This is a genomic window from Pseudoalteromonas sp. OFAV1, from assembly GCF_021532595.1.
Lineage (GTDB): Bacteria > Pseudomonadota > Gammaproteobacteria > Enterobacterales > Alteromonadaceae > Pseudoalteromonas > Pseudoalteromonas lipolytica_C.
In genome coordinates, this window is sequence record NZ_JAKGBG010000005.1 from 57,672 (window position 1) to 115,342 (window position 57,671).

The 57,671-nt window shown below is 42.0% G+C and carries 56 protein-coding genes and 1 tRNA gene (2 of these 57 cut by a window edge); 40 read left to right on the forward strand and 17 right to left on the reverse strand.

What is annotated here, in order from left to right:
• The 9 genes from L1267_RS04425 to L1267_RS04465 all read left to right on the forward strand — a co-directional run.
• Positions 1-810: the 3' portion of a rod shape-determining protein gene (locus L1267_RS04425; RefSeq protein WP_054552787.1), read on the forward strand. It extends 234 nt beyond the left edge of the window; the window shows 810 of its 1,044 coding nt (coding positions 235-1,044); the start codon falls outside the window, past its left edge; it ends in the stop codon at positions 808-810.
• Entirely contained in the window at positions 810-1,652 is an 843-nt protein-coding gene (gene mreC, locus L1267_RS04430) for a rod shape-determining protein MreC (RefSeq protein ID WP_054552786.1), read from the forward strand. Before L1267_RS04425 ends, mreC begins: the two co-directional genes overlap by 1 nt.
• Positions 1,645-2,124 (forward strand): rod shape-determining protein MreD, encoded by a 480-nt coding sequence (gene mreD, locus L1267_RS04435; protein WP_135922714.1) that lies wholly within the window; start codon positions 1,645-1,647, stop codon positions 2,122-2,124. The genes mreC and mreD overlap by 8 nt, the downstream gene beginning before the upstream one ends.
• On the forward strand, positions 2,124-2,693 hold the full coding sequence (locus tag L1267_RS04440) for a Maf family protein (RefSeq protein ID WP_135922713.1): 570 nt from the start codon (positions 2,124-2,126) through the stop codon (positions 2,691-2,693). The genes mreD and L1267_RS04440 overlap by 1 nt, the downstream gene beginning before the upstream one ends.
• A 1-nt stretch (position 2,694) precedes the next feature.
• Positions 2,695-4,167 carry a ribonuclease G gene (gene rng, locus L1267_RS04445; protein WP_135922712.1) on the forward strand — a complete coding sequence of 491 codons (1,473 nt, stop codon included), beginning with the start codon at positions 2,695-2,697 and terminating at the stop codon, positions 4,165-4,167.
• Entirely contained in the window at positions 4,167-8,027 is a 3,861-nt protein-coding gene (locus L1267_RS04450) for a YhdP family protein (protein ID WP_235382204.1), read from the forward strand. Before rng ends, L1267_RS04450 begins: the two co-directional genes overlap by 1 nt.
• Positions 8,017-8,847, forward strand: coding sequence for a carbon-nitrogen hydrolase family protein (locus L1267_RS04455; RefSeq protein ID WP_235382205.1), 831 nt, complete (start codon positions 8,017-8,019; stop codon positions 8,845-8,847). Before L1267_RS04450 ends, L1267_RS04455 begins: the two co-directional genes overlap by 11 nt.
• On the forward strand, positions 8,844-10,283 hold the full coding sequence (tldD, locus tag L1267_RS04460; RefSeq protein ID WP_135922709.1) for a metalloprotease TldD: 1,440 nt from the start codon (positions 8,844-8,846) through the stop codon (positions 10,281-10,283). The genes L1267_RS04455 and tldD overlap by 4 nt, the downstream gene beginning before the upstream one ends.
• 177 nt (positions 10,284-10,460) lie before the next feature.
• Positions 10,461-10,709: a hypothetical protein gene (locus L1267_RS04465; protein WP_171040391.1), complete on the forward strand. Its 249-nt coding sequence runs from the start codon at positions 10,461-10,463 to the stop codon at positions 10,707-10,709.
• A 58-nt stretch (positions 10,710-10,767) separates the two neighbouring features.
• Here L1267_RS04465 and L1267_RS04470 read toward each other — a convergent pair whose 3' ends face one another.
• Positions 10,768-11,502: a MauE/DoxX family redox-associated membrane protein gene (locus L1267_RS04470; RefSeq protein WP_235382206.1), complete on the reverse strand. Its 735-nt coding sequence runs from the start codon at positions 11,500-11,502 to the stop codon at positions 10,768-10,770.
• Between the two features lie 183 nt (positions 11,503-11,685).
• Entirely contained in the window at positions 11,686-13,047 is a 1,362-nt protein-coding gene (gene gorA / locus L1267_RS04475; RefSeq protein WP_235382207.1) for a glutathione-disulfide reductase, read from the reverse strand.
• 151 nt (positions 13,048-13,198) lie between these two features.
• On the opposite strand from gorA, the gene prlC reads away from it, so the two are divergent.
• The 5 genes from prlC to L1267_RS04500 all read left to right on the forward strand — a co-directional run bounded on the left by prlC (position 13,199) and on the right by L1267_RS04500 (position 19,959).
• On the forward strand, positions 13,199-15,250 hold the full coding sequence (prlC, locus tag L1267_RS04480) for an oligopeptidase A (protein ID WP_235382208.1): 2,052 nt from the start codon (positions 13,199-13,201) through the stop codon (positions 15,248-15,250).
• Positions 15,251-15,358: 108 nt separating this feature from the next.
• On the forward strand, positions 15,359-16,537 hold the full coding sequence (locus L1267_RS04485) for a response regulator (protein WP_235382209.1): 1,179 nt from the start codon (positions 15,359-15,361) through the stop codon (positions 16,535-16,537).
• A gap of 43 nt (positions 16,538-16,580) precedes the next feature.
• Positions 16,581-17,336 carry a class I SAM-dependent methyltransferase gene (locus L1267_RS04490; protein WP_138557059.1) on the forward strand — a complete coding sequence of 252 codons (756 nt, stop codon included), beginning with the start codon at positions 16,581-16,583 and terminating at the stop codon, positions 17,334-17,336.
• Between the two features lie 117 nt (positions 17,337-17,453).
• Entirely contained in the window at positions 17,454-19,379 is a 1,926-nt protein-coding gene (locus L1267_RS04495) for a methyl-accepting chemotaxis protein (RefSeq protein WP_235382210.1), read from the forward strand.
• 106 nt (positions 19,380-19,485) lie between these two features.
• Entirely contained in the window at positions 19,486-19,959 is a 474-nt protein-coding gene (locus tag L1267_RS04500) for a peroxiredoxin (protein ID WP_063529354.1), read from the forward strand.
• Between the two features lie 66 nt (positions 19,960-20,025).
• Here the strand turns inward: L1267_RS04500 and L1267_RS04505 are convergent, their stop codons facing one another.
• The gene (locus L1267_RS04505; RefSeq protein ID WP_135922699.1) at positions 20,026-22,155 is read right to left on the reverse strand and encodes a S8 family peptidase; all 2,130 of its coding nucleotides are present in this window, start codon (positions 22,153-22,155) and stop codon (positions 20,026-20,028) included.
• Positions 22,156-22,478: 323 nt separating this feature from the next.
• Here L1267_RS04505 and L1267_RS04510 point away from each other — a divergent pair, with 323 nt between their 5' ends.
• Complete coding sequence (locus L1267_RS04510; protein WP_235382211.1) at positions 22,479-23,663, forward strand: NAD(P)/FAD-dependent oxidoreductase; 1,185 nt, start codon at positions 22,479-22,481, stop codon at positions 23,661-23,663.
• A 161-nt stretch (positions 23,664-23,824) separates the two neighbouring features.
• On the opposite strand, the gene L1267_RS04515 is transcribed toward L1267_RS04510, so the two are convergent.
• The 7 genes from L1267_RS04515 to coaBC all read right to left on the reverse strand — a co-directional run bounded on the left by L1267_RS04515 (position 23,825) and on the right by coaBC (position 34,607).
• Positions 23,825-24,874 carry a PD-(D/E)XK nuclease family protein gene (locus L1267_RS04515; protein WP_235382212.1) on the reverse strand — a complete coding sequence of 350 codons (1,050 nt, stop codon included), beginning with the start codon at positions 24,872-24,874 and terminating at the stop codon, positions 23,825-23,827.
• 14 nt (positions 24,875-24,888) lie between these two features.
• The gene (locus L1267_RS04520) at positions 24,889-25,254 is read right to left on the reverse strand and encodes a hypothetical protein (protein ID WP_235382213.1); all 366 of its coding nucleotides are present in this window, start codon (positions 25,252-25,254) and stop codon (positions 24,889-24,891) included.
• Positions 25,255-25,479: 225 nt separating this feature from the next.
• Complete coding sequence (locus tag L1267_RS04525) at positions 25,480-27,180, reverse strand: sensor domain-containing diguanylate cyclase (protein ID WP_235382214.1); 1,701 nt, start codon at positions 27,178-27,180, stop codon at positions 25,480-25,482.
• A gap of 128 nt (positions 27,181-27,308) precedes the next feature.
• On the reverse strand, positions 27,309-29,522 hold the full coding sequence (katG, locus tag L1267_RS04530) for a catalase/peroxidase HPI (RefSeq protein WP_235382215.1): 2,214 nt from the start codon (positions 29,520-29,522) through the stop codon (positions 27,309-27,311).
• Positions 29,523-29,711: 189 nt separating this feature from the next.
• Positions 29,712-32,474 (reverse strand): S9 family peptidase, encoded by a 2,763-nt coding sequence (locus L1267_RS04535; RefSeq protein ID WP_235382216.1) that lies wholly within the window; start codon positions 32,472-32,474, stop codon positions 29,712-29,714.
• Between the two features lie 239 nt (positions 32,475-32,713).
• The gene (gene slmA, locus L1267_RS04540; RefSeq protein WP_063699831.1) at positions 32,714-33,301 is read right to left on the reverse strand and encodes a nucleoid occlusion factor SlmA; all 588 of its coding nucleotides are present in this window, start codon (positions 33,299-33,301) and stop codon (positions 32,714-32,716) included.
• 112 nt (positions 33,302-33,413) lie between these two features.
• Positions 33,414-34,607: a bifunctional phosphopantothenoylcysteine decarboxylase/phosphopantothenate--cysteine ligase CoaBC gene (gene coaBC, locus L1267_RS04545; protein WP_135926191.1), complete on the reverse strand. Its 1,194-nt coding sequence runs from the start codon at positions 34,605-34,607 to the stop codon at positions 33,414-33,416.
• Positions 34,608-34,759: 152 nt separating this feature from the next.
• Here coaBC and radC point away from each other — a divergent pair, with 152 nt between their 5' ends.
• The 17 genes from radC (at position 34,760) to alr (ending at position 46,539) form a co-directional block, all read left to right on the forward strand.
• Positions 34,760-35,434 carry a RadC family protein gene (radC, locus tag L1267_RS04550; RefSeq protein ID WP_138557049.1) on the forward strand — a complete coding sequence of 225 codons (675 nt, stop codon included), beginning with the start codon at positions 34,760-34,762 and terminating at the stop codon, positions 35,432-35,434.
• Positions 35,435-35,707: 273 nt separating this feature from the next.
• Positions 35,708-35,944, forward strand: a complete 237-nt coding sequence (gene rpmB, locus L1267_RS04555; RefSeq protein WP_036973115.1) for a 50S ribosomal protein L28 — start codon at positions 35,708-35,710, stop codon at positions 35,942-35,944.
• Positions 35,945-35,955: 11 nt separating this feature from the next.
• Positions 35,956-36,111, forward strand: coding sequence for a 50S ribosomal protein L33 (rpmG, locus tag L1267_RS04560; RefSeq protein ID WP_022946036.1), 156 nt, complete (start codon positions 35,956-35,958; stop codon positions 36,109-36,111).
• 228 nt (positions 36,112-36,339) lie between these two features.
• The gene (rpsF, locus tag L1267_RS04565; RefSeq protein WP_135926189.1) at positions 36,340-36,681 is read left to right on the forward strand and encodes a 30S ribosomal protein S6; all 342 of its coding nucleotides are present in this window, start codon (positions 36,340-36,342) and stop codon (positions 36,679-36,681) included.
• Positions 36,682-36,748: 67 nt separating this feature from the next.
• The gene (gene priB, locus L1267_RS04570; protein WP_235382256.1) at positions 36,749-37,051 is read left to right on the forward strand and encodes a primosomal replication protein N; all 303 of its coding nucleotides are present in this window, start codon (positions 36,749-36,751) and stop codon (positions 37,049-37,051) included.
• A 12-nt stretch (positions 37,052-37,063) separates the two neighbouring features.
• Positions 37,064-37,291, forward strand: coding sequence for a 30S ribosomal protein S18 (gene rpsR, locus L1267_RS04575; RefSeq protein WP_002962753.1), 228 nt, complete (start codon positions 37,064-37,066; stop codon positions 37,289-37,291).
• Between the two features lie 35 nt (positions 37,292-37,326).
• Positions 37,327-37,779: a 50S ribosomal protein L9 gene (gene rplI, locus L1267_RS04580; protein WP_135926188.1), complete on the forward strand. Its 453-nt coding sequence runs from the start codon at positions 37,327-37,329 to the stop codon at positions 37,777-37,779.
• A gap of 340 nt (positions 37,780-38,119) precedes the next feature.
• Complete coding sequence (locus L1267_RS04585) at positions 38,120-38,551, forward strand: type IV pilin protein (RefSeq protein ID WP_206769175.1); 432 nt, start codon at positions 38,120-38,122, stop codon at positions 38,549-38,551.
• Between the two features lie 5 nt (positions 38,552-38,556).
• Positions 38,557-39,009, forward strand: coding sequence for a GspH/FimT family pseudopilin (locus L1267_RS04590; RefSeq protein WP_135926187.1), 453 nt, complete (start codon positions 38,557-38,559; stop codon positions 39,007-39,009).
• The gene (locus L1267_RS04595; RefSeq protein WP_235382217.1) at positions 39,006-39,404 is read left to right on the forward strand and encodes a type IV pilus modification PilV family protein; all 399 of its coding nucleotides are present in this window, start codon (positions 39,006-39,008) and stop codon (positions 39,402-39,404) included. The genes L1267_RS04590 and L1267_RS04595 overlap by 4 nt, the downstream gene beginning before the upstream one ends.
• Complete coding sequence (locus tag L1267_RS04600) at positions 39,404-39,928, forward strand: prepilin-type N-terminal cleavage/methylation domain-containing protein (RefSeq protein WP_135926185.1); 525 nt, start codon at positions 39,404-39,406, stop codon at positions 39,926-39,928. The genes L1267_RS04595 and L1267_RS04600 overlap by 1 nt, the downstream gene beginning before the upstream one ends.
• Positions 39,921-41,669, forward strand: coding sequence for a DUF7305 domain-containing protein (locus L1267_RS04605; RefSeq protein ID WP_235382218.1), 1,749 nt, complete (start codon positions 39,921-39,923; stop codon positions 41,667-41,669). Before L1267_RS04600 ends, L1267_RS04605 begins: the two co-directional genes overlap by 8 nt.
• Before the next feature lie 142 nt (positions 41,670-41,811).
• Positions 41,812-42,363, forward strand: coding sequence for an RNA polymerase sigma factor (locus L1267_RS04610; protein ID WP_235382219.1), 552 nt, complete (start codon positions 41,812-41,814; stop codon positions 42,361-42,363).
• On the forward strand, positions 42,350-42,835 hold the full coding sequence (locus L1267_RS04615; protein ID WP_235382220.1) for a hypothetical protein: 486 nt from the start codon (positions 42,350-42,352) through the stop codon (positions 42,833-42,835). Before L1267_RS04610 ends, L1267_RS04615 begins: the two co-directional genes overlap by 14 nt.
• Before the next feature lie 11 nt (positions 42,836-42,846).
• On the forward strand, positions 42,847-43,788 hold the full coding sequence (locus L1267_RS04620) for a DUF4097 family beta strand repeat-containing protein (RefSeq protein ID WP_138557044.1): 942 nt from the start codon (positions 42,847-42,849) through the stop codon (positions 43,786-43,788).
• A gap of 292 nt (positions 43,789-44,080) precedes the next feature.
• Complete coding sequence (gene dnaB / locus L1267_RS04625; RefSeq protein ID WP_135926180.1) at positions 44,081-45,460, forward strand: replicative DNA helicase; 1,380 nt, start codon at positions 44,081-44,083, stop codon at positions 45,458-45,460.
• Entirely contained in the window at positions 45,460-46,539 is a 1,080-nt protein-coding gene (gene alr, locus L1267_RS04630) for an alanine racemase (protein ID WP_235382221.1), read from the forward strand. The genes dnaB and alr overlap by 1 nt, the downstream gene beginning before the upstream one ends.
• On the opposite strand, the gene L1267_RS04635 is transcribed toward alr, so the two are convergent.
• A complete protein-coding gene (locus L1267_RS04635; RefSeq protein ID WP_054554201.1) occupies positions 46,540-46,779 on the reverse strand; it encodes a DUF2960 domain-containing protein in 240 nt (79 codons plus the stop codon).
• Between the two features lie 114 nt (positions 46,780-46,893).
• Here L1267_RS04635 and L1267_RS04640 point away from each other — a divergent pair, with 114 nt between their 5' ends.
• The 3 genes from L1267_RS04640 to L1267_RS04650 are packed head-to-tail and all read left to right on the forward strand — an operon-like array spanning position 46,894 to position 48,602.
• A complete protein-coding gene (locus L1267_RS04640) occupies positions 46,894-47,151 on the forward strand; it encodes a YkoF family thiamine/hydroxymethylpyrimidine-binding protein (RefSeq protein WP_054563401.1) in 258 nt (85 codons plus the stop codon).
• A 20-nt stretch (positions 47,152-47,171) separates the two neighbouring features.
• Complete coding sequence (gene pnuC, locus L1267_RS04645; protein WP_135926178.1) at positions 47,172-47,795, forward strand: nicotinamide riboside transporter PnuC; 624 nt, start codon at positions 47,172-47,174, stop codon at positions 47,793-47,795.
• The gene (locus L1267_RS04650; protein ID WP_235382222.1) at positions 47,796-48,602 is read left to right on the forward strand and encodes a phosphotransferase family protein; all 807 of its coding nucleotides are present in this window, start codon (positions 47,796-47,798) and stop codon (positions 48,600-48,602) included.
• On the opposite strand, the gene L1267_RS04655 is transcribed toward L1267_RS04650, so the two are convergent.
• Positions 48,599-48,781 (reverse strand): helix-turn-helix domain-containing protein, encoded by a 183-nt coding sequence (locus tag L1267_RS04655; protein WP_054563404.1) that lies wholly within the window; start codon positions 48,779-48,781, stop codon positions 48,599-48,601. The two genes, L1267_RS04650 and L1267_RS04655, sit on opposite strands and share 4 nt — an antisense overlap.
• A 220-nt stretch (positions 48,782-49,001) precedes the next feature.
• Between L1267_RS04655 and L1267_RS04660 the strand changes: the two genes are divergently transcribed.
• Together L1267_RS04660 and L1267_RS04665 are read left to right on the forward strand one after the other, a co-directional pair.
• Positions 49,002-49,076: transfer RNA gene (locus L1267_RS04660), tRNA-Arg, on the forward strand.
• Between the two features lie 62 nt (positions 49,077-49,138).
• Entirely contained in the window at positions 49,139-49,360 is a 222-nt protein-coding gene (locus L1267_RS04665; protein WP_138557041.1) for a Rho-binding antiterminator, read from the forward strand.
• Here the strand turns inward: L1267_RS04665 and zntB are convergent.
• Positions 49,355-50,326, reverse strand: coding sequence for a zinc transporter ZntB (gene zntB, locus L1267_RS04670; protein WP_135926175.1), 972 nt, complete (start codon positions 50,324-50,326; stop codon positions 49,355-49,357). The two genes, L1267_RS04665 and zntB, sit on opposite strands and share 6 nt — an antisense overlap.
• Positions 50,327-50,486: 160 nt before the next feature.
• Here zntB and L1267_RS04675 point away from each other — a divergent pair, with 160 nt between their 5' ends.
• The 3 genes from L1267_RS04675 (at position 50,487) to L1267_RS04685 (ending at position 53,239) form a co-directional block, all read left to right on the forward strand.
• Positions 50,487-50,909 (forward strand): ATP-dependent zinc protease family protein, encoded by a 423-nt coding sequence (locus L1267_RS04675; protein ID WP_135926174.1) that lies wholly within the window; start codon positions 50,487-50,489, stop codon positions 50,907-50,909.
• 56 nt (positions 50,910-50,965) lie between these two features.
• A complete protein-coding gene (gene rimK, locus L1267_RS04680; protein WP_135926173.1) occupies positions 50,966-51,871 on the forward strand; it encodes a 30S ribosomal protein S6--L-glutamate ligase in 906 nt (301 codons plus the stop codon).
• Positions 51,872-52,180: 309 nt separating this feature from the next.
• Positions 52,181-53,239 (forward strand): succinylglutamate desuccinylase/aspartoacylase family protein, encoded by a 1,059-nt coding sequence (locus L1267_RS04685; RefSeq protein WP_135926172.1) that lies wholly within the window; start codon positions 52,181-52,183, stop codon positions 53,237-53,239.
• 40 nt (positions 53,240-53,279) lie between these two features.
• On the opposite strand, the gene L1267_RS04690 is transcribed toward L1267_RS04685, so the two are convergent.
• The 4 genes from L1267_RS04690 to recQ form a co-directional block, all read right to left on the reverse strand.
• A complete protein-coding gene (locus L1267_RS04690) occupies positions 53,280-53,840 on the reverse strand; it encodes a mechanosensitive ion channel domain-containing protein (RefSeq protein ID WP_135926168.1) in 561 nt (186 codons plus the stop codon).
• A 63-nt stretch (positions 53,841-53,903) separates the two neighbouring features.
• Positions 53,904-55,616, reverse strand: coding sequence for a POTRA domain-containing protein (locus tag L1267_RS04695; protein WP_235382223.1), 1,713 nt, complete (start codon positions 55,614-55,616; stop codon positions 53,904-53,906).
• A gap of 67 nt (positions 55,617-55,683) precedes the next feature.
• Positions 55,684-55,980, reverse strand: coding sequence for a DUF3630 family protein (locus L1267_RS04700; protein WP_135926166.1), 297 nt, complete (start codon positions 55,978-55,980; stop codon positions 55,684-55,686).
• Between the two features lie 7 nt (positions 55,981-55,987).
• Positions 55,988-57,671 carry the 3' portion of a DNA helicase RecQ gene (gene recQ / locus L1267_RS04705; RefSeq protein WP_138557039.1) on the reverse strand. It continues 140 nt past the right edge of the window, so 1,684 of the gene's 1,824 nt are visible here — the last part of the coding sequence; its start codon lies beyond the right edge, outside the window — the gene reads right to left on this strand; the stop codon is at positions 55,988-55,990.

Genomic DNA, 57,671 nt, shown 5'->3' on the forward strand with positions numbered 1-57,671 from the left:
GGCGTTATTGCTGATTTCTATGTGACCGAAAAAATGCTGCAACACTTTATCAAGCAAGTACATAACAACAACTTTATGCGTCCAAGCCCGCGTGTTCTTATTTGTGTGCCTTGTGGTGCTACACAAGTAGAAAAACGTGCTATTCGTGAATCAGCGATGGGTGCTGGTGCACGTGAAGTGTACCTAATCGAAGAGCCAATGGCGGCTGCAATCGGTGCAGGTTTACCTGTATCAGAAGCAACGGGTTCTATGGTTGTTGATATCGGTGGTGGTACAACTGAAGTTGCTATTATTTCGTTAAATGGCGTGGTTTACTCTTCATCTGTACGCATCGGTGGTGACAAATTTGATGAAGCTATCATCAACTATGTACGCCGTAACTTTGGTAGCTTAATTGGTGAAGCAACGGCTGAAAACATCAAGCATCAAATTGGTTCGGCGTTTAAAACAGATGAGCCTATTGAAATTGAAGTACGTGGTCGTAACCTTGCTGAAGGTGTTCCGCGTTCATTCACACTGAACTCACACGAAATTCTTGAAGCGTTGCAAGAGCCATTAATGGGTATTGTGAGCGCGGTTATGGTTGCGCTTGAACAGTCTCCACCAGAGCTTGCTTCGGATATTTCTGCACACGGTATGGTATTAACCGGTGGTGGTGCATTATTAAAAGACCTAGACCGTTTATTAATGGAAGAAACAGGTATTCCGGTCGTGGTTGCTGACGATCCATTAACTTGTGTTGCTCGTGGCGGCGGTAAGGCGCTAGAAATGATTGATATGCACGGTGGTGACGTATTTAGCTACGACTAATGAAGTTACTTTTTGGTCGTACCATCTCTTTGCAACTGCGACTTTTTGTCGCAGTGCTTTTGAGTGTCGTGCTGATCGTGGGCGATCGCTACACACAAGGTGGTACAACAATTCGCACCAGTTTAAATACCCTAGTTAGCCCACTTATTTATCTCGCCAATTTGCCGTATGAGCTATTTAGTATTGGCGCGAAGAATCTGCACACCCGCGAACAGCTTTTAACTGAAAACGAAGCACTTAAGAAGAAGCAGTTATTGCAAAGCGAGCAACTCCAACAACTGCAATTTTTATCTCGTGAAAACGATAAATTACGTGCTTTGTTAGGTTCATCTGCTAAACAATCAAATCGTAAAATTATTGCCCAGGTATTGTCTGTTCACTCAAACCCATATAGTCATCAAGTGGTTATTAACCGCGGTACTACCGATGGCCTAAGTGAAGGCCAAGCAGTTATTGACGAAATGGGTGTGGTAGGGCAAATCACCCAAGTTGGTTCGACTACTTCGCGCGTGTTGTTAATGACCGACACTACCCATGCCACACCTGTGCGTATTTTACGTAACGATGTACGTACCGTGGTTGAAGGCATAGGTAAAATTAATGTAGTTAAGCTTTCGCACGTTCCGCACAGCCTTGACGTACGTATTGGTGATATTTTGGTTACCTCTGGCCTAGGTGGCACTTTCCCTGAAGGTTATCCGGTTGCTGTAGTAACTGAAATTAACCGTGACGAAGGGCGTCCTTTTGCGCAGGTATATGCTGAGCCAATTGCACAACTTGACCGGATTCGCTTGTTGGTTGTGCTGTGGCGTAATCAGCAGGAGAGCATAAGCAATGAATAGTCGTCACTCTTTGCTGATTGCTATCAGTATTTTCTTTGCATTGGTTATGGCGTTAATGCCGTTACCGATTTCGTTTGAGCCTTATCGCCCAGATTGGGTGTTAATGGTATTAATGTATTGGTCGTTAGCGGTACCACACCGTTTGAACATTGGTACAGCTTGGGTGGTCGGTTTATTAATGGACTTAGCTTCAGGCTCACCACTGGGTGTAAACTCACTGACTTACTCAGTGTGTATATTTATCACTGCTAGTAACTTCCAAAAGATTAGAAACTTTTCTTTATGGCAGCAAAGCATTTTAGTTGCTTTGTTTTTAACGCTTTACCACCTTATGCAGTTTTGGCTAAATCACTTTTTAATGGGCATTTATTTTAGTCCGCATTATTTGTGGCCTGTGCTAACAGGTATGCTTTGCTGGTGGTGGATTTTCTTAATTTTGCGTAAATATCGCCGTCATTTCAGGATTAGATAATGCAGACCGCAATTTATTTGGCGTCTGCATCACCGCGCCGAAAAGAGTTGCTCAGCCAGCTTGGCGTTGAGTTTTCTCAATTTAGCGTTGATGCAGATGAAAGCCAATTTCCGAATGAATCTCCTCGTGATTATGTTGAACGCTTAGCTAGACTCAAAGCACAATCAGGTGTAGCTATGGGCTACACTGATCGCCCTGTGTTAGGAAGTGATACTGTAGTCGTCATTGATGATACAGCCCTAGTTAAACCTGTTGACCAAGCAGACTTTACAGCCACTATGCAGCGCTTATCTGGGCGCACCCATCAAGTGATGACAGCCGTTGCAATTGCAAATAGTGAGCAAGTAAAAAGTTGTGTTGTTGTCACTGATGTGACATTTAAAAAGTTAAGTGATGAAGAAATTGATGCTTACTGGCATTCGGGTGAGCCCCAAGATAAAGCTGGCGGTTATGGCATACAAGGCTTAGGCGGACGCTTTGTTAGCCATATTTCGGGTAGCTATTTTGCGGTGGTCGGCTTACCTTTATATGAGACTGAACAGTTATTAAATGAATTTTTAAGAGGGTAACATGAGCACTGAATTACTGATCAACGTTACACCGAGCGAAAGTCGCGTTGCGCTAATTGAAAACGGCGTACTGCAAGAGATCCAGCTAGAGCGTATTGGCAACCTTGGCATCGTCGGCAATATTTACCTAGGTAAAATTAGTCGCGTACTTCCGGGCATGCAAGCTGCATTTGTCGATATCGGCTTAGATAAGGCGGCTTTTTTACACGCATCAGACATCGTTAATAGTGCCTCAATTGTTGAAGGTGTTGACGAGCAACCAATTAAAAAAGTGCAAGATATTCGTGAACTAGTGCGCCAAGGTCAATACATCATGGTGCAGGTTGTTAAAGATCCCCTTGGCACTAAAGGCGCGCGTTTAACCACCGACATCACTATCCCTTCTCGTTATTTAGTTTTTATGCCAGATGCGACGCATGTTGGTGTGAGTCAGCGTATTGAATCAGAAGATGAGCGTTTACGTCTGAAAAAAATTGTCGCTGAATACGGCGACGAAGACGGCAGCTTTATAGTGCGAACTGCAGCAGAGGGGGCCTCAGAAGCAGAACTGCGTCACGATGCTGAATTCTTAAAAAAATTGTGGCAAAAAATCGTCAACAAACGAAAAAAAATCAGTAAAGAAAGCATCTTGCACGAAGACTTAACACTGGCATTTCGTACCTTGCGTGATTACGTTGGTGAAGACATGGAGCGTATTCGTGTTGACTCTAAACTGACCTATCAAGAGCTTAAAGAGTTTACTGAAGAGTTTGTGCCTATTCTGTCTGAAGCACTTGAGTATTATCCCGGTGAACGCCCGATCTTTGATTTATTTGATGTTGAAACAGAAATTCAAAAAGCGTTGCACCGTAAGGTTGAGTTAAAGTCAGGTGGTTATTTAATTATTGATCAAACTGAAGCGATGACCACGGTTGATGTAAATACCGGTGCGTTTGTAGGGCATCGTAATTTAGAAGAAACCATTTTTAATACTAATATCGAAGCAACCTCTGCGATTGCTCGTCAGCTACGTTTACGTAACCTAGGCGGTATTATTATTATCGATTTTATTGATATGGTCAGTGATGAGCATAAGCGTCGTGTCTTGCATTCGCTTGAATCAGCGCTGGCAAAAGATCGTGCTAAAGCCAACATAAATGGTCTATCTGCACTAGGCTTAGTAGAGATGACCCGCAAACGTACCCGCGAAAGCTTAGAGCATATTCTTTGTGATGTGTGTCCCGCTTGTTCAGGGCGAGGGTCGCAAAAAACGGTTGAAACTGTCTGCTATGAGATTTTACGAGAAATCGTCAGAGTAAATCGCGCTTATGCTGCCGATAAATTTATGGTTTATGCCTCACCATCAGTGAGCGAGGCGTTGCTAAATGATGAATATCATAATTTAGCTGAACTGGAACTATTTATCGGTAAGCAAGTCAGTATTCAAACAGAGAGTTTATATAATCAAGAACAATTTGATGTGGTAATGATGTAATGAAGGCAAAAACGGTCTGCTTTTATTGTTTACGTAAGTTATGGCAAGTATTTGCTATCACTCTCGTACTGCTGGCCGTTATTGTCTCAGTCGTTAAGTATTCATTACCCTATGCTAATGATTATAAAGATGACATTGAAGTGTTCTTGTATGAGCGCTTTGATGTCAATTTATCAATTGGGTCTATCTCGGCCAGTTGGCAGGGGAAAGGACCTGCTTTAGTTATCGAAGACATTTCGTTTGAAGATAACCAAACTTCACCTATTGCACTAACTATTGATAAAGCCAGTCTTGAAGTAAACTTATGGGAATCACTAAAAACCCGTCAGCTTAAATCGAGCTACTTTGTGATCAATGGTTTTCATGCTGATGTTGATTTACCTACCATGCTTGATTTGGGGAACACTCAACAAGCAGGCAGCTTTGAGCAAAAAGAGCTGATCGAAGGCTTGTTCCTTGGTGAAACAGGCCACTTTGCGGTGCAAGACAGTAGTTTAAACTTTACCTTGAGTGATGGTAAAAAACGTAAACTCATACTTGAAAACATTGTTTGGCAAAATACCCCAGAACAACATCAGGGATCAGGTAGCTTGGCCTTACCGGGGATCTCGGTGGGTAGTTTTGATGCTCGCATGGCCCTTAATGGCTCAACTCTTGAGACTATGGCCGGTGATATATATGTACAAGCTGCCAATGTCGATGTTTCTAAATGGCTTGCTCAATTTATTAATACCGATAAACAGCAGCTCAGCTCCGATATTAATTTACAAACTTGGTTTAGCCTAGAAAAAGGCTTGATCAGCGATGTAAAAGTGCAATGGCTACCGAGCTTTATTAATTGGCAACAAAACCAAGAAGCACATCAAATAAGTTTAAATGAAGGGGGCTTTCATTTATTTCCTTGGCAAGATAATTGGCGTTTAAAAAGCACGGGCCTTACGTTTGAGCGAGACTTAAAACAGTGGCCAACTCTTCAGTTTGAAGCACAGTTAGGTGATAAAAATCAAATATGGCTTAAGCAGTTTGATTTTGGGCTGTTGGCTAAATTAGCCCAGCTTAGTAACTTTGAAGTACTGGCACCTTTTTTAGCGCGCCAACCCAAAGGCCAACTCAGCGACGCATATGTTGAATTTGATAACCAAGATCATTGGCAATTGTGGTTTCAAGGTGAGCAAATCAATTGGTTATCATTACAGGGGATTCCCGGTGGCCAAGCAATTCGCGTTGAAGGGTTACTCAACCAATCAGCAGGGCGCATTCAATTATACGGTGAAAACAATCAGTTGTTGACCAATGGCAGTTTCAGCCAAGATATTCCCTATAACCAGTTAAATGTAGAGCTTGATTTACATCACTTTGATGATGGCTGGCGCATTAGCAGCGATAATATTTGGCTTGATAACGATGAAGTCACGCTTGCTGCAGAGATGAAACTAAGCCTGACTGACGAACCGCGTCTTGACTTATATGCCGAAGCCTATGCAGCTGATGCTAAGGTCGCAGGGCACTACTTTCCGCTACCTGTAATGAGTGAAAAGCTCGTTAATTATTTGAATGGAGCGATTAAGGGCGGCGAAGTAAATAAAGCGCAGGTATTGTTTTCTGGGCCATTTAAAGGGTTTCCATTTAAAGAGCAACAAGGTCAATTTGAAGTCTTAGCAAATGTCGAGAATGCCAAGTACAAGTTTTCACCAAGCTGGCCTGAGGTTGAAGAAGCCAACGTTATTTTGCACTTTGAAAATGAACGCATGGATATTTATAGTAAATCCGGCAAATTAGTTAACTTAGCGCTTGATGATAGTGTTCATGTGAGCATTGCTGATCTGATGCATGCTGATATGTTAAAAGTTGCTATAAATAAGCGTGCTCACGGTAGTAAGCTTAAGCCTTTCTTTGCTGCTACACCGCTGGCAAAGCCGCTTGCAAATGTATTTGATGTTGTACAAGCGCAGGGAGAAGCAACAGCAGCTATCGATTTATTGGTTAACTTACGTTCAGGCCATGTTGATGCTGTAGGCGAGGTTGAATTAGCTAACTTACCCGTTTACCTAGCCCAGCCGGGAATAACGCTGAGCCATATGACAGGCATAGTTAAATTTAATAACGACAAAATTGTGCTAAACAATGCCCAGGCAAACTGGTTAGGAATGCCACTTACCGCAAGCTTTAATAGTGAAAATGTTGGTGATAACTACCGAGCTGAAATTGCCATAGAGCTTGCCCTTGAGGCAGACCCATTGATTGAGCAAGCACATGGCTTATTGTCTGGCTATTTAGCAGGGCAAAGCAACGTTGATGTTGGTATATCGCTTAACTTTTTACCTAATGACTTTAATTATCGTGCAGACATAACGGGTAATTTAGTGGGGGTTGCTAGCCAACTACCTGCACCTTATAACAAAAATGCAGAACAAACTTGGCCACTAAATGCGGTTGTGCAAGGTGATCATATTTCTAATTTAATCACAGCTAATATCGATAATAAGCTGTTTTTTAATGCGATTTTAGATAATGGCAAAAAGAAGTTTAATAATGCTCACCTTATTTTAGGGTCACAAGATTTAGGGTTAAATCGTGAAGGTTTTGCGGTATCAATCGATTTACCAGAAACCGAAATAGTGCCTTGGTTTGGCTTAATTGATCAAATTATTGCGCTTACCAAAGTTAAGTCTGATGCGCCTAGTGTGATGCCAGCTTTTAACAATGTAACTGGCAAATTTAACAAACTTGCACTGAATAATATTGATTTTAATGACTTTGAATTTAGATTAGCGCCAAAACAATCAGACTTAGAGTTAAAGTTAAATGCCAAAGAATTACGTGCTGACGCACTTATTCCAACCGGTGAAACGCGCAGGCCGATTCAAATTTTTACCGACTACTTACGGATGAATTTTTCGCCAAATGAAAGCGAGCCTCCATCTGATAAGAATGAGCCAGAGGATTTAAGTTGGCTTATGAATATACCTGCAATCGAGTTTTATTGTGAAGACTGTAAAGTAGGCCAATATCAATTAGACAAAGTAAAAAGCAGTTTAGTCGGTGAGCAAAATAAGTTGATATTCTCTGAGCTTGTAATTGATAAAGGTGATCATGTATTACGCGCAAAAGGGCAATTTGCCGATGGCTTAACTCAGTTTAGTGGTAATTTAGAAAGTGATGATATTGGTGAATTATTTGATGAGTTTGAATTAACCACCACAGTAAAAGATTCAGACGCCAATATTAAGTTTGATTTAGCATGGCAAGGCGCACCCTATAGCTTTGATGTACCAAGTTTAGCGGGAGAGCTAGATTGGCGTTTAGGAGAGGGTCACCTTGCAGAAATAAGTGATGGTGGCGCGCGAGTATTTTCATTACTGAGTTTAGATTCGTTAGTGCGTAAGCTGAAACTCGACTTTAGAGATGTATTCTCTAAAGGTTTTTTCTATAACAGTATGCAAGGCACCATGCAGCTAGAAAAGGGCATTGCTTATACTCAAGATACCAAGCTTGATGGTGTACCTGCCGATTTAACGATTAAAGGGCATACAGACCTAAATACCTTTGAAATTGATTACGACCTTGCAGTTGCCCCGCAGGTGACATCGAGTATTCCCGTTATTGTGGCATGGATGGTCAACCCGGTAAGTGGGCTTGCAGCGCTTGCCATCGATAAAGTGATTCATTCAGCGCGAGTGATCTCAGAGATCAATTTTAAAGTAACAGGAAGTATGAACGACCCTGTAGTGAAAGAAATAGATCGTAAGAGCCGTGAAGTGACATTACCGCAAGCAGCGCAAAGCCAACCGCAGTCGTCTAGCCAATTAAAGTTAAAAGATGCCGCATCTTCAGCGAGTTTAGATACCAATGAAGGCTAATAATCAGCCACAGGTTGTGGCAGTACAAATGTGCTCAAGCATGAATGCTGAGCAAAACCTCGCTTTTCTGGCGGATACATTATTAAAGCTACCTGCAACTCGCCCATTGCTTGTGTGTTTACCTGAGAGCTTTTTGATCTTTAGTAAGCAAAGCCAAGCAAGCTATCAATTAGGTCACCAAAGCGAGACTTATAAAGCGAAACTTGCCGATTTATGTAAGCAGCATGATATTTGGCTAGCGGCTGGCACGCTGCCTGTGTCGCAGCAAAATGGTAAGTATCTAGCAGCCTCGTTTTTATTTAACAACCAAGGTGATGTGGTTGCGCAATACAACAAAATTCACTTATTTGATGTGGATGTTGCCGATACTACGCGCAGTTACCGAGAGTCTGATGCGACCGAAGCCGGCAAGGATATTGTGGTGGTTGATTCGCCATTTGGTAAAATTGGCTTAGCAGTATGTTATGATCTACGTTTTAGTGGCTTATTCACTGCCATGCAGCGCCAAGGAGCTGAGCTTATTTTAGTGCCTAGTGCCTTTACCACAGTCACCGGTGCTGCTCATTGGCATATTTTATTAGCTGCGCGCGCAATCGAAACACAATGCTATGTGGTTGCTGCAGCGCAGTGGGGCGAGCACGAAAATGGCCGCCACACTTATGGCCACAGCATAATTATTTCACCATGGGGAGAAACGCTCAGTGAGCTTGCCTCTGGTACCGGGTTTATCAGCCATGGGCTTGATTTAAACCGCTTGAATACAATTCGCCAAGACATGCCTGTGCAGTCTCAGCAACGATTTAGAGAGCATTTATTATGAACACGGTTGAACAGCATTTATTACATGACAGCCAACTAACGAGAGAAGAATTAGAAAAAACGCTCGCTTTTATTCATCAACATCAAGTTGATTATGCCGACCTGTATTTTCAATCGAGTCACCACGAATCTTGGGTACTTGAAGATGGCTTAGTGAAAGAAGGCTCATACAACGTTGAGCGTGGTGTGGGTGTGCGTGCTGTTAGTGGTGAAAAAACTGGTTTTTCATACTCAGATGCGATTAACCTTGAAGCGCTAAATAAAGCCGCAACTGCAGCACGCAGCATTGCCAATGCTGGCGAAAACAAAACGATTCAGGTGTTCAGTGATGTAGCTGCTAAACAGCAGTATGCGCCGCATCAACCAATTCAAAGCATGAGCAACGATGACAAAGTAAGCCTGCTTCGTGAACTAGAAAACTATATTCGTGAATTAGCGCCGGATGCTGAGCAAGTGATCAGCTCAATGTCGGCGGTTTATGAAGAAGTGTTAATTGCTGCAAGTGATGGCACCTTTGCAACCGACATTCGCCCGCTTATTCGCTTAAACTGTTCAGTGTTACTTGAAAAGAACGGTCGCCGTGAGCGCGGTGGTGCAGGGGGCGGTGCGCGTTTAGATTATGGCTATTTTAAAGAATTAGTCGATGGCAAACCGCGTTGGATGGAATACGCCGAAGAAGCTGTTCGCCAAGCAAAAGTAAACCTTGAAGCAATTGATGCACCTGCTGGCAGCATGGAAGTTGTGCTAGGCGCAGGTTGGCCGGGTGTGTTACTACATGAAGCAGTAGGCCATGGCCTAGAAGGTGACTTTAACCGTAAAGGCGCATCGGCGTTTAGCGGTAAAGTAGGTCAAAAGGTGGCATCTGAGCTATGTACAGTCGTGGATGATGGCACTATTGCTGATCGCCGTGGTTCATTAAACGTAGATGATGAAGGGACACCAGCTGCGTATAACGTGCTTATTGAAAACGGTATTCTAAAAGGATACATGCAAGATAAGCTAAATGCCCGTTTGATGGGTGTTAACCCTACTGGTAATGCACGCCGCGAATCGTATGCTCACTTACCTATGCCGCGTATGACCAATACGTATATGTTAGGTGGCGAGCACAGCCAAGCCGATATCATCAGCTCGGTGAAAAAAGGTATCTTCGCGCCTAACTTCGGTGGTGGCCAAGTGGATATCACGTCAGGTAAGTTTGTATTTAGCGCCTCTGAAGCTTACTTAATTGAAAACGGTAAAATCACCCAACCTATTAAAGGCGCTACACTGATTGGCAATGGCCCAGAAGTGATGCAGCAAATTTCGATGGTAGGTAACGACTTAGCCCTTGATAAAGGCGTTGGCGTATGTGGTAAAGATGGCCAAAGCGTACCTGTTGGTGTGGGTCAGCCAAGCCTTAAAATTGATAACCTTACTGTGGGTGGTACGGCTTAAAAGACTCCATCACATGGCAGGTTAAACTCTTAACCTGCCTCATTTATCTTCGCTTTCTGTTTACACAAAAACTTACACAAATTTTGTATCAATAAAGGTACTTTTGTCGTTAACTTAATTGTGTGAGCTAACCTATTGCTTACAGCAAAAATAAAAATAGCATTATAGGATCAAGATATGAAAGCAATTCCAATTGTACTTGCACTTGCTATGCTGGCAGGCTGTGCATCACAGGCCGTAGTTGATGGGGCTGAAAATGAAATCTACGCTGAGCATGAGTGTCTAGGTGGTGAACTCGAAACCGATTACAGCTATACGATTTTTAGCACCGATGACGACGACAGTAAAAAGGCTGAGGTTAAATCGACCTGTCATCCAGTAAAAACCGAAAGTGAATTCGAGCGCGATTTACGTAATGGTGGTTAACCATTCGTTTAAAGTGGCTTAATTACTTAATTAAGCCACTTTAAATACTAATAAAACGCTAAAAAGTAATAAGCATCCATATACCTGCGGCTATCATAAATAAGTTCTCACTCAGTGAGATAAAGCCGAGCGGCACATTACTGTCGCCACCAACACAGGCGCATTTCAGCTCTCGTTTATCGATATACACAGCTTTAATAACCGATACCGCACCTATGCCACCAATAAATAGTGAAAAGGGTGCTACAGCTAAGGCGGGTAATTCAGCCACCATACCAATCGCTACATACGCCTCGATAAAGGGGTAGACATAGGCATAGGGCACAATGCGCATCGCCAATAAGTCATAGGTAATAAATGAGTTAGAAAAGCTGAATAAATCTTGCAACTTTTGTATCGCTAGTACCGCCATTGATAATGCAACGAACAGCATCAGGTTCTGCACAGAGAATAAAGCCTCACCGCTGGCATAAGTAAAACCGCAGCTCAGTAGCATAGCCACAGCGAAAATGGCTAAAACTGGGGTATAACTGGTACCTTGTTGGCCAGCCTCGGGCAGATTAAAAAAGTCGCGCAACTCATCGTAACCACCAATGCGTTTATCATTGATAAAGGTTTGTGGTGTGGTTTTTACATCATGCTGCTGTTTGAATTCGTCAGTTTGCTCACGGCTGGTTAAATGACGATCATCAACATCGTAACCATTACGCTCTAATAAATCTTTTGATTTTAAACCGAATGGGCAAATATGCTCATCGGTTACCATGCGATATAAAATTGCAGACTTAGACACAGTGCCTCCTTGTAAAAATGCCTTGTTTACTGCGTAATAATTGCTTAATTACACAGTAAATAAGGGCAAATTGTTGCTATAACTGGTTACTTTATTAACAGTTACAAGGTTTGTGCCAGCTTTAGGCATAAAAAAACCTTGTGGCAGCACCACAAGGTTTTAAAATTGACTTGCAACTCAAGTTTATCTCATCGTAACAAACTCTTCAGAACCCGTTGGGTGAATAGCCACAACAGCATCGAAGTCTGCTTTGGTTGCGCCCATCTTCATTGCAACTGCAAAGCCTTGGATCATTTCATCAACGGTAAAGCCAATGCCGTGTAAGCCAACAACTTTTTCGTTATCACCTGCACACACGAGCATCATATTACATGCTTGGCGGTGCTGAGTAACTGCTGTGTACATCGCTGCAAAGTTTGACTTATAAACCTTTACGTTTTCAGCACCATATTGCGAAATCGCTTCTTGCTCTGTTAAACCAATGGTGCCGATTGGTGGGTGACTGAATACCACCGTTGGTACTAGCTCGTAGTCCATTTTTAAATCATCAGGCAATTCTTTATTGAATAAGCGCTCTGATAAAATACGACCTGCTTTAACGGCTACTGGCGTAAGTTCGATACCGTTTTCGATGATATCGCCAACTGCATATACATTTTTAGCTGTGGTGTTTTGAAACTCGTCTACTTTTACATAGCCGCTTTCGTTCACTTCAACACCAGCTGCTGCAAGGTTGATCTTGTCTGTTGTTGGTGTACGGCCAATTGCCCAAATAACTTCATCAACGTTTTGGCTGTGACCATTTTCAAAGTGAATTGTTAGGCTACCGTCGTTTTCTTTAACCACTTCTTTAGGTGTGCACTCAGTGTGAAGAGTTGGGCCTTCTTTTGCCATAATATCGACAAGGGTATCAACAATGTATGGGTCAAAAGTACGTAGTGGTTTGTTTTTACGAACAAATAAATGTGTTTCTGTACCTAGGCTATGAAGAACACCCGCAATTTCAACAGCAATATAACCTGCGCCAACAACTGCAACACGTTTAGGTTGTTCATTTAGCTCAAAGAAACCGTTCGAATCAATACCAAGCTCAGCACCTGGGATATTAGGAATAGTAGGGCGACCACCAACAGCTACAAGGATATGATCAGCAGTGTATAGCTCACCGTTCACTTCAACTGTTTTACTATCAACAAATTTAGCAAAGCCATTAATAACCGTTACGCCGTTACTTGCTAAGTATTTATTGTAACCTTGGTGAATTCGGCCAATATATGCTTCGCGGCTTTCTACTAATTTAGCCCAGCTAAAGCTTTTAAGCTCAACATCAAAGCCATAGTCTGGTGCGTATGCATTAATTGCTTCAGCAACTTGTGCGCCGTGCCACATTACTTTCTTTGGAACACAACCCACGTTTACACAAGTACCACCCATGTGTTTTGCTTCAATAAGAGCGACTTTTGCGCCACGCATTGCAGCACGGTTTGCAGAGGCAATACCGCCACTACCACCACCAATAGCAATGTAATCAAAATGCTGAGCCATAGTTTGTCCTCAAAAATAGATAAATTTTTATTAATTAATCGATTTATTAATAAGTTGATAATAGCATAATAAAGACCAAGGTTAAGCCCCTTGTATTTCATCAATTCGCCCCAACTTCAAAATCATCTTCGCATAAAATTTGAGAACGAAAATGACAATTGCAGAAAATAACCCACTCATTGGTTTAGAAGGGCTTCCGCCGTTTTCTAAAATTAAACCAGAGCATGTCGTGCCAGCGTTAAAAGCAGCCATTGCTGAGTGCCGCACTAAAATAGACGAGGTACTGGCGACTAAATCGTACACATGGAATGACTTGGTACTGCCGCTAGAAGAAGCTGATGACAAGTTATCACGTTTATTTTCACCGGTATCACATATGAACTCTGTCGTTAACAACGATGAGTTACGTGAAGCTTATGAGCAATGTTTGCCATTGTTATCTGAGTACTCAACCTTTGTAGGTCAGCATCAAGGTTTATATGATGCTTACAATGCACTTCATAATAGTGATGAATTTAAAACACTTACTACTGCCCAGCAAAAAACCATTACCAATGCACTGCGTGATTTTGAATTGTCGGGTATTGCTTTAAAACCTGAGCAGCAAAAGCGTTATGGCGAAATCAGTGCACGTTTATCTGAACTGGCTTCTAAGTTTGGTAACAATGTAATGGATGCCACACTCGCTTGGCAAAAGCATATTACTGATGAAAGTGAGCTTGAGGGGTTACCTGAGTCTGCGTTAGCACTTGGCGCTGATACAGCTAAAAGTAAAGAGCTAGATGGCTGGGTATTCACGTTAGATTTTCCATCTTACTTACCAATCATGACTTATGCAGATAACCGCGAGTTACGTGAAGAGTTTTACACTGCGTTTGTAACACGTGCTTCTGATCAAGGCCCCAATGCCGGTGAGTTTGATAACTCAGCTATTATGACTGAAGAGCTTGCACTGCGTCATGAACTTGCTGAGTTACTTGGCTTTAACAGCTACGCTGACATGTCACTGGCGACTAAAATGGCCGAAACGCCAGAGCAAGTTTTCTCATTCTTAGAAGATTTAGCCGATAAGTCTAAACCCCAAGCTGAGCAAGAACTTGCTGAGCTAACGGCTTATGCCAAAGATAAGCACGGTGTGACTGAACTTGCTGCCTGGGACTACGCCTATTACGGCGAAAAACTTAAGCAAGAGAAATACGCGATTTCAGACGAAGTACTGCGCCCTTATTTTCCTGCCGATAAGGTATTAAGTGGCTTATTCACTACAGTAAATCGTTTATTTGGTATTAGTGTTAAAGAAGTCACTGACTTTGATACCTACCACCCAGATGTACGTTTTTTCGAAATTTACGATAGTAGCAATACTTTACGTGGTCGTTTTTATTTAGATTTATACGCTCGCGATCGCAAGCGTGGCGGCGCGTGGATGGACGACTGTATGGGTCGTAAAGTACGTGCAAACGGCGAATTACAAACCCCAGTTGCGTATTTAGTGTGTAACTTTAATAAAGCAGTTGGCGATAAGCCTGCGCTGTTCACTCATAATGAAGTGACAACCTTATTCCACGAGTTTGGTCATGGTATTCACCATATGTTGACCCAAGTTGATGCTGCGCCGGTTGCGGGTATTAATGGTGTGGCATGGGATGCAGTTGAGTTACCAAGTCAGTTCCTTGAAAACTGGTGCTACGAAGAAGAAGCGCTGAACTTTATTTCGGGTCATTACGAAACAGATGAGCCTTTACCAAAAGAGTTATTAGATAAACTCCTTGCGGCGAAGAACTTCCAATCAGGTATGCAAATGTTACGTCAGCTAGAGTTTTCGTTGTTTGATTTTACAATCCACCACGATTATAAAGCGGGTGAACCATGTAATATTCAAGCAACTTTAGATGCTGTTCGTAGCAAAACCGCGGTTGTTAAAGCGCCAGCGTTTAATCGTTTCCAACATGGCTTTAGCCATATTTTTGCTGGTGGTTATAGCGCTGGTTATTATTCGTATAAGTGGGCAGAAGTTCTGTCTGCTGATGCGTTTTCTAAATTTGAAGAAGAAGGCATTTTCAACCCTGAAACGGGAGAAGCCTTTTTGAAAAACATTTTAGAAAAAGGCGGTAGTGAAGAGCCAATGGAGCTGTTTAAAAAGTTCCGAGGGCGCGAGCCGCAAGTTGATGCATTGCTTAGACACAGCGGCATTGCAGCATAAAGAATATAAAAATATAAAAGCGCCGTAAGGCGCTTTTTTTATTAATATTTCTTCGCAAAATCACACGCTCGTACTATCCTTCTAAAAAAGAGTATATAGGAATTAAGCATGTCTAAACTGGTATTAGCCATTGATGATGATAAATACGTGCATCATGTGATCGAAGAATCGCTCGCGGGCTTTTGCACACTGCTCCATGCTAAAAATGGTGATGAAGGATTAAGACAAGCAATAAAACACAATCCAGATATAATATTGCTCGATATAGAGATGCCCGGAAAAACTGGGTTTGAGGTTTGTAATGAGTTAAAAGCAAACCCTGAAACCAAAGATATTCCAGTAATGTTTTTGTCAGGTAAATCAGACTTACCAGACCGTGTTAAAGGGTATAACGCAGGTGCTGCTGACTACATTGTAAAACCATTTAATGCTGAAGAGCTTATGGCACGTATTCGCGTGTTATATCAGTATCGCCAACACTCAAAAAAGCTTAAAAGTGATGTTGAGCGAGCGCAGATCACCGCCGAAATTGCAATGACAGATTCAGGTGATATGGGGCGCATCATGCGTTACGTCGGGCAAAGCTATCATGCACATGATATTAAAGCCTTATCTGAGTATATGTTCGAATTTTTTAACCCCATGGAGCTCGATGTTGTTTTGGCGTTTTGGTATCAAGATGTTGGCGTGTTTTGTAGTGCTAAAGGTGGCGTATGCCCACTTGAGCAAGAGTTATTAGAACAACACCGTGAGTCAAATCGCTTTGTTGACTTTAGTCATCGCACCATCATTAACTACCCAAAAGTATCGATGCTAGTTAAAAACATGCCCTTGGATGATGCACAGCTTTATGGCCGCTACAAAGATTTGTTTCCGCATATTTTGGAAGTGACTAATGCGAAAGTGCAAGATATGGAAATAAACGAACGAGCATTGACGCAGGCAAACCAAATAGGCAATGCTTTTAACGAGCTCTCTGAACTAATGCATCAAAACAGTGACTCTCGAGAGCATGCCGTTAAACAGCTAACAGTTCAGCTTGCTGAATTGAACCAATTAGTCGAACATAATGAGCAGTTAAATAGCAGCGATGTGGCTTTGTATTTACAGCAATTGCAGCAAACTCAGCAGTTATTTTCCTCTTTAAACGACGATTTAACTCACATTAAACATCAGCTTAATCATATTATCGAATCGCGTAGTGAGTTATTGGTAAACTTACAAAAAATGGCTGAGCCTAGTCATACTGAAGATATCACTTCACAAACGGATATCGAGCTATTTTAAGCCATGCTATACTGGCGCCGAATAAAATAGCTCGGAGTTATACGTGGTAATTCATTGTCCTTTTAAAGAAATGCGTCCTTATTTAGATGCCATAGAGCAACGTTTTGGTTTAGCCAAGTGGGCTGAGCTTAATGCGGGCTTTTCGCTTCATTATGACGATCAGGGCTTGAGTTTGAAAAAAAAGGATGAGCCAAAACTTGGCGCTATCCATGTAGATTTTGTCACGGGGGCTGCCGCACATCGACGTAAGTTCGGTGGTGGTAAAGGCCAAGCTATCGCCAAAGCGGTGGGTTTAAATAAAGGAGCTACGCCCGTGGTGCTTGATGCCACCGCAGGCCTTGGCCGCGACGGCTTTGTTTTGGCATCACTTGGCTGTAAAGTCATACTACATGAGCGTCACCCTGTGGTTGCCGCGCTATTATTTGATGGCTTAGAGCGCGCCTATAACGATGCAGAAATTGGCTCATGGATGAAAGAAAACATGAGCCTAGTATTTGGTTCTAGCCATACTTTATTGGCTCAGTGTAACGAAGTACCTGATGTTGTGTACTTAGATCCTATGTTTCCCCACCGAGAAAAGTCAGCCCTAGTTAAAAAAGAAATGCGGGTATTCCAAGAGCTTGTTGGGGCTGATAGTGATGCCGACGATTTACTAGAGTTTGCTTATCCACTTGCAAGCAAACGAGTCGTGGTTAAGCGACCCGATTATGCGCCATTTTTGAATGACAAAACCCCTAGTATGCAAATCAAAACCAAGAAGAATCGCTTTGATGTATATGTAAAAGCAGCAATGGTTTGAGTCTAGTATTTTTGGATGTGTTTGATTTTTATGTGTGGTTATTTATGGTGGTTTTTCATTAAACTGTCATAAAAGGTTAATATTCTATGCGCGTAACGTTACTTGGGAATATCGTTTATGCGCGTGTCATCATTTACTCGGCTACTAGCCGTTTTACTTACTCTTGCCAGTATTTTATTAGCTGCCACCTTGTTTTGGTCAAGCCAAACATTAATAGGAATAGAGCAGCAAGATAACGCTTATAACAAGCTTAAAAACACCATCATAATTGATTTAAAAAGTTACCTAGATGACTATTTAGAACAAGGTGACAGCCAGTACTTAACTAAAGCCTCAGCACTGATTAGTAAGATTAAAGCACAGCAATTAGCTGGACTTCCCAATGAGTTAGCAGCAACACTGAATACGCAACTCACTGAATTAGACAAAGACATTAATGGTAAGTACCGCGCTTTGGGCAAGTTGTCTGGTAACGAAATGGCTTTACTTGATAACTCGATAAGACAAATGGCCGGTTCTGCCTCATCGTTAATTGGTTATGCTAAGAAAGCAGAGCCGCAAACAGCGCTTGCACTTGAGTATTACCAACTTGCCGCTGACTATTACAGCGAAGTCACATCACTTGCTTTGTATACTTATAAGTTGGTTCTTAACTATGATCAAGATACTAAAAGCAGCCTTACGCAAACAGTTACAACACTAAACACACTCGCAGATAAAATCGACAGCCTTGATAACCTAGGTGTTATGAGTGAAGTTGAAGAAGATGCGTTGTTTTTTGGTGAAGAAGCTGAAGACTTAGCGGGTGATATTAAAGCTGAACTAAGTAGCTGGCCTAAACGTTTTCCCCGTGATTTGGCATCTACTCTTGAACAAGCTGAGCAACGTCAAACGGGTATGCAAGCATTACGCGAACAAATCGGTGCGTTATCTGTAACCGTGCTCGGTGCTGAGCAAAAGCTAAAAGACGAACAGAGCAATCTTAAACAGCAAGTATTTATCGTGTTTTGTGTCGCTATTGGCATGCTTGTAGTGTTGGCGGGTGGTGTGTATTTTGTGCAGCGTAACCAAGTGCTTAATCCATTGCGTCAATTGCGTGATGGTTTTGCCTTCTTGATTGAAAGTAATGAACTTAAAAATATTGAGAGTAAAAACCCGAAAACCGAGGTAGGCGAAATTGCCAGTTACTTTAATCAATTAATAGAGCGTCAACGTGGTGAGGCTGAAGAGCGAGCACAAATGCTTAAGGTTATTAATGACTTTATGCTAGAAATGAGCGAGCACTTACATACCATAGCCCAGCAAACCGATGCCAGCCATTCTCAGGTAGAGCAAAACCAAGATTTACTGAGCGATATTCAACATATAGGTGAGCAAGTAAATAACATTAATAGCCAAGTCGCTGATAATGCTAAACAGACTTTTAATGCGATGGAGCAGAGTCTTGGTTTTGCCGACAGTATGTTAACGGCGAGCTCCCACACAGAGCAGCGAGTTGAACAAGGCCTTGAGAGTTTAAAAGAATTATTAAAAGGGGTCGATGATGTTGGCCAAGTCATTGAAGTAATTAAAAACATTGCTGAACAAACAAACTTATTGGCGTTAAATGCGGCGATTGAATCGGCGCGTGCTGGTGAGCATGGTCGGGGTTTTGCGGTAGTCGCCGACGAAGTACGAAAGCTGGCTAGACAAACACAAGGCTCGCTTGATGATATTAACAACCAACTTAACCGCTTGAGTGAAAACTCAACTATGGTATCAGAGCAAATTAGCGCACTGGCTAATGATGCTGAGCTGCAAACACAAAATGCTCAAGAACTTAAACGTAACTCAGAAGGCGTAGCCGGCAACGCGCAAGATGCCAATAAAGTAGCGTTTGATGCCATGGAGCTTGCTAAACAGCAAAATGCCTTACTCGAAAACTTTAGCCAATCAATGCAAAGTATGAAAGGGCAGGTAGGTGAGTCAAACTCATTAGTTAGTGATATTCAGCATCGCCTACAAGAGCAAATGCATACCATTAAAGCCAGCTTAGGTTTATAACTCTTCAAAGGGCGAGCAATGTAGTGCATTGTTTGCCTTTAAATCATGCGGTATTCAATTTTTTGGGTATATACTCTGTATTCTTATTTTATTTCAAGGAATCACGATGATCGAACAAGGCCAAACTTTACCTGCGGCAACCCTTAGCGAGTTAACCAGTGAAGGCATGCAAACTTTATCAACAGAGGCACTATTTGCTGATAAAAAAGTGGTGCTATTTGCTGTGCCAGGTGCATTTACACCAACCTGCTCAAACGCTCACTTACCAGAGTTTATTACTTTAGCTGATAAAATCACCGCAAAAGGCGTTGATGCAATTTACTGTGTATCAGTAAACGATGCATTTGTAATGAAAGCATGGGGTGAAGCTCATAATGCTGAGCACATTCGTATGCTTGCTGATGGTGATGCAAGTTTTACCAAAGCACTTGGTTTAGATAAAGACACGGCTGGCTTTGGTGGTGTACGTTCAAAGCGTTATGCGATGATTGTTGAAAACCAAACAGTAACAGGTCTGTTTGTTGAACAAGACAAAGAGTTTGTAGTAAGCCGCGCTGAAGCTGTGCTCGAAAAGCTTTAATATAAATACAAAAAAGCCGGACGTGAGTCCGGCTAAAAGTCCCTGGGGGTAAGGGGAGATCAACTATTAAGGTTGATACTGTGCATCCAATGTCAGACCTGAGAAGGTTTTGTATGCATTTAAGCTTAAATGCCAAGTACCTGCTTGTGGGTTACTGAATGTACATGTTTCTGCGTTACCGTTTTTGTACGGACGACAGTCATAGCTTGAAGTAGTTGGTTGGCTACCAAACTTAACAAATAAATCAGCATCGCCAGAACCACCAGACGTTGTTACTGTGAAGCTTGCCATACCTGCTGGCACGTCAATCGTGTAGTGTTTCCATTGACCTGCACTTGCAGAGATATCAGTCACTGTACCACCACCAGCTTGCGGTGCACCTGTGCCAGTACCTGAAGTTGTTAAATCGCCCACTAAGCTAACACCTGAATAAGCAGAGTAGCCGTTAAGCATGACATGATAAGTACCCGCAGTTGGGTTATCGATAGAACATACTTCGTTATTACCGCCTTCATAAGGACGACAATCATAGGTTGATGTTGTTGGTGCGCTACCTGCACGAACGTAAAGGTCAGCATCACCTGTTCCACCACTCATAGTGAAAGTTACATTCGTTGCGCCTGCTGGTACTTCCATTGTGTAGAATGTTTGGCTGCTAGCTGAACCACTTAAACCAGTGAGTGCTTGGCCATCTTCTAACACGTTACCTGTTGGTGGTGGCGGTGTTGTGCCTGATGCTGCTGCAACAGCAGCTGCCGCATCAACAATACCTGTACCACAGCTAGTACATGTTGCTGGGAATGAACGCGTTGTTGATTTTAAGATGTTTTCGATTTCATCTGGTGTTGCTGATGGTTTCGCTTGTTTAATTAGCGCCGCTACACCCGCAACATGAGGTGCCGCCATCGACGTACCTTGCGAGTAGTGGTATGAATCACTGCTTGGGCCAGTAGAACCTGAGTTGTGTGTTGATAGAACACCTTCAGAGTCATTAGCAAAGCTTTGTGCGCCACCTGGTGCTGCAACATCGATGTTGCTACCATAGTTTGAGTAGTAAGCACGTCCACCGTCACGACCTACAGATGCAACGTTTACAACGCCATTACAGTTACCTGGATTGTAATTCGCAGAGTTATCGTTATCGTTACCTGCAGCAATTACGATCACAGAACCGTTGTTACGAGCTTGGTTAATGGCACTTTGCGTGGTTGAGCTACATGAACCGCTACCACCTAAGCTCATGTTGATAACATCAGCAGGATTAGCATTCGCTGGTACGCCTGATACAGAACCACCTGAAGCCCAGATAATACCGTCAGCGATATCAGACGTTAAACCACCACATTTACCAAGTACACGAACAGGAACTACTTTCGCATCGTATGCAACACCAGCAACACCTTCTCCATTGTTAGTCACTGCTGCAACCGTACCTGCAACGTGAGTACCGTGCCAGCTAGAGCTTTGTGCACTGTGTGTGTAACCACATTCGTTAGCGCTGATTGCATCACCCGGATCGCGTGCATCGCTATCACGACCACCGCCGTCATTTGCTACAGACAGATTAGAGATCATGTCGTAACCCGGTAAAATATTGGCATTAAGGTCAACATGCGGACGGTAACCTGTATCAAGTACCGCTACAACCACACCACTACCTGTTGCCGTGTCCCAAGCGGTAGGTAGGTTTAAACCACCCGCTTGCTCGTAGTAGTGCCATTGGTCGTTATAACGAGGGTCGTTAGGTGTTGCGAATGGCTTTAACATTTGGTCGATTTCGATGTATTCAACATTACCTGTTGCAACCATCTCTTGCATGAACTCTTGCGCTTCTTCAGCAGAAAGTTTTTTATCAGCACGCATTACGTGGTGATTACTCATCGCCATTGCACGAACATATTGGGCTTTTACTTTGCCTTTTTTACTGGTGAAGTTTTTAACAAAGCCTTGAGCCTTTTTGTTCATCATAGTTGGCGATTGTTCTGCTGCCGACATCGTCATCATTTCATCACTGTTGTTTTTATACTTAATGATGAACTGCGTACCAAAGCCGTCTTGACCTTGTAGTTTTGCTGCCGTTTCCTGCATCGATGGTGTCATAAGTTGGTTTGGAGTCGCCATTGCTGCCGTCGTCCCAAACAACGCAGTCAAGCTCAGTGCAATTGCGCACTTTTTCAAGTTGTTGTTAGTTGTCATAATGATCCCTAGATTGTTATGTTAATCTCCACGATATTTTTCGCGAAGGGGGACAAAGGTAAAATAAATGTAAATTAAGTTAAAATATCGTTTTATTATGTTTGTCTCTATTTTGGTTATAACTAAATGTATAGATGGCTAAATGGTGCTTTTTTCGTGTGTTTTTCGTTCTTTTCTAATTAAAAAGTTTTAATTTTTAGATTTTGAGTTTTTACTTTATTTCGTTTTTTGGTTTTATCTTTTTTGTAAAAACACCTCACAGTTAACACCTCATGTAAAATAACTTGTTATAATCAGCTAAATTTTTTTAGTGAGTATGAGTAATGACCCAAGTAGATGTAATTGTGATAGGCGCTGGCGCTGCAGGTTTGATGTGTGCTGCACAAGCAGGCTACCGTGGTCGCAATGTTACTGTGCTTGATATGGGCAAAAAGCCGGGCCGTAAAATATTAATTAGCGGCGGTGGACGTTGTAACTTCACCAATGAAAATGCAAGCCCAGACAACTACTTGTGTGGTAATCCTCACTTTGTAAAATCGTGTTTAAGCCGTTATACCCAGCATGACTTTATTGAGCTGGTGGACCGTCACGGCTTGGCTTATCACCATAAAACACTGGGTCAGTTATTTTGTGATAACAGCGCACAAGATATCGTCGATATTCTTCTAACTGAGTGCGAGTGGGCGGGGGTTAACATTGCTCTGCGTAACGAAGTACTCAGCGTGACTAAAACCGATGCGGGTTATGAAGTTATTACCGAACAAGACAGCTATCAATGTGAGTCGTTAGTTGTCGCATCGGGCGGATTAACCATGCCTAAGCTTGGTGCATCGCCAATTGGTTATAAAATTGCTGAGCAATTTGGTTTAACTGTGCTGCCAACCATGGCGGCATTAGTGCCATTTACTTTGCATCAGCATGATAAAGATCGCTTTGACGGGTTATCGGGGATCAGCATTCCTTGTCTGGTTACCAGTGAAGATGGCACCCAGTTTAAAGAAAACATCTTGTTTACTCACCGCGGCCTTTCGGGCCCAGCGATTTTGCAAATCAGCTCATTCTGGCGTGCAGGGCAAACGGTGTATATTAACTTGTTACCAGAGCTTGATTTAAAACAGCAGCTTGAGCAGTGGCGTCAAAGCCAAGGTCAAAAGTCATTAAAAAATACCCTTGCGACAATTTTACCAAAACGCTTTGTTGAAATGCTGCACGACAGCAAAGCAATTCCTGATTGCAATGTAAACCAACTAACCCATGCACAAATCGACGCGCTACATGATTACATTCACAATTGGCAAATTAAACCCAACGGCACAGAGGGTTATAGAACAGCCGAAGTAACGCTTGGCGGTGTAGACACCGACGAGTTAAGCTCAAAAACCTTTGAAGCGAAAAAATCACCGGGTCTTTATTTCATCGGCGAAGTCACCGACGTAACCGGCTGGCTAGGCGGCTACAACTTCCAATACGCTTGGAGCTGCGGCTTTGCAGCAGGGCAGTATTGTTGATTGAAGTTGCTAGTTTTTAGGAGCTAGGAATTAGCTTAGTAAGTGTTTGTAGGTCGTGCTCTAGCGCGTTTTTTTATGACGCCATGAATGACTACCTACATTACTGAAATCTAAGTTTTGGCTAATAAACAATCAAAGCATAATCACAATATAGTCTCTATTTATGTTTTCATCTCAGCTCTTTCTTGCGACTCTAATAACATGCTGAACCTTTTTAATAAGCTGGCAGCTATCGTAGATAAATCTTGATGAAGGCAAAACTCTTCAAGTATGTATCTAGAATCTTTATAGCCCTGCTGAGTTCCTTTTAATGGTATGGTATTAAAGAGGAACGTTAAATATTTCTTTGATTCAGCATCTCTACCGAATAGTTGTAATTGCCAGCCGCTAGGAGCTATAAACAAATCAAAGGCTATTTTGTAGGAGAAAAACTCAAAGTCATGAACAAGACAGGATTTAGAGTATATCCATTGCCTTTTGCATTGAGGCGGTTTTTCAATTTTTTGTTGTAGCTCAACGACTTTATTATTGAGTTTGGCTAAGAATTTATTTCTTTCTCCAAGTAGTGCTTCTATTTTTTCAAAGTTATCTAGAAAAAACTGATCATTTTCGTCAATTTTCATTTTGCTTCCAGCTAGTCCTTCAATGCTATTCATAAAATCTAGTAAGTAAAAGTACCACTTGTTTTTTGTGATTTGATAATTAGACATGCGTCTTCTTATCTCAGTAAATAGTTCTTCATAAGTGACGTTTACAAAACCATCACTTGGTTGCTCTTTTTTTATACTTAATACTATTTTCACTATCTCTAGATTATTCGGTTGAGCCCATTTTTTGAGCGCATAACTGTAGTCATTTAAATCATTATTAAGATGATGGAAAATTTTATTTTCTATACCTATTAGTAAGTTGTCAGTTTCAATTAATAAGTCTAACCGCTTTTGATTGAATGTAGATTCTTCGCGACTAACTAGAACATTTTTTAGATTCCTATCCTCAATGGCAACTTTGTTAAGAATGGAACTTAGAAGTAAATCTTGTAAACCATGTTCATTGTGAGGATTAAGATAAAATGCGAGTACATTACTTGCCACATTTTCATAGTGAGGGTAGCCAGATATATCGAAAATACTCATTTCTAGCTGATTTTTTGGCAGTTCCTCAAACTCGCTGAGTAATCTTTTGAAGTCAGCAGGTGTGTAAGTAGTCATAAAACTAATTCCCTTTAAATATTCTTAAAGCATTTATAGTGAGGGTCGGTTAAAAGTATTGTTTTAACCTCAAACAAAGAAAATGCATGCTTAATTTTTTTTACTATGTGCTTTTTAAATAGCTTTCTATCTAAGTATATATACGTAACTAATTCGTTGAAATTATATATGACCCTGCCTCTTGGGAAGTTGTAGTAATCGCTCTCGCTCAGATAGATATCAAATTGTTCAAAGATTAAGTTTTCTTCCCATTCTTCATGGTGTAAAAAGGGACTGTCAATTAGGCCCAAGGTGTCTACTTCCAAATTAGCTGTATTAATAGCTTTATAAATTAGCGTATTTTCAACATACCAAAATATTCCCACTTTGTTTTTAATCATAAGACTCTCCTGTTAAAGGTCCCATCAAAACTCGATTTGATGGCACTTAGAACCCTTTATGGAGCTAAAATGTAGGATGTCTTATGTCATATTTATTTAAAGTTAGAGTAATATCTAATGGCAGAATAAAGGGGGCTGCATAATGAAAATAGTTATAAGGACTGTCTCGCTAAAAATTGTCGCCATAAATGGCGACCTACATAATACCGCTTACCGATTTTTTCTCTAAGCCGCTACTTCAACACAATTACGGCCATTACTCTTCGCTTTGTACAGTGCTTTGTCGGCAATGGTGAGTGTTTCTTTTATAGTAGTTGCGGCGTGGGCTACGCTGTGAACACCAATGCTTACTGTAAATTTAACTGTTTGTTTATCATCAACATTAATAATGGTTTCTTGTGCTTGTTTGCGAATTCGTTCGGCAACCTGCTTGGCATCTTCAAGGTTACAATTAAGCAGTAATACAAACTCTTCACCGCCGTAGCGACAGGCTATATCCCCTTTGCGCTGCTTTGCTGTAAGTATATTGGCAAACTCAATAATAACTTTGTCACCAATATCGTGCCCATAGGTATCGTTTATATTTTTGAAATGATCGAGATCGGCAATCAGTAAAGATAATGGCTGATTATTTGTGGCTGTTGCTGCAATTAACTCTTCACTTTTTCTATCGAAGTAGCGACGATTAAACAGGCCTGTCATTGGATCTGTGTCGACTAAGCGAGTGAGCTCTTTTTGCTGCGCTTTTACTTTTTCAAGTGTTTTAATTCGGTATGAAAGAATAAATGCCATCATTAAAGCTTCAAGTAAAATGCCTATTCCCACGCCATGACTATTGATCACGTTAGCTTCACTGATCCCTTTGTAATAAAGCACTGCCAACATATTGAAAATGACAAACATAGAGTGACCAAGTAAAAAGTATTTTGCTAGCGGGTTTCCTTTGCGCCATAGAGAAATAGATACTCCAAATGTCACCGTCATCATAAGTGCGGCTAAGCTACTGGCTGGCTTTAATGCGCCAACGATATCGAATAAGCTGTAGATAAAGTCGCCAACAAGCAACAATAATATAATTGAAAGGGCAATATGCTCTTTAGGGTAATGTTTCTTGGTCTCGAAAATGAGCATTACAAAGATCACCAAAAAGCTTGGCATACTGAGTAAGTTTGAGTTTAGTTGGAAAAGCTCTGCACTAAATACACCAAAAAAATTTGCCGCTACACCGTAAGATAACGCCACCCATACGGTGCCTGAAATCAAGTATAGGGCGTATACGATGTTTTCGATTTTTCGGGCCGATAAATACAAGAAAAAGTTATATATCATTAGCGCAAGCATCATTCCAACGAGTAGCGCAATGTAATTACCGTTACCGACTAATGCACGTTTAGAGTGCTCTTCGTCATATATATTAAGAGTAAACCACTGGTGTGAGTAAGTTACAGATTTCACATAAAGGATTTTTTGCTGAGCTGGTGCTAAAGCAAACGAAAAAACGGCACTCCCGCCAAACATATTGGCTTTTACCCCAGATTTATCTAAATAAACATCTGTTTGATTAATGAGTTGCCCATTGTGGGTTTCGTAAAATCCCACCTCTTCTAGATGGTAAGCATCGGGGTTGTGAACAAATAAACGTAAGCTATCGCTATAGTTATTTTTGATGATTATTTTTGACCAGGTCGTTTTTGCGTTAGTACCTAAAGTGAGCTCATTTTTACTGTTAATAAAATTTTCACTTTGTATCTTAGTGAATGGAGTATTGCCTTGCTTATCGATGAAATAGCTCATGTTGAATTGCGTAAGATTAACGCTGCGCTCGTTAATAGAGATTACAGAGTTAGCCTGATCCGCATAGCTGTTTTCTGTCACAATTAAGCATAGTAAATAGAAAACAATGAGCTGTGATAAGCGTGCAATCATCCTTAATGCCTACATCTTGATATTAATAATAAAGTGTTATTTTTAACTTAAAACACAGGATTGTCGAGCGAATTTTATCCAAAATAAAAAAGCCGCTATACTTAGCGGCTTTGTTGGTTGCGAAAATATTAACGCAGGTCGAAACGATCTAGCGTCATTACTTTAGTCCACGCTGCTACGAAGTCATCAACAAACTTCTGTTTAGCATCGTCAGATGCGTACACTTCAGCAATTGAACGTAGCTCTGAATTTGAACCGAAGATTAAATCTACTGGTGTTGCTGTCCACTTAAGTTTGCCTGACTTACGGTCACGGCCTTCGTAAACACCTTCTTCAGAAGACTTAGACCACTTCGTTGACATATCTAGTAGGTTAACGAAGAAATCATTGCTTAATGTGCCTGGTTTTTTCGTGAATACACCGTGTTTAGTTTGGTCAGTATTCGCGTTAAGGGCGCGCATACCACCTAGTAGTGCAGTCATTTCTGGTACTGATAAGCTTAGTAAGTCAGCGCGCTCAACTAACATTTCAGCAGGTGATTTCCATGCTGAGCTGTAGTAGTTACGGAATGCATCTGCTGTTGGCTCAAGTACTTCGAATGATTCAACGTCAGTCATTTCTAATGACGCGTCCATACGACCTGGCTTGAATGGTACTGTGATAGAGAAACCTGCGTCGCTTGCTGCTTTTTCGATTGCAGCCGCACCACCAAGAACAATCATATCTGCAAGTGAAATTTCTTTACCGCCAGATGCTTTTTTGTTGAACTTAGTTTGGATTTTCTCAAGTTTGTTCAGTACTTTAGCTACTTCTTTCGGGTTGTTTACCGGCCAATCTTTTTGCGGAGCAAAACGAATACGTGCACCGTTTGCACCACCACGCATATCTGTGTCGCGGTAGCTTGCTGCTGATGCCCAAGCAACACGCACGAGTTCAGATACAGATAAACCAGAATCTAAGATGCTTGCTTTAAGTGACGCGATATCTTTGCTATCAACAAGTTTGTGATCAACCGCCGGGATGTAATCTTGCCAAATTAATACTTCTTCTGGCACTAAGTCACCTAGGTAACGAGCACGTGGGCCCATATCACGGTGGTTTAGTTTGAACCATGCTTTAGCAAATGCCAGTTCGAACTCTTTCGGATCGTTTAAGAAACGCTCTGAAATCTTACGGAACTCAGGGTCTGCTTTTAACGCGATATCAGTTGTGAACATGATAGGCGCATGACGCTTACCTTTAATGTGTGCATCTGGCACTAGGTTAGATGCTTGACCATTTTCAGGGATCCACTGAGTTGCGCCTGCTGGGCTCTTCGTTTTAACCCACTCAAAGCTGAATAAGTTTTGTAGGTAGTTGATTGACCAACGTGTTGGTGTCACTGTCCATGCGCCTTCAAGACCTGAAGTCACAGTATCTTCTGAGTGACCTTTACCACATTTGTTTTTCCAACCTAAACCTTGCTCTTCGATAGCCGCAGCTGCTGGCTCTTTGTCTAAGCAGGTCGCTTTTTTCGCACCGTGTGCTTTACCAAAGCTGTGACCACCGGCGATTAGCGCAACGATTTCTTCATCGTTCATTGCCATGCTGCCGAATGATAAACGAATGTCTTCTGCTGCTAGCAGTGGATCAGGGTTACCGTGAGGGCCTTCTGGGTTTACATAAATTAAGCCCATCTCAACTGCCGCTAATGGGCCTTTAAGTTTGCCTTTTTTGTCACGACGTTCGTCAGTTAGCATTTTGCCTTCAGGGCCCCAGTATACGTAATCTGGCTCCCAATCGTCTTCACGACCACCGGCATAACCGAAGGTTTTGAAGCCCATTGATTCAAGCGCAACGTTACCTGTTAACGCCATTAAGTCAGCCCAAGAAATGCTGCGACCGTATTTTTGTTTTACAGGCCAAAGTAAGCGACGCGCTTTATCAAGGTTCGCGTTATCAGGCCAGCTGTTTAGTGGGTCGAAACGTTGTTGACCACCGCCTGCGCCACCACGACCATCAAAAGTACGGTACGTACCTGATGCGTGCCACGCCATACGGATGAAGAATGGACCATAGTGACCGTAGTCAGCAGGCCACCAATCTTGAGAATCAGTCAATACTTTCTCAATATCGGCTTTCACTGCGTTTAGGTCTAACTTTAAAAATTCTTTTTTGTAATCAAAGTAAGGACCCATTGGGTTTGATTCTGCGCCATGGGCACGAAGTTGGCTAAGATCTAATTGTTCTGGCCACCAGAATTGGTTTGATTTGATGTCGTTAGTCGCTTGTACGCCTGTTGCTACGAGTAAAGATACTGCAACAGCGACTTTAGACAACGCTGACGTTGATTTTTTAAACATTGTGTAGTCTCCAGTTAGAAGTTGGATGAAATATAGAGTTGTTCTGATTAACTTTCCACTTACAAACTGGGGTTTAAATCGATTGATAAAATCGAAAAAACAGATTGTTTGATTGATTTTATAGAACAAAGCCAGCAAAAATGCTGGCTCTGGGGGAGGTGTGCTTTAAGCTGAAAATCAGCTTGTTGCTTATTCTTCAATAAAAGGGATGCCGTTCTTGATCCAATCAGCAGCTGGCTTGCCTTTTAAGTAATGATCAAAGTATTCCATCATGCGCACCGAGAAATCCACTTGATTAGGGAATTTCTTCAAGTGATGTGGTTCACCTTCGTATTGTAAGAAGGTGGCATCTTTACCTGCGCGACGAAGCGCGAGGTAATATTGAACACCCTCGTGCCATGGCACAGCGTCATCTTTGTCACCAAACATAATCAGGATTGGGGTATTCACTTTGTCGGCAAAGAATACGGGTGAGTTTTCGATGTACAGCTCTGGCGCTTCGAATAAGGTTTTACCAATGCGGCTTTGCCCTGTTTCGTATTGGAATTGACGCGCAAGGCCTGATTTTAAGCGAATACCGCTGTATGCACTGGTCATATTAGATACTGGCGCACCCGATACAACCGCCTTAAACATATCTGTTTGCGTGATCATAAAGGCACTTTGGTAGCCTGCCCATGAGTGACCTTGTAAACCAATTTTGTCTGGATCAGCAATGCCTAAATCAATTAACTTTTGAGTGGCATTGATCATCGTTTGGGTTGACGATTTGCCCGGATGACCAATTTCAAAACGGATATCAGGTAAGAAAATCGCATAGCCATTTGAGGTAAACATCGGGAAGTTAGGGCGATGATTTAATTCCATTTTCGGGAAGTCATACATGCGTTGGCTCATATAGCGGTAGAAGTACACAACCACCGGAACCTTATCGCCTTTTTTGTAGCCCGCTGGCTTGATTAATACGCCTTGTAAATCTTCACCATTAAACCCTTTGTAACTAATGAGCTCAGGTTTTTCACCCCATGCAAAGTTGCTAATTTGTGGGTTTAGGTTGGTAACACGCTGTGGCTTTTTAAAGCTAAAGTCAGTTTGGTAGTAATCAGGGAATTGCTGATATGTTTGCGCAGTAAATAGGTATTTGTCGGCATTTTTTGCCTTTTTCACCACATCATAGCGCTTTTTACCCGATAGTACTTTGCTTACTTTATTGCTTGTTAAGTCAAGCTTGGCAATTTCAGTTTGCTTATCTTGCAGGTTGGTTGCGCTTAGCAATAATGTTTCGTCTTTGGCAAAGCCCACTTGGTCTTTATCAAGTTTAATAACACGATATTGGGTATTGGTTTCTTTACCTTGGGTTAGGCGCGTTGCCTTTTGTGTTGCGACATCAAAAGCCCAAATATCAAATTTGCTGTAAACCAGTACTTGGCTGCTGTCGTTTAACCAGCCTGCAAAACCATAACCCGGTTGAGGTGATGGGTAGTCATGCTTATCATCGGCAAAAATAGCATTAATTGCTTTAGATAAGGTCGAAACCTTGTTGTTACCTAAATCTTTTAGCTGAACTTGGCTGTCTTGGAAAAATGCTGCAAATTGGCCATTTGGCGCAAGGCTTGGTCTAAACGGATAGTCGCTGATGATAGCGGTTTGTTTACCAGTTTTAACATCCACGCTGAAGTAATCTGCGTAAAAACCGCCATACATAACACGTTCTAGGTAAGGTAGGTCTGAGTAACCTAATAGGGCTTCGCGATGAGTATTTAGCGAAACCTCTGGCATGTTTGGTGTGCTAAGCTGCACAACTTGCTGACCATTTACATGATAAACCGCTTGGTAGTGGCGCAGCTTATTGGCTTTGTTCCATTGCTGCTCTTCGCGTGGTTTTATTTCAGCGTCTTTGTTGTGCCAAACGTTTAGGCCTTTTTGGTCGCGAATGGTATCGAAATCATATAAAGAAGCTTCATCTTTGTATTCTTTTGCGGCAACTTTTGCAGCGAGTTTAGGGTGGTTTTCAAAGTATAAACGAGCACCATCTTCAGACCATTTTAGCGATGCTGTTTTGCCAATAGTCCAGCTGCTATCTGCAGAGTGAATGGTTGAAAGCGCCCCGTTTTGTAAAAGCTGTAAGCTGTGGTCACGACGGCGTGTGTCATCATTAACGTAATTACCAATTAACAGCGCTGCGGTATTGCTGTTTGGTTGCCAAGCAATTTTATTTGCCACAACGCCCGGCTCATCAATTAGTACACTCGTTGCAAAGTCATTATTAAGCGCAACTAATACAACTTGGTTGTCGGCACCATTGCTGTAGCTTTGGCTTGCTAATAACTGCTCACCGGTGCTGCTAATCGCATAGCTGAATACATTGTTTAGGGTGTGAGTGGTTTTGTCTTGAAGGTTAACAAGCACTAAATCAAAGCTTTTATCTTTTTTGTCTGGCTTGATTTCGCTGCTGTTTTCGTCTTTTTCTTGGTCGTCTTTTTTATCTGCTTTTTCTGCTTTCTTATCGAGTTGGTAAGCAAGCCATACACCATCATCCGATAACGCGTAGTCTTTTACATCGTTAAACGTTTGTTGCTCACCATTTTTAGTATTCACTAAAACTAGGTTATTTTTTAGTTCATCTTTTTTCTTGGTGGTTTCTTTTTCAAGCAGGGTAGGTACCTGAGTAAAAGCCACCCAGTTTGCTGCTTTATTAATAGTAGGGCGAGTACCGCGCTCAACGCTGGCAAGCAGGGTGTTATTGTTTAATGTATAAACCTGACCTTGTGCATTACCGCGATACGGGTCAGCACTAAAGCTAAGAATTTGGCCATCTTCAGAAAGTTGGGTGCCTTTTGCGTATTTAAAATCAAACACGTCTTTAAATTGCAGAGCTTCTTTCGCACTAACTTGTGCACTACCAAGGCTTGTCACCAAGGCTAAGCTCAAAAGTGATAATTGCGCTTTCATTCATCTTTCTCGTTGTTTTTAAAATGATGCACCCAGTGTAGCGTTTTAAATTAACAATTCGAGTAGATACGATAAGTGGCGTGTTTGGGGAGGTGAGCTGATAGCTGTAAGCTTTAAGCTATCAGCCATAAGCTAAAAAAGAGGTCGGTAGGTTTTGTTAAAAGGGTAGCAGCGGGTTTACCCCGCGTAATTTTAATTTCACCGTTGCGCGATATGAAATCGCGCCTACGGCTAATTTCCTACAACCAAATCTTTTGTAACTCTGGCCATTGTTTTTCAAATTGTGCACTTGGTTTTGCTTTAAAGTCGCTGCGCACGAATTGATTCATCTTACCTTCTACGTAGGCGAGTAAGAAGTTGGCTAGGGTGGTTTCGTCTGATTGAAATGCTTTGCCTTCGCGCAGTTTGCGTTCGCGTAGCACTTGCTTGAACTGAGTTTCTAGCTTTTCAAATAGGCCTTGTACACGCTCACGTAAACGCTCTTGTTCACCTTGCAAGGCATCACCGGTCAAAATGCGGGTAATACCCGGGTTTTTCTCAGCAAAGGCTAATAATAGCAGTAAAATATTGTACACACGTGTTTGGCTTTCTTTCTCATTTTCTAAAATGAGGTTAATGCGTGATAACAGGGTATCTTCAATAAACTCGATTAGGCCCTCAAACATCCGTGCTTTACTCGGAAAATGACGATACAACGCAGCTTCAGACACACCTACCTCAGCCGCTAGTTTTGCAGTTGTGATACGTTGACCTGGGCTGGTTTCTAACATTTGTGCGAGTGCTTGCAGAATCTGCTCTTTGCGATTACTTCTTTTTGTCGCAGGCATGACCATTCCTTTCTTATAATTTATTACTTGCGCTCTTAGGAGTCAGACAAGCCATTTTTTGTGCAAATGAGAGGCTTATGTTAATGTTTTATTCAGTTTCTTTCCAGCATTTTTACAAACGCTTGGCAAGCTCAGTCATCACGCTCATGGCCAAATCTTTTTTACTTCCCATCGCTAAATCTAGCTGCTCATTGTGCCAGAAAAGTGTTAAAGCATTATGATCAGAATTAAAGCCAAGGCCTTCTTTTGATACGTCATTTGCGCAGATCATATCGAGATTTTTGTTCTTTAATTTACCTTGTGCATAGCTTGCAACATCTTGGGTTTCGGCGGCAAAGCCCACGGTATAAGGACGGTTTTTGCTAAGCGCTGCAACGTTTGCGATAACATCTGGGTTTTTAACTAAAGTGAGGGTTAGTTCATCACCTTGTTTTTTCATTTTTTGCTCATGAATTGCTGCTGCACGGTAATCGGCTACTGCTGCACAGCCTATAAAGGCATCTGATTGTACGGCTAGTTGCATTGAGGCGGTGAGTAATTGCTCAGCACTTTCTATAGTAGTAAGCAGGGCATTAGCAGGTGCTTTAATTGTCACTGGGCCAGAAATTAAGTTGACCTTTGCACCTAAAGCAAGTGCAGCCTCGGCAAGGGCATAACCCATTTTGCCAGAGCTGTGATTAGAGATATAACGAACTGGGTCGAGGGCTTCTCGGGTTGGTCCTGCTGTAATAGTAATGGTTTTGCCAGCAAGTAATGGCTCTACTTCAGGTTGTGTACAAAGCGCGACTAACTCGTGAGGCTCTAACATACGGCCTGCGCCTACATCACCACAAGCCTGCTCGCCTTTACCTGGGCCCCAAATAGCCACGCCACGTTCGCGAAGTGTGGCAATATTTGCTTGTGTAGCAGGATGGGCATACATTTGCTGGTTCATGGCAGGTGCTACAGCCACTTTTGCAGGGGTGGCTAATAGAAGTGTTGTCAGTAAATCATCGGCAATACCCATTGCCATTTTCGCTAAAATATTACTGGTTGCAGGGGCAACTAAAATAAGGTCGGCCCATTTAGCAAACTCAATATGGCCCATTGCTGCTTCTGCTGCTGGGTCGAGTAATGAATCAGAAACAATTTCACCGCTTACCGCTTGCATTGTTAAAGGAGTAATAAAGTGTTTTGCCGAGTCGGTCATGACGACTTTAACTTCGCAGCCTTGATCTTTTAAACGGCGGACAAGCTCTGCACATTTATAGGCTGCAATACCACCACTCATACCTAGCAGGATTTTTTTATTTACTGATTTAGTCATTACGTGAAATTTAACTTTTGTCGATATGGGCTAACGATAGCAAATCTTTACCGATAGCATGAAGTTTTCTTTTTCATGACAGGAAAAAACTGGATTTTCTAGGTTTTATAGTACAGTTTAGTCATTGATATAGTTGTTTTAAGGATGAAGCAATGCCATTAACCGATTTACCTCTATCAGCAAGGCCTCGCGAGAAGCTACTTGCTAAAGGTGCTAAAGCACTTTCAGATGCAGAGCTATTAGCAATATTTTTACGCACAGGCGTGCCGGGCATGAATGCTATTGAGCTTGCAGAGCATTTACTCAGTATAAATAGTTCATTGCAAAACTTGTTTAACGCGAGCGAACAAGAATTCTGCGCACAAAAGGGCTTAGGGGCGGCTAAGTATGTTCAGTTGCAAGCGGTACTTGAATTAAGCCGGCGCTATATGCTTGAGCAATGTAAACGCGAGGCACTATTTAATTCGCCACAAGCTGTGTACGACTACTTAACTATTCAGTTGCGTGGTTTGCAGCAAGAAGTATTTATGGTGCTGTATTTAGATAATCAAAATCAATTAATTAAAGACGAAGTACTTTTTTACGGCACTATTAATGCAGCTTCTGTGTACCCACGCGAAGTCGTTAAAGCAGCATTACGTAATAATGCCGCGGCGCTGATTCTTGCCCATAACCATCCAAGTGGAGTAGCTGAGCCAAGTCAGGCTGATAAATTGATCACCACGAAATTGCAGCAAGCGTTAGCCTTAGTTGATATAAATGTGCTGGATCACATCATAGTGGGAGGTGAAAATTGTGTGTCGTTTGCCGAAAGAGGGCTTATATAAAGCTTGTTAGGCTAGAGAGTGTGTTAAAAATGAGCAGTTTAGGGCGATTTTAGAAATTAGTTTAATTTAAATGCAGTTTTTACTTTCCCTAAGGGCATTCGATCTTTATAATTAGCCGCTATCAAATTTACACATGAGCTGATTGGATAAGATCTGTTACTTGATCTTTGCCTGTATAAGCTGTATAAAGAGCGCCCTTCGATTTATCCCGGGGCACAAATACTGGCCTAAGGGAAAATTAAGCTCGAGCGAAGTTATTGGAGATATATAGACATGTCTAAAGTATGTCAAGTTACAGGTAAGCGTCCAGCGGTTGGTAACCACCGTTCACACGCGAGAAACGCGACTAAACGTCGTTTCCTACCTAACCTACAAACTCACCGTTTTTGGGTTGAAAGTGAAAAACGTTTTGTAACACTACGCACTACTACTAAAGGTATGCGTATTATCGATAAAAAAGGCATCGACGCGGTTCTTACAGAAATCCGTGCTCGTGGCGAAAAAGTTTAAGGAACTGAATCATGCGCGATAAGATCCGTTTAGTTTCAACTGCTGGTACTGGTTTTTTCTACACTACCGACAAGAACAAGCGTAACATGCCTGAAAAAATGGAAATCAAAAAATACGATCCTAAAGCTCGTAAACACGTGATTTTCAAAGAAGCTAAAATCAAGTAATTTTAGTTTTCAGAATCTCAAAAACCCAGCCTCGGCTGGGTTTTTTGTTTTTAGCGCTTAGAAAATTTTATTAGAGCACAATAATCTAGCTTGGCTTGCTGTTTTATCTTGCTTAATTATCAATCTAAGCGTAAAATGCGCGCTCATTTCGGCTTATTAAATTTAATTCCTTGCCTTAAACCGACTGGCCGAAACGGTAGAAGGCTCTATTAACCGTAAGGAATATCCATGCGTCATTACGAAATCGTATTCATGGTTCACCCTGATCAGAGTGAGCAAGTAGCTGGTATGATCGAACGTTATACTGGTTCTATCACTGAAGCTGGTGGTACTATCCACCGTCTTGAAGACTGGGGCCGTCGTCAATTGGCTTACCCAATCGACAAGCTTCACAAAGCTCATTATGTTCTTATGAACGTTGAAGCACCTACTGAAGTAATCAGCGAGCTAGAAACTACTTTCCGCTACAACGATGCAGTGCTTCGTAACTTAGTTATGCGTACTAAAGACGCTGTAACTGAAGCATCTCCTCTTGCGAAAGAAGAGAAGAAAGAAGCACCAGCTGCTTAATCGTTTTGAGTTCAAGCATGGCGCTTGCAGTTGAGACAAAAAGATGAGCCAACCGCTTAATCCTTATATGAATCAGCTGACACTATCTGGGGTTGTATGTAAAACCCCAAAATATAGTCAAAGCCCTGCTGGTATACCGCATTGTATTTTTGTTCTTGAACATAAATCGATGCAAGTTGAAGCAGACCTTAACCGTAATAGTTATGTCAGGCTTCAAGTTGTTGCCAGCGGCACGCCATTGCAACAACAGACTCAACAATTGCACGTTGGGCACCAAGTGCAGGTGACGGGGTTTTTAAACCGTCACGAAGGTCGAAGCGGCTTAAGCCAATTGGTCTTGCATGCTCAACATATAGAAAGAATTTTTTGAGGAATTATACTCATGGCACGTTATTTCAGACGTCGTAAGTTCTGCCGCTTTAAAGCGGAAGGCGTACAACAAATCGATTATAAAGATCTAGCTACTCTTAGAAACTATGTTACAGAAAGTGGCAAAATCGTACCTAGCCGTATCACAGGTACTAGCGCTAAATATCAGCGTCAGCTAGCAACTGCTATCAAGCGTGCTCGCTACTTAGCCCTTCTTCCATACACTGACTTACATAAGTAAGCAGCGGATTAACAGTTTTTAAAAGGTGTAGAGACATGCAAGTTATTCTACTAGACAAGATCGCAAACCTAGGTGGCCTAGGTGACCAGGTTGTAGTTAAATCTGGCTTCGCACGTAACTTCCTTTTCCCAAAAGGTAAGGCAGTTCCTGCAACTAAAGCTAACATCGAAACTTTCGAAGCACGTCGTGCTGATTTAGAAGCTAAGATCGCTGAAGATCTAGCTGCTGCTCAAGCTCGCGCTGACAAGTTAGAAGCATTAGCTGAAGTTACACTAGTTTCTAAAGCTGGTGACGAAGGCAAGTTATTCGGTTCTATCGGTACTCGCGACATCGCTGAAGCTATTTCAGCTGTTGGCGTTGAAGTTGCTAAATCAGAAGTTCGTTTACCTCTAGGTACTATCCGTGAGACTGGCGAATTTGACGTAGCAATCGCAGTACACTCAGACGTAACGGCTACTATCAAAGTAATCGTTATCGCTGAAGCTTAATAGCAATATTAAGTAAAAAAGGCCGCGCTTAGGTGCGGCTTTTTTGTGCCTGAAATTTGAGTAATAGCCACTTTCTGAATTAGCCTTAAACACGCTTAATTGTAGCGTTTTGTACCGCTATCAACTCATAGGTTTACGGTAAATGGTATTAGTTTTCACGCTTTAAATACCTAATAGATAATCCTATAATCTTACCTATTTTACAAACAAGCATTCTTTTTTCTTAATTTTATTCTTCTTATTAGTATAATCGGATGAATAAAGGTAAATTGGTTAAAATTGACACTGACAACGCTGTCATTTATATTGTTTTAACAAAAAAGTATTAGAGGTATTAAGATTGTTAAATGCGCTCGTGTTAAGTGGACAAGGTAAGCAACGTGGTTTTACATTAGTTGAATTACTTATTGTTGTAGCAATTATAGGTATTCTCTACAGTGTGGCATTACCCGCTTATACTGAGCATATGCAGCGCAGCCGACGTGCTGATATTCAACAAGAATTACTTCAATATAGTGCAAGTCTTGAGCGTATCTATTCGCGAAATGGTGGATATCCCAATACATTCACAACGCAAGATACTAGCTATTACTCTTTTACTTATACTGCCACCGATAAAGCTGCTGGTGCAGTGAGTGATTTTAAAAACCGTGGCTACAGTTTAAAAGCAACACCTAATACGGGATCTGCACAAGCGGGCGATCGCTGTGGTGAGCTTGTCGTTAACCATGATGGTAGTTACAGCGCGACAGCCAATGATTGTTGGGAGTAACTAAGTTGCGTCGTTTAGTTGGTTTTACCCTAGTTGAATTATTAGTGGTGCTCGGTGTTATTGGGATTTTGGCAAGTCTTGCATTGCCATCTTTTAGCCAGCAGATTTTGCAAGATCGCGTCATTACTACCGCAAATCAACTCAACAACGTTTACAAATATGCACGCAGTGAAGCTGTAAAACGCGATAAGTCGATTCGATTAGTTGTGAGTGATAACCGCTGGGAAGTGACTTTAAATGAAGCCGGTGTTGATACTATTTTAAAAGCATTTTCTGTGACAAAAGCTGGAGTTAGCGTCAATTTGGTCTCATTAACGGTGAGTGCCAGTGGTGAGGTTGATAGACAAGCAAGTATTCGTATTCAAGATGAGCATGTTAACACCACAGACTATGTGATGTGTGTACTTAAAAGTGGGCAAAATTGGTTAGTTGAAAGTTCACAGCGAGGGTGTGCATGAACAAACAAGCAGGTTTTTCATTACTAGAGGTCATGATTTCTGTTGTTATTGCTGGGATAGCGTTATTGGGTTTAGCTGCAGCGCAGTTGAAGTCTTTACAGTATGCGACCAATAGTTTTCATTATACGGTGTCACTTATTCAAGGCCAAAACACAATTGAGCGTTTATGGCCGCATGTCTGTGAAATTCAAAAAACCGATCCCGCTTTGTTTCAGGATGCCACTTTTAGAGAAAGCCTTAAGCCACAAGTAAACGACTACCAACTGACGATTCCGGCTTCTTACAGTAACGATATGCAAATAAATGTTGGCTGGGTTGATAAACGTATGACTGATAACGCTGAAAACCAAATTAGTTTAAACGCCAGTTTTCCCGATTTATCGGCGGCTTGCTAATGATGAAGCGTGGTAAGGGTTTTAGTTTAGTTGAGCTGATGGTTGCACTTGCAGCAGGGGCATTTTTACTTGCAGGCGTGAGTTTATCTTATTCGGCTATTAAAAGTACGATTGCGGTAAGTAAAGAACTTGAAAACGCCCAAGAAGTGATTCGCTTCACAAGTAAAGTGTTCACCCGAAGTATAAAACAAACGCAATTAACGCCAATCGTTAGTGCAGATAACAGCACGATCACAATTACGCAGCCAAGTGGCGTTATTGCCTGTGATGGCTCTATTACCACGTCTCAAGTGACAGAAATCTATCGTTTAAATGGCAACGACTTATTATGCTCGTTAAATGGTGCGGTTGCCGAACGCTTACTAACTGGTATTGAAGCATTATCGTTTAGTTTATCTGGTGACTTGGTCACGATAAGTGTCAAACCACGGGATTTACCAACTCAATTTGGTCAAGGTATCAACATCGATATTGCCTTAACGAACGCAATTTTACTCAAAGCATATGGGAATAGTCGTGTTTAATAAACAAGCTGGTTTTACGCTTTTTACGGTTCTTATTTTAACCAGCATGGCGAGTATTGTGGTGCTGAGTTCATTACGCGAAACAATTGTACAAGAGCGCTTAAGTGGTAATTTTCAGAAAAAACTAAACAGTCGTTTACTAGCCGAAAAAGGTGTTTTTGAACAAGCTAAGTTATTGCAGCAAACTATTAATCGAGAAGGTATTCTCGCGGTTGATGAGTTGATCAATAAAACAAGCGATGCCTCAGGAGTGGGCGTTATCGCTGCTGATGCTACGTTTAATGCCAGTGTAAGTAAAAATGCCGATGGTGAACTAGAAATTGCCAGTTTAGGTCAGCGTTTTGAGGGAGATGCACAAAGTAATCTAGTTGCACGCTTTGCACTGCAAGGAGCTAAAGGAAGCTCTGTATTTACTAATGCGATGGTGGGTTGTAAAGGCGTTAACTTATCGGGGAGTGGCAGTATTGATAGCTACGACTCTAGCAAAGGTAGCTATGAAGAAACAAAATCGAATGATGGCGATGTATCGACCATCGCTGGTGATTCGGATGTTGTGCTGTCTGGTCATTCTCCTATAAGAGGTGATGTTAAGGCTACAGGGGTTATCTACTTAAATGGTTCATCACCGATTATAGGTAATATTCATTCAAATACCGGGGTGTATATTTCACCAGGTAGTGGTTTACGTGTTGACGGTAACGTCTACACGGGTGGGTATTATACCCATCGTGGTGGCACTGTGTCAGGTGTTGTTAGAGCTAATGGCGATGCCAAAATGCAGTGGTCGACGTTTATTACAAATAACCAAGGTGAAGCGCTGGATATTATGTATGGTGGAACAGGTGACTTTAAAGATACCTATAATAATCAGCAAAATGGTGTTCATTACAGTGATAGTAAGTTTAATGTAAACCCAAATGTTGCACCTGTTACCGTTGCAGATCCTAGTGCACCAGATTACGATCCGAGCAACCCAGACACCAACTGTGATCCTCTTATACTTCCAGAGAAAATGGTCGATATTCTCGATGAAGTTACTGACTATGATACTGTTTCGATTGGGCCAACACAGCAATTCAAGCTGAACACTCAAAAAGGTTTTTTTAGTCAAAATGGTCGACAAATTATCTTTCCGACGTTTGCGGATATTTTCTTGTTTGATTCAAATCCACAAACAAAAACAAGCGGTAGTAATAGTAAGGAATCTATATTTGCACTAGACCGATTAAAAATGACCAGTGACGGTAAAATGGAGGTCTCTGGTGGTGATGTTATTTTATTGGTTGATGGTGACTTCTCAATGGAAGGCGACACGACTCTTACAATAAAGAAAGACAGCAGTTTAACCGTGTTAATCACCGGCAAAGTGAGCATTGGTGCGGGAGCAAAAGTGATCACTGAACAAGAAGGGTTAACCAGCAGTGGTCATCCTTCACTGTCATTTTATTCAACATTTAATGGCATCAACGGAGTGCAATTTAGTGGATCTGCAAATTTATATGCTGCGATATATGCGCCCCTCACAACGGTAAAGTTATCTGGTAGTGGTGAGCTATTTGGTAGCGTTCGTGGCTCAAGTATCACAGCGACAGGGGGCAGTGGTGCCCATTACGATGCAAGTTTGTTGCAGGTTAAAAATGGCACGACACCGTCATCTCCAGCTCGTATTGTGTTTTTAGGTTGGCGCTACAAAACCGCAGAAACAAGCGAAGACGAAAGCGACGCATCACCTGCCGAATAACGCAAGCCCCCAAATAAAATTGTGTAAGCTCAATTATTTGTAGCTTACACAAAAAAATTTAATTTCATTTAAACCTTTTGAATCCTCCCTTACGTCTAATACACTAAATTCACAATAATAATCATAAAGGACAACATCCAGGATGTTGATAGATGCAGAACAAGCGTTCGTCCAGCAAAGTGAGCATGCCTTGATCGAGCGGGTTAAAAGCGGTGATCAAGCTGCCTATGCAACACTTTATGAGTTGCATGTGAAGCGGGTTTATAGCCTTTGTTTGCGATTACTTGCAGACAAAGAGCACGCCGAAGATGCAACACAAGAAGTGTTTGTACAGTTGTGGCACAAAATCGCGAACTTTGATGGACGCTCACAATTTTCGACTTGGTTACACAGTGTTACCAGCAATATTGCGATTAGCTACATTCGCAAACATAAAAGCTGGTTTCAAAAAGTAGTGAGTTTTGAACAAAGCGGTATGGATGAGCAAAGCGCAGCAGATTGTGACGGCTTTAACGGCCTCGATAAATTAGTACTGAGACTACCTGAGCGAGCACGTATGGTGTTTGTGCTCCATGCCATTGAAGGTTATCGCCATGAAGAGATAGCAAGCATGCTTGATATGGCGGTCGGTTCTAGTAAATCGCAATTTCACCGTGCAAGGCAGTTATTAAAAGAGTGGTATGAAAATGAGTAAGCCAGAATTTGAACAATTTTTAAATGACTCGCTTAACCAGAAGCAAGATATTAGCCCAGATAAAGATCTCTGGCCGGGTATTGAGCGAGCAATTGCAGAGCCGCAAACGCAGCAAATTGAGAAACCAACTCATGGCTGGAATAAGCTCGCGGCTGTGGCTGCTTGTTGTATTGCTGCACTGTTGACCGTACAGCTTTTTGTCGGTCAAGGTGAATCAAATAGCATGATGGCAATGAGTGATTATTTCACTAAGCAAAAGCAAGGTTTATTGGTGCAGTATCAAAATCAACCTGCATTAACCGATAATTGGCAGCAACAGCTTAAAGAGTTAGAAGAAGCAGAAAGCGCCATCAAGCAAGCACTTGAGAATGAACCTGAAAATCCAGCTTTATTACAAATGCTCTCACAGGTTTATCAGCAACAACTGGACTTAATTAACAAGGTGCATGCACCGAAGTGGCAAACGATTTAGGAGTGACAATTATGAAATTACTAGCTTTAACATTAGGATTATTGCCACTGATGGCAATGGCAGGACAAACCATTAATGAACAAATTGATGTGCCTGTAAATAAACGTATTTTTATTGAAAATCAACGGGGTGATGTACGCATTGAAGGCTGGGATAAGCCTCAACTTAAAATCGAAGGTGAGCTTGATGATAAAGCCGAAGGTTATCGTTTAGATGTGGAAGGCAGCCGTGTTGAATTTATCGTCAAAATGCCGCGTAACTTACGTGGTTGGAATAACGGTGACGGTTCACGTTTAACCATTTACATGCCAAAAAGCAGTGAGCTTGAGTTTGCCGGTGTGAATGTAACCGTCAGTGCTAAAGAGCTTGAAGCCGGCGCTGAAATCGATACCGTCAACGGCGACATTACAGTGCAAAAAATTAGCGGCAACATGAGCTTTGAAACAGTCAATGGTGATGTAAATGCCCATGATCTTAACGGTGATATTCGCTTTGAAACAGTCAATGGTGAAATCAACGATAAAAACTCACAGGGTGCCTTACGCTTTACTGCAGTTAATGGTGATATAAAATCAAAAACCAAAGCGCAAGATGTTCGCCTTGAGAACGTAAATGGTGATATTGACTTTGCCTTTGATGCAATTAAAAAGCTACGCATAAACACAGTAAACGGTGAAGCGGAAGTTCACATCAACAAGCTGCTAGCAGATGCCAATATTCGTTTTGAATCAGTCAGTGGTGACGCCGAGTTTTACTTCCCTGCAGATGTATCGGCAAAGTTTGAAATTGAAGCTCATGCTAACGGTAAAATCGTTAATGAGCTGAGTGATGACAGAGCAACGAAGGCTAAATACGGCCCATCTAGCGACTTAGAATTTAGTATTAACGGTGGCGATGCTGATATCGAAATGGATACGATTAGCGGACGCATTGAACTTCGTAAACAGAAATAACGATTACAGTTCACTCAATTACAATATTTCACTCAATTACAATAAAGCGGGAGGACTTCCCGCTTATACCAATCGTGTTAAGTTGTTGGTCTTAAATAGCGACAGATAAATGAAGTGATAACAAGGCAGAAATTTTGACATGTAGTTACTCTACTTTAGACATTTCTAACGCAGTTAGCGCTTTATTTAGCATGCTAGAATGACCAAATATTTAAGTCGATTGGTATTAACTATTTGCACAGCCTTAGCAAGTCGATAGAATAGAGCCATTCAATTTAAGTTTTGTGAAGTTATGGCCAAACCAGATAAGCAAGTCGACACATTAAAAGTTCCTCCCCATTCAATTGAAGCTGAGCAATCTGTTTTAGGTGGTTTAATGCTTGATAATCAAGCGTTTGACCGTGTTGCTGAGTTAGTGGTTGCACAGGATTTTTATACCCGCACCCACAAGCTAATTTTTGAAGCAATGGTGAGCCTTGCTGAAAGTGGCGACCCTATCGATTTGATCACTATTTCTGAAAGCTTAGAAAAAAATAATCAGTTAAGTAGTGTCGGTGGTTTTGCCTACCTTGCCGAAATTGCCAAAAACACGCCAAGTGCAGCGAACATTGATGCTTACGCGAATATTGTTCGTGAACGTGCTGTTATCCGTGAAATGATTGGTGTTGCGAACGAAATTGCCGAAGCTGGCTTTAGCCCTGAAGGGCGTACCAGCCATGATTTGCTCGACTTTGCCGAAAGTAAAGTATTTAAAATTGCAGAGCAACGCACAAAAAGTACTGAAGGGCCGCAAAGCTTACATAGCATCTTAGAAAAAACCGTCGATAAGATTGAAGAGCTTTATCAGTCGCCGCAAGATGGTGTAACCGGTGTAAGTACAGGTTATACCGACCTTGATAAAATGACGGCAGGTATGCAGCCTTCTGACCTTATCATCGTGGCGGCACGTCCATCGATGGGTAAAACCACCTTCGCGATGAACTTAGCCGAACACGCAGCTATGACACAAGATAAGCCTGTGCTTATTTACTCACTAGAGATGCCTTCAGAGCAAATCATGATGAGGATGCTGGCATCGCTAGGTCGCATTAACCAAACTAAGGTGCGTACTGGTCAGCTTGATGATGATGACTGGGCGCGCCTGTCGTCAACCATGGGCTTGTTGATGGAAAAAGGTAAGATGTATGTTGATGATGCATCGGGCCTAACACCCACAGATGTACGCTCGCGTGCACGTCGTATTGCCCGCGACCATGGCGGTATTAGTATGATCATGGTCGACTATTTACAGTTAATGCGTGTACCAAGCTTATCTGATAACCGTACCTTAGAGATTGCTGAAATATCTCGCTCATTAAAAGCACTGGCAAAAGAACTGCAATGTCCGGTTATTGCATTATCACAGCTAAACCGTACTCTAGAGCAACGTGCCGATAAACGCCCAATCAACTCCGACTTACGTGAATCAGGCTCGATCGAGCAGGATGCCGACTTAATCATGTTTATTTACCGTGATGAAGTGTATAACGAAGACAGTGCTGAAAAAGGCGTGGCCGAAATCATCATTGGTAAGCAGCGTAACGGCCCAATCGGTAAAGTACGTTTAACGTTCCAAGGTCAATTCTCGCGTTTTGATAACTACGCGGGTCCAGCTATGGATGACGAATACTAATGCGCTTAGCCATTGCCGAAATCAACCTTCAAGCACTTGCCCATAATTTAGCGCAAGTGAAGCGCTTTGCGCCTGGTTGCAAAGTAATGGCGGTGCTAAAAGCCAACGCCTATGGTCATGGCTTAGTAAAAATTGCCCAATACTTAAATGATGCCGACGCTTTTGCGGTAGCACGAATTGACGAAGCGTTAGCGCTACGTGCCGGTGGACTGACAAAACCGATTGTATTGCTTGAAGGTTTTTTTCATCAAGACGATCTGCCAATTTTGCTGGCGAATAACTTTCAAACCATCATTCATGATGAGAATCAGCTCACCAGCCTTGAAAATGCAATGCTTGATGCACCGATTGCATGTTGGTTAAAAATTAACACCGGCATGCATCGCTTAGGGATTGCACCATCGCAATTTGAGTCTTTTTACAGTCGCTTAAAAGCAAGTCCTAATGCCCGTGATGACATTAAATTAATGACGCATTTTTCGTGTGCCGATGACATCAATGATGAAAAGACCGCTCAGCAAATTGCTTTGTTTGATTCATTAGCTGATGGCAAAAGCGAGCAGTATTGCCTTGCAAACTCAGCTGGCATTATTGCTTGGCCAAAAGGTCATGGCGAGTGGGTACGCCCGGGGTTGATGCTCTATGGCGTATCGCCAATGCTTAATGGTGTTGGTCAACAGCACGGGCTTGAACCTGTTATGCGTTTAACGACACGCGTTATTGCGATTCGTGATGTTGAGGCTAATCAATGTGTTGGCTATGGTGGCCGTTGGTGTAGTGATAAAGCCACTAAGCTTGCCGTAGTTGCGATGGGCTATGGTGATGGTTATCCGCGTCATGCCGAGCAGGGCACACCGGTTATTATTAAGTCGCAGCGCTATGGTATTGTCGGCAGTGTGGCGATGGATATGATCACGGTCGATATTGGTGATAACCACGACAATATCAAAGTAGGAGATGAGGTGATCATGTGGGGGCCTGAGCTTCCTGTTGAAGAGATTGCCCAGTGTGCGACCACCATTCCTTACGAGTTACTGTGTAATATCACCCCGCGAGTAAGCTACGAGTATCAAGAATAACTATTCTTTAATAAAATACACGTCGCTAAAGCCCATTCGTGCGAATTCTTGATCACGAAAATTACGCACTGCTGCAGAACCTTTTGAAGTCATTTCGACTTGCTGTTCCATCTTTAAATAATTCGTTAAATCAATGCCTTCAGCCGCAGCTATCGCATGATACATATCGCGGTATTTATCTTTAGCAAAATTGATTTCGCGCGGTTGGTTTTTAAATTTATAAGTGATGCGGCGTGCCATAATGAGTCCTCAATGTTTATCGGGGCTGATTTTACACTAAAAAATAGCCAGAGCCATGACTTGTTAGTATAAGCGAGTTACAATGCAATACTTTGAAAATACTCGGTAACGCATATGAAACTTTCAGTAGAGATCAGCAAGTATCCACTTCACCAAGATTATATTCCGTTTATTAAAGGTTTTATTGACCGTGTAAATAGTTATGAAGGTCTAAAAGTGATCACCAATACCTTATCGACACAGATTTTCGGTGATTATGATTTAGTGATGTCTGTACTTAATACTGAAATCAAACGTTCATATGAAGAGTTTGGTAAAGCTATTTTTGTTTGTAAGTTCTTACATGGTGACTTGTCGCCTAGCGAAGACTAATCTCTAAAGTAGCGCGTGTTATGGAATTTTTGAGCGAAACCTTCTCAGGCTTTACTGCCATGTCGCATTGGGAATACATTGCCGTTGCATTGTCGATGGCGTATTTACTGTTAGCGATTAAAGAAAGCCTATGGTGTTGGCCTGCCGCGTTTTTGAGCACCTTTATTTATACCGTGATGTACTGGAATGGCGCACTGTTGATGGAGTCGCTACTTAATTTTTACTACATGTATATGGCGGTATATGGTTGGGTAGTTTGGCGCCGGGGCATGAACAATAAAGATCATCTGCCAATAATTTCTTGGTCGTTGAAGCGCCATGCAGTGATTTTGCTTGCTACTTCATTAGCTTCAGTTGTTATTGGTTTTGTGATGACCAATTACACCCATGCTGATTTTGCTTATTTAGACAGTTTTACCACCTGTTTTGCTGTGGTGACAACCTACCTTGTTGCTAAGAAGGTACTGGAAAACTGGTTATACTGGATTGTGATTGATGCAGCTTCGATGTATTTGTACTTTGAAAAAGGTTATTACCCAACCTTAGTTCTTTTTGTGTTTTACACCATTATGGCAGCGTGGGGCTTTAAAACTTGGTACGAAGAATACGAGCAGCATCAGGCTAAGCCGCTTGCACAGCTATAGATGAAAACTGAGCAACAAATTCACGCGTTATTTGCGCGTTTTGACCCCCATTTAATTATTACCTCAATCAGCCCGCTGGTTGAGGGATTAAGCAATGACAACTACTTAGTAAAAACCTCAAATAAAGATTTCTTGGTTAAGCATTATCGCGACCACTGGCCTGCAATTGGCCTTGCTGCGCAAACGCACTTTGCAAAGCAAAGCTGCTGTCCAGCACCGCTTTGGTTAGAGCAAGCAACCGATACCGCTATTTTTGAATACGTGGCAGGTAGCATTGCAAGCGGGGAGTTCTGTAGTAGCTTATTGCCTGATTTAGTGAATTTACATCGTTATCCTGTGCTAACTGAGCCTATGGATATTGCCTACGAAATTAACTATTACCAGCAAACACCCCGTTACCAGCAACACGCAGAGCTAATTAAGCAATCACTGGCTTATATTGCTTCAGCACCAAAAGATATGGGCTTTTGCCATAATGATTTAGTAAAAGAAAATATCATTGTGAATGAATCAGGTATGTTTTTGATCGACTTTGAATATGCCAAAAGTAACGATGTTTATTTTGACTTAGCGGCGCTAGTGGTGAGTTTTGCACTGAATGACGAGCAGCAACTAGCATTACTTAAAAGTTACCATGCGCTTGTGTGCGACCATTACGAGTTTAACTTATCAGTTGAAAAGCTCGCGGCGTTTCATGCATTGTTTTTACTTTTATGTATTTGCTGGTATGAACAACGTGGTGCGATGGACAAAGTGGCTCCACTGCTTACACAGCTTAACCACTTCATATTAAAAGTTAAAAACTAAAGACCGCCAATTCGCTCGGCAAGCTCTTTATATTTTTTTACGTCTTCTGGATCAAACAAAGGCTCACCTTTGTCATCTTGTGATTTAGAGATCAGTAAATGTTCGCGAGCAAGGCGTTTTACACGTTCAACTTTGACACCTAAAAATTCCGCCACTTGCTCTGTAGACATTAAACTCATGATCAAATTCCCCTTATGCGGCAAAGAATGCCACCTTGTTATTAATTTTACTAAGTATACGTTAATACCTTGGTTCTGCCCGAAAGTGAAGTGTTTTAATGCAAATTGCTGAATTTATGTGCATATAGAGAGCTCGGCGCTAGCATTTAATGACAGATGCCATTATCATTGCCGGGTTGTCATGCTGATATCGCGAGTCAGTACTGGCGACGACAAATGTGCTCTCGTGGTGAAATGGATATCACGTGGCCCTCCGGAGGCTAAGTTGCAGGTTCGATCCCTGCCGAGAGCGCCATTTGCTCTTCACTTTAATATCTTCTAAGCTCGATTTACTCTTTAATAAAACTCAAAAGTAAAATGACCTATCAACCCATAGACTGTGGCGACTACGATAAGTACGAATTATGGTGCATGCATAAATCATTATTGAGTATTACCTTAGTATCTGGTGAACAGGTAGAGGGAAGGGCTGAGACACTTAAAATATTTAACTCCGATGGCGAGCACCTGATTTTGGCGACAAAAAAAGGCGAACATGCCGTCCGCCTTGATTTAATTAAAAAGGTTATCGCGTTATAGCCACTTCTTATTTTTAAAGTAAATGCCAATTCCAACGGTTAGCACCAGCAAGAAAATAATAAACAAGCTAAATGCATAAGGGCTTTCAGTGCCCGGAATTCCACCCACGTTTACACCGAGTAAGCCTGTTAAGAAGCCAAGTGGTAAAAACAGTGCAGCAACCACCGACATCACATACATGCGTTGGTTTAGTTGCTCCGACACTTGGCTGGTAATCGCTTGTTGAATAATTTGTGCACGTTCAATCGAGCTGTCTAGCTCCTCTAAATAACGGATCAACATATTGGTTGTTTCGTTTAAGCGAGCTTTATCGTCTTCATCTAGCCACTTATATTTGTTGTTTAACAAAGTAATAAGTGCTTCTTTTTGTGGTCTTAAATAACGTTTTAACGCGATTGTCTGACGACGAATTTGCGCTAGCGATTGATGATCAAAGCCTTTGTTTGGTTCATCAATTTCATCTTCAAAGCCATCGAGTGTGTCATCAAGGCTATCGATCACAGCTTGCATACGAGACGTTAGGTTTTGCGCTAATTGACACACTAATTCAGAGATTGAGCAAGGGCCATTACTACCATCGAACGATTCAACAACGTCTTGCACCGATAATAAACGGCGTTTACGCGTTGTAACAATAACATTCTCGTTGATGAATAAACGTAACGACACCATATCTTCTGGACTTTGCGCGGGGTTTAAATTTACACCACGTAAAAACAGCATGTTACCGTTGGTAACTTTAGTTAGGCGAGGGCGTGTTTCATCAGCAATAAGGGACTCAAGTTCGTAATCTGTTAATAAGTTACTTTGTTCAAGCCACTGCACTGCATCGGCCTGACTGTAGTCCATGTGAACCCAAAGTTTTCCGTGTGCAGGTTGCCAATTTTGCAGCTCGGTACTATTGTCAATAGCACGTGCGCCGCCTTGTTCGTCTAAGATTAAGACATGAAGTAACCCATTGATCATATTGAGCTCTCATTTTACAAATAGTGCGATATAGTTGAGTATATACATTAGTATAGTCAAGACTATATTAATGAAATCGATTTATCGAGGGGATAAATATATTTCGTTGGTGTTTCTAGCGCTGTAGCGTATAAGACACTTTTTTAAAGAGGGCACATGAATGACCGCAAAAATGATAGTTGGCTGGCGTGAGTGGCTGAGCTTGCCAGAACTGGGCATTGAGAAGATCAAAGCGAAGGTGGATACAGGTGCGCGTACATCTTGTATTCATGCGTTTGATATTGAGGAATTTTCAGAAAATGGCGAAAACTGGGTGAAATTTAGTACCCATCCTCTGCAAGAAGATGTAGAAACAACAGTGTTGTGTCGTGCAAAAATCGTTGAGCGTAAGTACGTGACCAGTTCGAGTGGTCAGCGTGAACTTCGTTACTTTATTGAAACAAAACTCGTTGCAGGAGATCAAAGCTGGCCTGTAAGAGTAACCTTAAGTAACCGTGCAACGATGAAATTTAGAATGTTGCTAGGGCGCACAGCAATGGAAAATCGTATAGTCGTTGATCCGGCTTTATCACACTTATTATAAAAAGGACTTATGACACATTTTTAATGTGTATGAGTTAAACAGTTAAGGTTTTAACTATGAAACTTGGTATTTTATCTCGCAACCAAAATTTATATTCAACACGTCGCTTGATAGAGGCAGCAGAACAGCGTGGTCATGAAGTAAAAGTGATTGATGCACTACGTTGTTACATGAACATTAATTCAGAGCAACCAGAAATTCATTATCGTGGCGAAAATTTAAAAGATTTTGATGCTATCGTGCCACGTATTGGTTCATCAGTAACTTTCTATGGTTGTGCGGTATTACGTCAGTTTGAAATGATGGGCGTATTTCCTGTGAACGAGTCTGTTGCTATTACCCGTTCACGTGACAAATTACGTTCACTACAGCTACTCTCGCGAAAAGGTGTGGGTATGCCAGTAACAGGCTTTGCGAGCAAACCTGATGACGTAAAAGACTTATTAAGCATGGTAGGTGGCACACCTGTAGTAATTAAACTACTTGAAGGTACGCAAGGTATCGGTGTGGTATTAGCTGAAACACGCAAAGCAGCAGAAAGTGTAATTGAAGCATTCATGGGCTTGAAAGCCAATATCATGGTGCAAGAGTACATCAAAGAAGCTGGCGGTGCTGATATTCGCTGTTTCGTACTAGGTGATAAAGTTATTGCTGCTATGAAGCGTCAAGCTCAAGAAGGTGAGTTCCGCTCGAACTTACACCGTGGTGGTAGTGCGACACTTGTGCGTATTACGCCTGAAGAAAGAAGAACTGCTGTTGCAGCTGCTAAAGCGATGGGCTTGAACGTAGCAGGTGTCGATTTACTTCGTTCTGCACGTGGTCCATTAGTGATGGAAGTAAATTCATCACCAGGCCTTGAAGGCATTGAAGTAGCAACAGGCAAGGACATTGCTGGCATGATCATCAATTTTATTGAGAAAACAGCCGCTACAAAAAGAACTGCAACTCGTGGTAAAGGCTAAGCCTTTACCCATAATTATGTATACCCAAACCACCTCAAGGTGCGAGTTTCAGTTGGAATTAAAAGCGATTTAGGCAAGGCATTGATTGTAAGTAATAGTGGTTCTATTGTTAAAATCAATAACGCAGTATAAATCGCTTTTAAACCAACCCTTTGGGCGCTTCACAGGCACTTACTCTCATCGTTGTTACTTCTTAAAAGGGACTGCCATTCTTGCAAAGTAACGCCTTGATATTAAGCACCTGTGAAACGCTGAATTCTGCATCTAGAGGAGGTTTGGGTATTAGCGCTCTATTAAAAGGAACAGTGCGTGGCTAAGGTTAAGAAAAATACACCGTTTTCAATTTTAGGTGATACGGTGGGGGTTGGCGAACGTAAAACATTTTCTATTGAAGCTGCTAAGCTTTATACCCATTCGCCGTTAAATATTCCGATTGAAGTCGTCAATGGTGTGCAGCAAGGACCGGTATTAATGGTATGTGCGGCCATACATGGTGACGAGCTCAATGGTGTTGAGGTTGTTAGGCAATTACTGGCTAAGATTGAGCCTGAGCAACTGCGAGGGACTATTATTGCAGTACCGATTGTGAATGTATTTGGATTCATTCACAAATCACGCTATTTACCTGATCGCCGAGATATGAACCGTAGCTTTCCGGGCTCAACCCGCGGTTCATTAGCTGGGCGCATGGCTAATGCATTTTTCTCGCAGGTAGCTATGCATTGTACGCATATTATTGACTTACATACGGGCGCGATACACCGGACAAACTTGCCGCAAATTCGTGCTAATTTAAGTGATCCTGCAACGGCAGCTATGGCGAAAGCCTTTGGTACTCCAGCGGTGATTGATGCGTCACTTCGTAATGGTTCATTACGTAGTGAGGCGGCAAATTTAGGTATTCCAGTGATTACTTATGAAGCTGGTGAAGCGCTTCGCTTTGACCCTATTGCCATTGCTGCAGGTGTGCAAGGTGTTGATTATGTAATGCGCCATTTAAAAATGGTACGTGGTAAGCGAGCTAAGAAGCTACCAGAGCCGGTTATTGCAAGCTCAACAAGCTGGGTACGCGCCGAAGTTGACGGTATTGTGCGTGCACAAGTATCACTTGGTGAGCGAGTAATGAAAGGGCAAGTGTTAGCTTATATCAGCAGCCCACTTGGTGATGCTGAGCTTGAGCTACTCGCTCCGCGCAGTGGTATTGTGATTGGTCAACAAACCATGCCGCTTGTGAACGAGGGGGATGCCGTATTCCATCTTGCTTACTTTGCTCATGCAAATAGTATTGTAGAGCAACAACTTGAAAACTTTATTGATGAAATAAGCGATATTGAAGACGAGTTGAAAACGGCAGATTTAAATAATTAGCCGTTAAAGTATTTTATAAAAAAAGCCGCAATTGCGGCTTTTATTTTTTTGGCCCTAAAATGCGCTTTATGGTTGGCGCTTTAGTCGCTGTTGGTGGGGTCTTTAACACCATCACAGGGCGGGTAACAAAGATGTTGTTTGGGTAAATGACTTTGTGGCCATCAACATGCTCAAGCACCACGTTCATTAACCCCATTTCGATAATACGCCCTTCTAAAAAGTTTGCACCGTCAATTACTCTGACCCAAAAACCAACCCGACAATCGTTTTGAATAAACATCAGCAAGAAGGCTGTTAGGTTGCTTAGTAACGACCAAGCAGCAAAAAGGGCTACACCCAACATGGCAAAAATGGATGAGCCTAGTACTAACAAGCCGCGCAGCTCTATACCCCAAAAAACTAATACTAAGCATAGCATTACGATCGCCAAAATAATGTTAAGGAGTAGCTCTGCACGGTACTCTCGGTGCGGATCAGCTTTACCTTTAATGGCTTTTAAAAGCAGTTTTTTGGTGGTTTTACGTAGTAGCGGATAGAGCAAAACCGCGATGATTGTCACGATTAAATGATATTGCTCATTAAAAAATTCGACGAAGTCCAAAGGGGTTCCCAAGCTAATAATTTACGTCCGATTTTAGCGCGTTAGTTGCTGAATAACACTAGCTTAAAAGGTATTTTTAACAGTCACAAGCCATTGTACTGAATCTATCTCATCATCGTGATTATTTATCGGTGCGGCAACATCTAGATGGATTACTGTTCCTGCATTGGCACGACTAGGGGCTAAACGAAGACCCACACCGACATTTTGTAGTACATTGCCATTTTCACCATTGTTTTTGTCGTTATACCAAGCTCTGCCAATATCATAAAATGCCGCGCCACCGACTTTGAATAACTGCAATAAATCGTATTCCCAATAATAGCGTTTTTCTAAAGTCACTAAAAAGCTACGATCGCCTACTTGGTAATCGAGCGGGTAGCCTCTGAGGCCGTTTTCTCCACCTAGAGTAAGTTGTCTGTCGGCGGTCAGGTTTTTTGCGTACTGCAGGCGTGCTTTAGCATACCAGCTTTGCCTAAGAGTCGTATTAAGGTAATACTGGACTTGCGTGCTTGTGAAAAGATTTTCAACATCATCAAGGGCTTCGTTCCAATAGCCGTCTATGTCGGCTTTAAAGCGCCAAAGTTGATTATCTCCGCTGTAGTGCGCTTTTGATAATGATAGTGAGTAAATGGCACGACTTGAATCATCGCTAAAGTCTTTGCTTGAATAACCAAGAAGAGCTTGGATATTCCATCCAAGATTGAGGTCTTCGGTACGATATATGCTGTCGAAGTTTCTTACTTTGATGTAATGATCTTCAAACCATTGCGCACTCACATAGGGGTAACTAAGGCTACGATCATCTGCAATAGGGAAGCGCGTTTGTGAAATGTCTTTAAAGGTCTCTTCGCGGTTTTCAATGCCGAGTTTTATGCGCTGGGTCCAATTATTGGCAAGTTGTGATGAGTGACCAAAGTAAGCGCGGCTTAATACAGTTTTTTGTTCAAACTCACTGACCACATCTCCCCGATAATAAAGTGATTCGCGGCGCTCATCAGAGTAGCTTGTTGCGCCATAACTATAAGGTGTATCGATAGAAAAAAACGGGTAACTTACATCGATGTAATGACGCTTACCATCGTCGTTATCGGAATATTCTAGCCGCCCACGATAGCGGCTTGAAAAGATATTAGGATCATCATAAACAAATAGGTAACCGGTACGGTCAGCATCATGCGTACGCGAGAACGACACGCGTTTACCCCAACCTAAAAAGTTTGACTCGCGAAATCCAAGGCTTGACTCATTTTCGCCACCGCTGCGGCTGAAACTTATTTCTGGCAGTAAGGTCCATAAATCGCGGGTGACAACATTAACGTGTACATTTCCGTCACAGTCAAGCTTGGCGTTAATACGGGCGTCATACAAATAACCTTGTTTACGCAGCAGTCGCTCAGACTCTAGTAATTTACGTGGATTGTAAACATCACCTTCTTTGAATAGTAAAACGCTGTGTATTACATCCGGCTCAGTGGTCATGTGAGCACGATTAGCAAAGCGAAATAAAAAGTTATTTTCTTCTTCAAGCTCGGTATTAAATACATTGAGCTGCTCAAGTTTTATAGAAGTTATTTTGCTGCCTTCAGCAGCCTGCGGAAGTGGGTTATCGGTATCAAGTTGGCGGCGCAAATTGTTATCTTGGGATTTTAGTGTGCGCTGATTTTGACAATAGTTGCTATCGTCTATGTCTTGCTGTTCTGCATACACGTTCGTTACCAAGCTCACTGGCAACAAAATTAGTAGAGCAACGAAGTGCGACTGCTTAAAACCCATTTACACCCTTAGTTGATTGTTTCCTATACAGTCACTACATACTAAGCGTGGAAAAAAGTCTAGCTTATTATTGTAACTGTGTGACTAAATGCTGATAAAGCTCGCCTAATATCTCTGTAGCTTCTACGCCCTCAGCATTTATCCAAATACTTTCACTGTAATGTTCAAAGTTTAGATTAAAACTATGATCTGTAAAGTGAAATCTTAACTGATGTCGATCGGCTCCAGCATCAAAGTCGGCAATTTTTATTGCGGGTGTATGTAAAAACAAGGTAGCCCATAATTCAAAATCTTCGTCATGAGGAGGCTCGCTTGCTTGCACAATGATGACTGCATGTTCTGCATCAAAAGTAAGTTCAGTCATGGTAGTCCTAGTTTGCGGCTAAGTAGTCGCGGATAGTATTTAAAAATGGTGCGCCGTATTTATTTAGTTTAGTAAAACCAACACCCGACACTTTTAAGAACTCGCTATCATTAGTTGGCATAAGTTGCGCCATCTCAGCAAGCGTTTTATCGTTGAATACTACATAAGGTGGCACATCATCCGCATCAGCCAGTTCTTTACGTAAGGCACGTAATTTAGCAAACAGTTTTTTGTCGTAATTAAACTGGGCGAGTTTATCTTGGTATACGTGCTTGGCTTGTAAGCGAGGCTCGGCAAGTTGTAATGCATATTCACTTTTAAGCACTGCACGGGCGGCTTCGGTTAAACGTAACGATGAGCCTTGCGTGATGTCTTGGCTTAATAACCCTTGGTGAATAAGTTGCCTTAAAATACTTAGCCAAAATTCCACGCTGTGATCTTTACCAATACCATAAGTACTTAGCTGGTGGTGATTATTATCACGAATGCGGCTGGTATTTGCACCACGTAGTAGTTCAACAATATAGCCAATCCCAAAACGTTGCTCGGCACGGTACACACAAGATAGCGCTTGCTGCGCAACGAGTGTGCCATCAAAGCTGGTTGGTGGGTTTAAGCAAATATCACAGTTGCCACAAGTTTCGCGCTTATATTCACTAAAATAATTGAGTAAGATTTGTCTGCGGCATGTTTGTGCTTCGGCAAAGCTGGCCATCGCATTAAAGCGCTGTTCTTCAACGCGGCGTCGTTGCTCGTCTTCAATATCTTCAAAAAAGCGCCGCACGCGGCCTATGTCAGCTGGATCAAAATACATAATCGCTTCTGCGGCAAGGCCATCACGACCAGCTCGGCCTGTTTCTTGGTAATAGGCCTCAATGCTTTTTGGAATATCGTAATGCACCACAAAGCGCACGTTTGGTTTGTTAATACCCATACCAAATGCAACCGTTGCAACCACAATTTGAATATCGTCTCGGGCAAAGCCTGATTGCACAAATTGGCGTTGCTCGTTACTCATGCCTGCATGATAGGCTGCGGCATTAAAACCTGCATCAGCAAGTTTTTCAGCAACATCGTCAACCCGTTTACGGCTGGTGCAGTAAATAATGCCACTTTGATTCTGCTGCTCTTTTAAATAGCGAAGCAGTTGCACCATAGGTTTGAATTTTTCTTCAATGGTGTATCGAATATTAGGTCTATCAAAGCTGCCTGTGTGCACATACGGCTGGTTAAGCTGGAGCTGTTCGATTATATCGTAACGAGTTGCCTTATCTGCTGTCGCTGTAAGTGCCATCATAGGTACATGCATAAAGCGATGTTTTAACTCGTTGAGTCGACAATAATGTGGCCTAAAATCATGGCCCCAATGAGACACACAGTGTGCTTCATCGATGGCAAAAAGTGCTAAATTAAGATGACTTAAACGTTCTAAAAATTCATGTTGCAACACTTTTTCTGGCGCCACATACAACAGCTTAATTTGCCCGTAGTGCAATTGCTGATATACCGCTTGCTGCTCTTCAAAGGGAAGGCTGTTATTAATATATGCAGCCTGTACGCCAAGCGCTCTTAGTTGGGCAACTTGGTCTTGCATCAGAGAAATAAGCGGCGAGATGACCACAGTCACACCATCGAGGATTAATGCCGGGACTTGATAGCATAAGGATTTGCCTCCACCTGTTGGCAGAAGT

Excerpts from the sequence above, each read along its gene's own strand:
- mreC (WP_054552786.1), top strand. The coding sequence starts at position 810 with ATGAAGTTACTTTTTGGTCGTACCATCTCTTTGCAACTGCGACTTTTT.
- mreD (WP_135922714.1), top strand. The coding sequence starts at position 1,645 with ATGAATAGTCGTCACTCTTTGCTGATTGCTATCAGTATTTTCTTTGCA.
- L1267_RS04440 (WP_135922713.1), top strand. The coding sequence starts at position 2,124 with ATGCAGACCGCAATTTATTTGGCGTCTGCATCACCGCGCCGAAAAGAG.
- rng (WP_135922712.1), top strand. The coding sequence starts at position 2,695 with ATGAGCACTGAATTACTGATCAACGTTACACCGAGCGAAAGTCGCGTT.
- L1267_RS04450 (WP_235382204.1), top strand. The coding sequence starts at position 4,167 with ATGAAGGCAAAAACGGTCTGCTTTTATTGTTTACGTAAGTTATGGCAA.
- L1267_RS04455 (WP_235382205.1), top strand. The coding sequence starts at position 8,017 with ATGAAGGCTAATAATCAGCCACAGGTTGTGGCAGTACAAATGTGCTCA.
- tldD (WP_135922709.1), top strand. The coding sequence starts at position 8,844 with ATGAACACGGTTGAACAGCATTTATTACATGACAGCCAACTAACGAGA.
- L1267_RS04465 (WP_171040391.1), top strand. The coding sequence starts at position 10,461 with ATGAAAGCAATTCCAATTGTACTTGCACTTGCTATGCTGGCAGGCTGT.
- gorA (WP_235382207.1), bottom strand. The coding sequence starts at position 13,047 with ATGGCTCAGCATTTTGATTACATTGCTATTGGTGGTGGTAGTGGCGGT.
- prlC (WP_235382208.1), top strand. The coding sequence starts at position 13,199 with ATGACAATTGCAGAAAATAACCCACTCATTGGTTTAGAAGGGCTTCCG.
- L1267_RS04485 (WP_235382209.1), top strand. The coding sequence starts at position 15,359 with ATGTCTAAACTGGTATTAGCCATTGATGATGATAAATACGTGCATCAT.
- L1267_RS04495 (WP_235382210.1), top strand. The coding sequence starts at position 17,454 with ATGCGCGTGTCATCATTTACTCGGCTACTAGCCGTTTTACTTACTCTT.
- L1267_RS04500 (WP_063529354.1), top strand. The coding sequence starts at position 19,486 with ATGATCGAACAAGGCCAAACTTTACCTGCGGCAACCCTTAGCGAGTTA.
- L1267_RS04505 (WP_135922699.1), bottom strand. The coding sequence starts at position 22,155 with ATGACAACTAACAACAACTTGAAAAAGTGCGCAATTGCACTGAGCTTG.
- L1267_RS04510 (WP_235382211.1), top strand. The coding sequence starts at position 22,479 with ATGACCCAAGTAGATGTAATTGTGATAGGCGCTGGCGCTGCAGGTTTG.
- L1267_RS04515 (WP_235382212.1), bottom strand. The coding sequence starts at position 24,874 with ATGACTACTTACACACCTGCTGACTTCAAAAGATTACTCAGCGAGTTT.
- L1267_RS04520 (WP_235382213.1), bottom strand. The coding sequence starts at position 25,254 with ATGATTAAAAACAAAGTGGGAATATTTTGGTATGTTGAAAATACGCTA.
- L1267_RS04525 (WP_235382214.1), bottom strand. The coding sequence starts at position 27,180 with ATGATTGCACGCTTATCACAGCTCATTGTTTTCTATTTACTATGCTTA.
- katG (WP_235382215.1), bottom strand. The coding sequence starts at position 29,522 with ATGTTTAAAAAATCAACGTCAGCGTTGTCTAAAGTCGCTGTTGCAGTA.
- L1267_RS04535 (WP_235382216.1), bottom strand. The coding sequence starts at position 32,474 with ATGAAAGCGCAATTATCACTTTTGAGCTTAGCCTTGGTGACAAGCCTT.
- slmA (WP_063699831.1), bottom strand. The coding sequence starts at position 33,301 with ATGCCTGCGACAAAAAGAAGTAATCGCAAAGAGCAGATTCTGCAAGCA.
- coaBC (WP_135926191.1), bottom strand. The coding sequence starts at position 34,607 with ATGACTAAATCAGTAAATAAAAAAATCCTGCTAGGTATGAGTGGTGGT.
- radC (WP_138557049.1), top strand. The coding sequence starts at position 34,760 with ATGCCATTAACCGATTTACCTCTATCAGCAAGGCCTCGCGAGAAGCTA.
- rpmB (WP_036973115.1), top strand. The coding sequence starts at position 35,708 with ATGTCTAAAGTATGTCAAGTTACAGGTAAGCGTCCAGCGGTTGGTAAC.
- rpmG (WP_022946036.1), top strand. The coding sequence starts at position 35,956 with ATGCGCGATAAGATCCGTTTAGTTTCAACTGCTGGTACTGGTTTTTTC.
- rpsF (WP_135926189.1), top strand. The coding sequence starts at position 36,340 with ATGCGTCATTACGAAATCGTATTCATGGTTCACCCTGATCAGAGTGAG.
- priB (WP_235382256.1), top strand. The coding sequence starts at position 36,749 with ATGAATCAGCTGACACTATCTGGGGTTGTATGTAAAACCCCAAAATAT.
- rpsR (WP_002962753.1), top strand. The coding sequence starts at position 37,064 with ATGGCACGTTATTTCAGACGTCGTAAGTTCTGCCGCTTTAAAGCGGAA.
- rplI (WP_135926188.1), top strand. The coding sequence starts at position 37,327 with ATGCAAGTTATTCTACTAGACAAGATCGCAAACCTAGGTGGCCTAGGT.
- L1267_RS04595 (WP_235382217.1), top strand. The coding sequence starts at position 39,006 with ATGAACAAACAAGCAGGTTTTTCATTACTAGAGGTCATGATTTCTGTT.
- L1267_RS04600 (WP_135926185.1), top strand. The coding sequence starts at position 39,404 with ATGATGAAGCGTGGTAAGGGTTTTAGTTTAGTTGAGCTGATGGTTGCA.
- L1267_RS04610 (WP_235382219.1), top strand. The coding sequence starts at position 41,812 with ATGTTGATAGATGCAGAACAAGCGTTCGTCCAGCAAAGTGAGCATGCC.
- L1267_RS04615 (WP_235382220.1), top strand. The coding sequence starts at position 42,350 with ATGAAAATGAGTAAGCCAGAATTTGAACAATTTTTAAATGACTCGCTT.
- L1267_RS04620 (WP_138557044.1), top strand. The coding sequence starts at position 42,847 with ATGAAATTACTAGCTTTAACATTAGGATTATTGCCACTGATGGCAATG.
- dnaB (WP_135926180.1), top strand. The coding sequence starts at position 44,081 with ATGGCCAAACCAGATAAGCAAGTCGACACATTAAAAGTTCCTCCCCAT.
- alr (WP_235382221.1), top strand. The coding sequence starts at position 45,460 with ATGCGCTTAGCCATTGCCGAAATCAACCTTCAAGCACTTGCCCATAAT.
- L1267_RS04635 (WP_054554201.1), bottom strand. The coding sequence starts at position 46,779 with ATGGCACGCCGCATCACTTATAAATTTAAAAACCAACCGCGCGAAATC.
- L1267_RS04640 (WP_054563401.1), top strand. The coding sequence starts at position 46,894 with ATGAAACTTTCAGTAGAGATCAGCAAGTATCCACTTCACCAAGATTAT.
- pnuC (WP_135926178.1), top strand. The coding sequence starts at position 47,172 with ATGGAATTTTTGAGCGAAACCTTCTCAGGCTTTACTGCCATGTCGCAT.
- L1267_RS04650 (WP_235382222.1), top strand. The coding sequence starts at position 47,796 with ATGAAAACTGAGCAACAAATTCACGCGTTATTTGCGCGTTTTGACCCC.
- L1267_RS04655 (WP_054563404.1), bottom strand. The coding sequence starts at position 48,781 with ATGAGTTTAATGTCTACAGAGCAAGTGGCGGAATTTTTAGGTGTCAAA.
- L1267_RS04665 (WP_138557041.1), top strand. The coding sequence starts at position 49,139 with ATGACCTATCAACCCATAGACTGTGGCGACTACGATAAGTACGAATTA.
- zntB (WP_135926175.1), bottom strand. The coding sequence starts at position 50,326 with ATGATCAATGGGTTACTTCATGTCTTAATCTTAGACGAACAAGGCGGC.
- L1267_RS04675 (WP_135926174.1), top strand. The coding sequence starts at position 50,487 with ATGACCGCAAAAATGATAGTTGGCTGGCGTGAGTGGCTGAGCTTGCCA.
- rimK (WP_135926173.1), top strand. The coding sequence starts at position 50,966 with ATGAAACTTGGTATTTTATCTCGCAACCAAAATTTATATTCAACACGT.
- L1267_RS04695 (WP_235382223.1), bottom strand. The coding sequence starts at position 55,616 with ATGGGTTTTAAGCAGTCGCACTTCGTTGCTCTACTAATTTTGTTGCCA.
- L1267_RS04700 (WP_135926166.1), bottom strand. The coding sequence starts at position 55,980 with ATGACTGAACTTACTTTTGATGCAGAACATGCAGTCATCATTGTGCAA.